At 59.1% G+C, this 52332-nt stretch carries 68 protein-coding genes and 2 tRNA genes (1 of these 70 only partly in view); 25 read left to right on the forward strand and 45 right to left on the reverse strand.

Features of this window, described 5'->3' with window-relative positions; translation table 11 throughout:
• Both LG371_RS10870 and LG371_RS10875 read right to left on the reverse strand, forming a co-directional pair.
• A partial coding sequence (locus LG371_RS10870) for an NYN domain-containing protein (protein WP_225748486.1) occupies positions 1 to 453 on the reverse strand: 453 nt, incomplete at its 3' end.
• A gap of 81 nt (positions 454 to 534) precedes the next feature.
• Positions 535 to 1179, reverse strand: coding sequence for an SCO family protein (locus LG371_RS10875; protein ID WP_067591497.1), 645 nt, complete (start codon positions 1177 to 1179; stop codon positions 535 to 537).
• Positions 1180 to 1327: 148 nt separating this feature from the next.
• Between LG371_RS10875 and LG371_RS10880 the strand changes: the two genes are divergently transcribed.
• Positions 1328 to 1412: transfer RNA gene (locus LG371_RS10880), tRNA-Leu, on the forward strand.
• Between the two features lie 217 nt (positions 1413 to 1629).
• Here the strand turns inward: LG371_RS10880 and LG371_RS10885 are convergent.
• The 13 genes from LG371_RS10885 to LG371_RS10945 form a co-directional block, all read right to left on the reverse strand.
• Positions 1630 to 2676 (reverse strand): tyrosine-type recombinase/integrase, encoded by a 1047-nt coding sequence (locus tag LG371_RS10885; RefSeq protein WP_225748487.1) that lies wholly within the window; start codon positions 2674 to 2676, stop codon positions 1630 to 1632.
• Between the two features lie 9 nt (positions 2677 to 2685).
• The gene (locus LG371_RS10890; RefSeq protein WP_225748488.1) at positions 2686 to 2898 is read right to left on the reverse strand and encodes a DUF4224 domain-containing protein; all 213 of its coding nucleotides are present in this window, start codon (positions 2896 to 2898) and stop codon (positions 2686 to 2688) included.
• Between the two features lie 81 nt (positions 2899 to 2979).
• On the reverse strand, positions 2980 to 5274 hold the full coding sequence (locus tag LG371_RS10895; protein ID WP_225748489.1) for a replication endonuclease: 2295 nt from the start codon (positions 5272 to 5274) through the stop codon (positions 2980 to 2982).
• Positions 5275 to 5295: 21 nt separating this feature from the next.
• Positions 5296 to 5736, reverse strand: a complete 441-nt coding sequence (locus LG371_RS10900; RefSeq protein ID WP_225748490.1) for a DUF551 domain-containing protein — start codon at positions 5734 to 5736, stop codon at positions 5296 to 5298.
• Positions 5733 to 5984, reverse strand: coding sequence for a hypothetical protein (locus LG371_RS10905; RefSeq protein WP_225748491.1), 252 nt, complete (start codon positions 5982 to 5984; stop codon positions 5733 to 5735). The genes LG371_RS10900 and LG371_RS10905 overlap by 4 nt, the downstream gene beginning before the upstream one ends.
• 2 nt (positions 5985 to 5986) lie before the next feature.
• Positions 5987 to 6310 (reverse strand): hypothetical protein, encoded by a 324-nt coding sequence (locus tag LG371_RS10910; RefSeq protein WP_225748492.1) that lies wholly within the window; start codon positions 6308 to 6310, stop codon positions 5987 to 5989.
• Positions 6303 to 6719 carry a hypothetical protein gene (locus LG371_RS10915; RefSeq protein ID WP_225748493.1) on the reverse strand — a complete coding sequence of 139 codons (417 nt, stop codon included), beginning with the start codon at positions 6717 to 6719 and terminating at the stop codon, positions 6303 to 6305. The genes LG371_RS10910 and LG371_RS10915 overlap by 8 nt, the downstream gene beginning before the upstream one ends.
• The gene (locus LG371_RS10920) at positions 6712 to 6960 is read right to left on the reverse strand and encodes a hypothetical protein (RefSeq protein ID WP_225748494.1); all 249 of its coding nucleotides are present in this window, start codon (positions 6958 to 6960) and stop codon (positions 6712 to 6714) included. The genes LG371_RS10915 and LG371_RS10920 overlap by 8 nt, the downstream gene beginning before the upstream one ends.
• On the reverse strand, positions 6957 to 7412 hold the full coding sequence (locus LG371_RS10925) for a hypothetical protein (protein ID WP_225748495.1): 456 nt from the start codon (positions 7410 to 7412) through the stop codon (positions 6957 to 6959). The genes LG371_RS10920 and LG371_RS10925 overlap by 4 nt, the downstream gene beginning before the upstream one ends.
• A gap of 69 nt (positions 7413 to 7481) precedes the next feature.
• Entirely contained in the window at positions 7482 to 7775 is a 294-nt protein-coding gene (locus LG371_RS10930) for an ogr/Delta-like zinc finger family protein (RefSeq protein WP_225748496.1), read from the reverse strand.
• On the reverse strand, positions 7756 to 8235 hold the full coding sequence (locus LG371_RS10935) for a YmfL family putative regulatory protein (protein ID WP_225748497.1): 480 nt from the start codon (positions 8233 to 8235) through the stop codon (positions 7756 to 7758). Before LG371_RS10935 ends, LG371_RS10930 begins: the two co-directional genes overlap by 20 nt.
• Positions 8225 to 8782, reverse strand: a complete 558-nt coding sequence (locus tag LG371_RS10940) for a hypothetical protein (protein WP_225748498.1) — start codon at positions 8780 to 8782, stop codon at positions 8225 to 8227. Before LG371_RS10940 ends, LG371_RS10935 begins: the two co-directional genes overlap by 11 nt.
• A gap of 44 nt (positions 8783 to 8826) precedes the next feature.
• A complete protein-coding gene (locus LG371_RS10945) occupies positions 8827 to 9033 on the reverse strand; it encodes a DUF1778 domain-containing protein (RefSeq protein WP_225748499.1) in 207 nt (68 codons plus the stop codon).
• Positions 9034 to 9194: 161 nt separating this feature from the next.
• Here LG371_RS10945 and LG371_RS10950 point away from each other — a divergent pair, with 161 nt between their 5' ends.
• The 4 genes from LG371_RS10950 to LG371_RS10965 are packed head-to-tail and all read left to right on the forward strand — an operon-like array spanning position 9195 to position 11748.
• Positions 9195 to 9890, forward strand: a complete 696-nt coding sequence (locus LG371_RS10950) for a S24 family peptidase (protein ID WP_225748500.1) — start codon at positions 9195 to 9197, stop codon at positions 9888 to 9890.
• A 16-nt stretch (positions 9891 to 9906) separates the two neighbouring features.
• A complete protein-coding gene (locus LG371_RS10955) occupies positions 9907 to 10179 on the forward strand; it encodes a hypothetical protein (RefSeq protein ID WP_225748501.1) in 273 nt (90 codons plus the stop codon).
• Between the two features lie 6 nt (positions 10180 to 10185).
• On the forward strand, positions 10186 to 10485 hold the full coding sequence (locus LG371_RS10960) for a hypothetical protein (RefSeq protein WP_225748502.1): 300 nt from the start codon (positions 10186 to 10188) through the stop codon (positions 10483 to 10485).
• A 24-nt stretch (positions 10486 to 10509) separates the two neighbouring features.
• A complete protein-coding gene (locus tag LG371_RS10965; RefSeq protein WP_225748503.1) occupies positions 10510 to 11748 on the forward strand; it encodes a thermonuclease family protein in 1239 nt (412 codons plus the stop codon).
• A 33-nt stretch (positions 11749 to 11781) separates the two neighbouring features.
• Here LG371_RS10965 and LG371_RS10970 read toward each other — a convergent pair whose 3' ends face one another.
• The 3 genes from LG371_RS10970 to LG371_RS10980 are packed head-to-tail and all read right to left on the reverse strand — an operon-like array spanning position 11782 to position 16310.
• Positions 11782 to 13026 carry a contractile injection system protein, VgrG/Pvc8 family gene (locus LG371_RS10970; RefSeq protein ID WP_225748504.1) on the reverse strand — a complete coding sequence of 415 codons (1245 nt, stop codon included), beginning with the start codon at positions 13024 to 13026 and terminating at the stop codon, positions 11782 to 11784.
• Between the two features lie 2 nt (positions 13027 to 13028).
• Positions 13029 to 13484, reverse strand: coding sequence for a phage tail protein (locus tag LG371_RS10975; RefSeq protein ID WP_225748505.1), 456 nt, complete (start codon positions 13482 to 13484; stop codon positions 13029 to 13031).
• A gap of 3 nt (positions 13485 to 13487) precedes the next feature.
• A complete protein-coding gene (locus LG371_RS10980; RefSeq protein WP_225748506.1) occupies positions 13488 to 16310 on the reverse strand; it encodes a phage tail tape measure protein in 2823 nt (940 codons plus the stop codon).
• A gap of 26 nt (positions 16311 to 16336) precedes the next feature.
• Here LG371_RS10980 and LG371_RS12290 point away from each other — a divergent pair, with 26 nt between their 5' ends.
• Positions 16337 to 16459 carry a hypothetical protein gene (locus tag LG371_RS12290; protein ID WP_255593135.1) on the forward strand — a complete coding sequence of 41 codons (123 nt, stop codon included), beginning with the start codon at positions 16337 to 16339 and terminating at the stop codon, positions 16457 to 16459.
• 239 nt (positions 16460 to 16698) lie between these two features.
• Here LG371_RS12290 and LG371_RS10985 read toward each other — a convergent pair whose 3' ends face one another.
• The 24 genes from LG371_RS10985 to LG371_RS11100 all read right to left on the reverse strand — a co-directional run bounded on the left by LG371_RS10985 (position 16699) and on the right by LG371_RS11100 (position 31481).
• A complete protein-coding gene (locus LG371_RS10985) occupies positions 16699 to 17058 on the reverse strand; it encodes a phage tail assembly protein (RefSeq protein ID WP_225748507.1) in 360 nt (119 codons plus the stop codon).
• Between the two features lie 59 nt (positions 17059 to 17117).
• Positions 17118 to 17627 carry a phage major tail tube protein gene (locus tag LG371_RS10990; protein ID WP_225748508.1) on the reverse strand — a complete coding sequence of 170 codons (510 nt, stop codon included), beginning with the start codon at positions 17625 to 17627 and terminating at the stop codon, positions 17118 to 17120.
• Between the two features lie 12 nt (positions 17628 to 17639).
• Positions 17640 to 18839, reverse strand: a complete 1200-nt coding sequence (locus LG371_RS10995) for a phage tail sheath subtilisin-like domain-containing protein (RefSeq protein WP_225748509.1) — start codon at positions 18837 to 18839, stop codon at positions 17640 to 17642.
• Positions 18840 to 18924: 85 nt separating this feature from the next.
• Complete coding sequence (locus LG371_RS11000; RefSeq protein WP_225748510.1) at positions 18925 to 19398, reverse strand: hypothetical protein; 474 nt, start codon at positions 19396 to 19398, stop codon at positions 18925 to 18927.
• Entirely contained in the window at positions 19395 to 20033 is a 639-nt protein-coding gene (locus LG371_RS11005; RefSeq protein WP_225748511.1) for a DUF4376 domain-containing protein, read from the reverse strand. The genes LG371_RS11000 and LG371_RS11005 overlap by 4 nt, the downstream gene beginning before the upstream one ends.
• Before the next feature lie 10 nt (positions 20034 to 20043).
• Positions 20044 to 21447 (reverse strand): tail fiber protein, encoded by a 1404-nt coding sequence (locus LG371_RS11010; protein WP_225748512.1) that lies wholly within the window; start codon positions 21445 to 21447, stop codon positions 20044 to 20046.
• On the reverse strand, positions 21440 to 22030 hold the full coding sequence (locus LG371_RS11015) for a phage tail protein I (RefSeq protein WP_225748513.1): 591 nt from the start codon (positions 22028 to 22030) through the stop codon (positions 21440 to 21442). Before LG371_RS11015 ends, LG371_RS11010 begins: the two co-directional genes overlap by 8 nt.
• Positions 22027 to 22923 (reverse strand): baseplate J/gp47 family protein, encoded by an 897-nt coding sequence (locus tag LG371_RS11020; protein WP_225748514.1) that lies wholly within the window; start codon positions 22921 to 22923, stop codon positions 22027 to 22029. Before LG371_RS11020 ends, LG371_RS11015 begins: the two co-directional genes overlap by 4 nt.
• Positions 22924 to 22927: 4 nt before the next feature.
• Positions 22928 to 23257: a GPW/gp25 family protein gene (locus tag LG371_RS11025; RefSeq protein ID WP_225748515.1), complete on the reverse strand. Its 330-nt coding sequence runs from the start codon at positions 23255 to 23257 to the stop codon at positions 22928 to 22930.
• Positions 23254 to 23886: a phage baseplate assembly protein V gene (locus tag LG371_RS11030; protein ID WP_225748516.1), complete on the reverse strand. Its 633-nt coding sequence runs from the start codon at positions 23884 to 23886 to the stop codon at positions 23254 to 23256. Before LG371_RS11030 ends, LG371_RS11025 begins: the two co-directional genes overlap by 4 nt.
• 126 nt (positions 23887 to 24012) lie before the next feature.
• A complete protein-coding gene (locus LG371_RS11035; protein ID WP_225748517.1) occupies positions 24013 to 24606 on the reverse strand; it encodes a phage virion morphogenesis protein in 594 nt (197 codons plus the stop codon).
• A 27-nt stretch (positions 24607 to 24633) separates the two neighbouring features.
• On the reverse strand, positions 24634 to 25071 hold the full coding sequence (locus tag LG371_RS11040) for a phage tail protein (protein ID WP_225748518.1): 438 nt from the start codon (positions 25069 to 25071) through the stop codon (positions 24634 to 24636).
• Positions 25037 to 25276 carry a TraR/DksA C4-type zinc finger protein gene (locus LG371_RS11045; RefSeq protein ID WP_225748519.1) on the reverse strand — a complete coding sequence of 80 codons (240 nt, stop codon included), beginning with the start codon at positions 25274 to 25276 and terminating at the stop codon, positions 25037 to 25039. The genes LG371_RS11040 and LG371_RS11045 overlap by 35 nt, the downstream gene beginning before the upstream one ends.
• Positions 25273 to 25515 (reverse strand): Rz1-like lysis system protein LysC, encoded by a 243-nt coding sequence (lysC, locus tag LG371_RS11050; RefSeq protein WP_225748520.1) that lies wholly within the window; start codon positions 25513 to 25515, stop codon positions 25273 to 25275. Before lysC ends, LG371_RS11045 begins: the two co-directional genes overlap by 4 nt.
• Positions 25512 to 26030, reverse strand: coding sequence for a D-Ala-D-Ala carboxypeptidase family metallohydrolase (locus LG371_RS11055; protein WP_225748521.1), 519 nt, complete (start codon positions 26028 to 26030; stop codon positions 25512 to 25514). Before LG371_RS11055 ends, lysC begins: the two co-directional genes overlap by 4 nt.
• Entirely contained in the window at positions 26027 to 26362 is a 336-nt protein-coding gene (locus tag LG371_RS11060; RefSeq protein WP_225748522.1) for a hypothetical protein, read from the reverse strand. The genes LG371_RS11055 and LG371_RS11060 overlap by 4 nt, the downstream gene beginning before the upstream one ends.
• 84 nt (positions 26363 to 26446) lie before the next feature.
• Complete coding sequence (locus LG371_RS11065; RefSeq protein ID WP_225748523.1) at positions 26447 to 27259, reverse strand: N-acetylmuramidase family protein; 813 nt, start codon at positions 27257 to 27259, stop codon at positions 26447 to 26449.
• A complete protein-coding gene (locus LG371_RS11070) occupies positions 27256 to 27546 on the reverse strand; it encodes a phage holin family protein (RefSeq protein ID WP_225748524.1) in 291 nt (96 codons plus the stop codon). Before LG371_RS11070 ends, LG371_RS11065 begins: the two co-directional genes overlap by 4 nt.
• A complete protein-coding gene (locus LG371_RS11075; RefSeq protein WP_225748525.1) occupies positions 27543 to 27908 on the reverse strand; it encodes a putative holin in 366 nt (121 codons plus the stop codon). Before LG371_RS11075 ends, LG371_RS11070 begins: the two co-directional genes overlap by 4 nt.
• A gap of 7 nt (positions 27909 to 27915) precedes the next feature.
• On the reverse strand, positions 27916 to 28152 hold the full coding sequence (locus LG371_RS11080) for a tail protein X (RefSeq protein WP_225748526.1): 237 nt from the start codon (positions 28150 to 28152) through the stop codon (positions 27916 to 27918).
• A 26-nt stretch (positions 28153 to 28178) separates the two neighbouring features.
• Positions 28179 to 28643 carry a head completion/stabilization protein gene (locus tag LG371_RS11085; RefSeq protein WP_225748527.1) on the reverse strand — a complete coding sequence of 155 codons (465 nt, stop codon included), beginning with the start codon at positions 28641 to 28643 and terminating at the stop codon, positions 28179 to 28181.
• 116 nt (positions 28644 to 28759) lie between these two features.
• Complete coding sequence (gene gpM, locus LG371_RS11090) at positions 28760 to 29419, reverse strand: phage terminase small subunit (RefSeq protein WP_225748528.1); 660 nt, start codon at positions 29417 to 29419, stop codon at positions 28760 to 28762.
• A gap of 65 nt (positions 29420 to 29484) precedes the next feature.
• Positions 29485 to 30528 (reverse strand): phage major capsid protein, P2 family, encoded by a 1044-nt coding sequence (locus LG371_RS11095; protein WP_225748529.1) that lies wholly within the window; start codon positions 30526 to 30528, stop codon positions 29485 to 29487.
• Between the two features lie 62 nt (positions 30529 to 30590).
• Positions 30591 to 31481: a GPO family capsid scaffolding protein gene (locus LG371_RS11100; protein ID WP_225748530.1), complete on the reverse strand. Its 891-nt coding sequence runs from the start codon at positions 31479 to 31481 to the stop codon at positions 30591 to 30593.
• 185 nt (positions 31482 to 31666) lie between these two features.
• Here LG371_RS11100 and LG371_RS11105 point away from each other — a divergent pair, with 185 nt between their 5' ends.
• The 12 genes from LG371_RS11105 to accD all read left to right on the forward strand — a co-directional run bounded on the left by LG371_RS11105 (position 31667) and on the right by accD (position 41914).
• The gene (locus LG371_RS11105; protein WP_225748531.1) at positions 31667 to 33544 is read left to right on the forward strand and encodes a terminase large subunit domain-containing protein; all 1878 of its coding nucleotides are present in this window, start codon (positions 31667 to 31669) and stop codon (positions 33542 to 33544) included.
• Positions 33545 to 33556: 12 nt separating this feature from the next.
• Entirely contained in the window at positions 33557 to 34540 is a 984-nt protein-coding gene (locus tag LG371_RS11110) for a phage portal protein (RefSeq protein WP_225748532.1), read from the forward strand.
• 362 nt (positions 34541 to 34902) lie between these two features.
• A tRNA-Leu gene (locus LG371_RS11115) sits at positions 34903 to 34979 on the forward strand.
• Positions 34980 to 35464: 485 nt separating this feature from the next.
• The gene (locus LG371_RS11120; RefSeq protein ID WP_225748533.1) at positions 35465 to 36232 is read left to right on the forward strand and encodes a PhnD/SsuA/transferrin family substrate-binding protein; all 768 of its coding nucleotides are present in this window, start codon (positions 35465 to 35467) and stop codon (positions 36230 to 36232) included.
• A 49-nt stretch (positions 36233 to 36281) separates the two neighbouring features.
• Complete coding sequence (locus tag LG371_RS11125) at positions 36282 to 36560, forward strand: ACT domain-containing protein (protein WP_225748534.1); 279 nt, start codon at positions 36282 to 36284, stop codon at positions 36558 to 36560.
• A gap of 17 nt (positions 36561 to 36577) precedes the next feature.
• A complete protein-coding gene (locus LG371_RS11130; protein WP_067591505.1) occupies positions 36578 to 37387 on the forward strand; it encodes an NYN domain-containing protein in 810 nt (269 codons plus the stop codon).
• Between the two features lie 33 nt (positions 37388 to 37420).
• Positions 37421 to 38776 carry a PFL family protein gene (locus LG371_RS11135; protein WP_067591508.1) on the forward strand — a complete coding sequence of 452 codons (1356 nt, stop codon included), beginning with the start codon at positions 37421 to 37423 and terminating at the stop codon, positions 38774 to 38776.
• Between the two features lie 80 nt (positions 38777 to 38856).
• On the forward strand, positions 38857 to 39405 hold the full coding sequence (locus LG371_RS11140; RefSeq protein WP_225748535.1) for a hypothetical protein: 549 nt from the start codon (positions 38857 to 38859) through the stop codon (positions 39403 to 39405).
• Between the two features lie 84 nt (positions 39406 to 39489).
• Positions 39490 to 39783, forward strand: a complete 294-nt coding sequence (locus LG371_RS11145) for a zinc ABC transporter ATP-binding protein (protein WP_067591511.1) — start codon at positions 39490 to 39492, stop codon at positions 39781 to 39783.
• 101 nt (positions 39784 to 39884) lie between these two features.
• A complete protein-coding gene (gene trpA, locus LG371_RS11150; protein ID WP_067591514.1) occupies positions 39885 to 40658 on the forward strand; it encodes a tryptophan synthase subunit alpha in 774 nt (257 codons plus the stop codon).
• A 31-nt stretch (positions 40659 to 40689) separates the two neighbouring features.
• The gene (locus LG371_RS11155; protein WP_067591517.1) at positions 40690 to 40926 is read left to right on the forward strand and encodes a colicin immunity protein; all 237 of its coding nucleotides are present in this window, start codon (positions 40690 to 40692) and stop codon (positions 40924 to 40926) included.
• Between the two features lie 124 nt (positions 40927 to 41050).
• Positions 41051 to 41914 (forward strand): acetyl-CoA carboxylase, carboxyltransferase subunit beta, encoded by an 864-nt coding sequence (gene accD, locus LG371_RS11160; protein ID WP_067591520.1) that lies wholly within the window; start codon positions 41051 to 41053, stop codon positions 41912 to 41914.
• 123 nt (positions 41915 to 42037) lie between these two features.
• On the opposite strand, the gene ylqF is transcribed toward accD, so the two are convergent.
• The 3 genes from ylqF to amgK all read right to left on the reverse strand — a co-directional run bounded on the left by ylqF (position 42038) and on the right by amgK (position 45328).
• The gene (gene ylqF, locus LG371_RS11165) at positions 42038 to 42970 is read right to left on the reverse strand and encodes a ribosome biogenesis GTPase YlqF (RefSeq protein ID WP_225748536.1); all 933 of its coding nucleotides are present in this window, start codon (positions 42968 to 42970) and stop codon (positions 42038 to 42040) included.
• Positions 42971 to 43081: 111 nt separating this feature from the next.
• The gene (locus LG371_RS11170; protein ID WP_067591526.1) at positions 43082 to 44026 is read right to left on the reverse strand and encodes a serine hydrolase; all 945 of its coding nucleotides are present in this window, start codon (positions 44024 to 44026) and stop codon (positions 43082 to 43084) included.
• Positions 44027 to 44323: 297 nt separating this feature from the next.
• Positions 44324 to 45328 carry an N-acetylmuramate/N-acetylglucosamine kinase AmgK gene (gene amgK / locus LG371_RS11175; protein WP_225748537.1) on the reverse strand — a complete coding sequence of 335 codons (1005 nt, stop codon included), beginning with the start codon at positions 45326 to 45328 and terminating at the stop codon, positions 44324 to 44326.
• A 101-nt stretch (positions 45329 to 45429) separates the two neighbouring features.
• Between amgK and LG371_RS11180 the strand changes: the two genes are divergently transcribed.
• The 7 genes from LG371_RS11180 to dinB form a co-directional block, all read left to right on the forward strand.
• Entirely contained in the window at positions 45430 to 47697 is a 2268-nt protein-coding gene (locus tag LG371_RS11180; RefSeq protein ID WP_225748538.1) for an LPS-assembly protein LptD, read from the forward strand.
• A gap of 2 nt (positions 47698 to 47699) precedes the next feature.
• On the forward strand, positions 47700 to 48647 hold the full coding sequence (locus LG371_RS11185) for a peptidylprolyl isomerase (RefSeq protein ID WP_225748539.1): 948 nt from the start codon (positions 47700 to 47702) through the stop codon (positions 48645 to 48647).
• A 259-nt stretch (positions 48648 to 48906) separates the two neighbouring features.
• Positions 48907 to 49962 (forward strand): alanine racemase, encoded by a 1056-nt coding sequence (gene alr, locus LG371_RS11190; RefSeq protein WP_067591534.1) that lies wholly within the window; start codon positions 48907 to 48909, stop codon positions 49960 to 49962.
• 134 nt (positions 49963 to 50096) lie between these two features.
• Positions 50097 to 50480, forward strand: coding sequence for a hypothetical protein (locus LG371_RS11195; RefSeq protein ID WP_067591537.1), 384 nt, complete (start codon positions 50097 to 50099; stop codon positions 50478 to 50480).
• A gap of 92 nt (positions 50481 to 50572) precedes the next feature.
• Positions 50573 to 51169, forward strand: a complete 597-nt coding sequence (gene scpB, locus LG371_RS11200; RefSeq protein ID WP_067591540.1) for an SMC-Scp complex subunit ScpB — start codon at positions 50573 to 50575, stop codon at positions 51167 to 51169.
• 78 nt (positions 51170 to 51247) lie between these two features.
• Complete coding sequence (locus tag LG371_RS11205; protein WP_225748540.1) at positions 51248 to 51607, forward strand: hypothetical protein; 360 nt, start codon at positions 51248 to 51250, stop codon at positions 51605 to 51607.
• Positions 51608 to 51884: 277 nt separating this feature from the next.
• Positions 51885 to 52332, forward strand: the beginning of a protein-coding gene (dinB, locus tag LG371_RS11210; RefSeq protein WP_225748541.1) for a DNA polymerase IV. Its footprint extends 629 nt past the window's final position; only the first 448 of its 1077 coding nucleotides appear in the window; it begins with the start codon at positions 51885 to 51887; its stop codon lies beyond the right edge, outside the window.

Genomic DNA, 52332 nt, shown 5'->3' on the forward strand with positions numbered 1-52332 from the left:
GCGTTGTTTTTCGGGGCGGAAGATTTCGGTGTAAACGAATTTGTCGCAGGCTTTGCGGAAGGCTTCGGGGGTTTTCTTTTCGCCGAAACCGTATACAGTGAGCCCGCTTTCGCGCAGGCGGCTGGCCAGCCGGGTGAAGTCGGAATCGCTAGATACGATGCAGAAGCCGTCGAAGTTGCCGCTGTATAAAAGGTCCATGGCGTCGATCACCAGGGCCATATCGGTGGCGTTTTTGCCTTTGGTGTAGGCGAATTGCTGCACGGGGATGATGGCGTGGGGCAGGAGGGCGGCTTTCCACTTGGAGAGGCCGTGGCTCCAGTCGCCGTAGATGCGTTTGACGCTGGCGATGCCGTATTTGGCGATTTCTTCGAGTAGGCGGTCGATGATGTCGGCGGGGGCGTTGTCGGCGTCGATGAGTACGACGAGGCGGGCTTGTTGGCCGTTTTTCTGCATGGTTTGGGGTTTCTTGTGTGGAGGCTACCTGAAAAATATCTGGCTGCGTTTGCCTTTGTGGTTTTCAGGTAGCCTTTTGGGTTAAGGCTGTTGGTTTAACAGGGTTTGGATGTCTTGCGCGAGGTGTTCGGCGCTTTGCCCGAAGGGTTCGAGCACGGCTGCCCGGCCTTGGCGATTGAGCAGGAAGGTGCCGCTGCTGTGGTCTACGGTGTAGAAGCCGTTGGCGTTCGGCGGCTGGGCATAGGCGGTGGCGCCGTATTGCTTCATCACGGCCTGTACGTTTTCCCGGCTGCCGGTGAGCCCGATAAAGCTCGGGTGGAAGGCGGGCACGTAGCGCGCCAGCAGCTCGGGCGTGTCGCGCTCGGGATCGACGGATACGAACAGCACCTGCACTTGCCCGGCCTGCTCGGGCGTCAGCCGGGCGATGGCTTGGGCGTGGGTGAGCAGGTGGGTGGGGCAAACGTCGGGGCAGTGGGTGTAGCCGAAAATCAGCGCCACCACTTTGCCTTTGAAGCTGCTCAGGCTGGCGAGCCGGCCGCTGTGTGCGGTGAGCGTGAAATCGCCGCCGATGGGCTCTTGCCGCAGGTCTGCACCGTGGAAGGGGCTGGAGGCGGCGGCGCTGGCGGGGTTGGATGCAGCCGGCGCGCCCGTGTTGCCGTTTTGCCCGGCGGGGCAGCCGGCCAGCAGCAGAGCGGCGGTGAGCATCAAGAGTATCGGTTTGCACATGGCGGCGGATTATAACACCCGCGCGGCGTGCTGCGATTGTTGTTTTATTTCCATTGGAAACACGCTTTTGTGTGGCAAAACCGCTGCCGCTTGGGTAAAAAACTTTACAAACGCGGAAAAATGCCTATAATGCGCATCTTCCTCACCTGCCCAGGTGGCGAAATTGGTAGACGCAGGGGACTCAAAATCCCCCGCCGCAAGGTGTGTCGGTTCGAGTCCGACCCTGGGCACCAAGATACATAACAGCCTGAAGCGAAAAACGTTTCAGGCTGTTTTCCTGTGCGCTGCCGCCCCTGTTTTTTGGGCAGTTTTGTTCTACATTTCTGCACTTGTTCTACATTTTGAAAGGATTGAGCGGGTTTTTCAGATTGATTTTGTGCGGAAAATGCAAATGCACACGGGATAAAAAAAGGCCGGCGGAAGCCGGCGTTTTTGTTGCGGATTTGGTGATTACTTTGTCGGATCGACTAGCTTGCCTTTTCGGTTTCGGATGTAGTGCATGGTCATGGTTTGGCTGGAGTGGCCGAGTAGGCGGCTGGCCGCCTCTAGGCTTAGGCTTTCGTCTTTGTCGGTGGCGGCTTTGGCGCGGAGGTCTCGAAACTGAAAATCGGCTTTGTCGATGCCGGCTTTTTCGCGGGCCCTGTCCATCCCGCCGCGCAGCATGGAGGTAGTGAGCGGCTGGCCGAGGTAGGCATGGCGGCCGCCCATGTAAACAAATAACCGGTCGTGCCGCTGCTCGCCACGCTCCTGCAGCAGTTGGGTGATAACCTGTTCCAGCAGGCCGGTGATGCGGATGCGCAGGCGGGTTTTTACTTTGTTTTGGCGCACATACAGCTCGCCGTTGCGGATGTCGCCTGTTTTGATTTTCAGGCAGTCTGCCACACGCTGGCCGGTGAGGTAGGCGATGAGCATCGTAAACTGGATGTGCCGCTCGGCCACGCCGTACACCTGCCAAAACACCTCATCATGCACATACACATCCCGGCCGGATTCTTTGTTGCGGCTGACACCACGGCAGGGATTTTCCTTGGCGGTGTAGCCCCATTCGCGGGCCTTGTTAAAAATATGGCTAAACAGGGCGATTTCGCGGTTGGCGCGCACTTTTGCGGTTTTGCTGCGCCAGTCGAGGTATTCGCGGATATTGACCGGCTCTATTTCGTTGATGGGCGCTGGCGGGTCGTCGAAAAACTCGAGCAGCTTTTCCAGCTCGCGCAGATTGTCGGCTTGAGTGGCCGGACTTTTCTTGGGGAGCACTTCACGTTTGTAGCGGTTGGCCACATAGCGAAAGGTTAAAACCGCATTCATTCGCCCGTGAATCTGCTGCTCACAATATTCCTGCTCATAGCCGGCGTATTTTTTTAGTGCCTCGAAAAAGTCCGAGCCGAGCGCTAGCCATTTGCGCGGCTTGGCGCAGGTGTCGTAGTAGTAATACACCTTGCCGCTGCCGGTGGTTTTGGCGCGCATTCGCGCAGGGAGATTTCGGGTGGCTAATTTCATGATGCGGTTTTATGCCTTGATTTTACTGCTCTGCCATTTGCGGCGCGGGCTGGCGGTTTGCTCCTGCCTTCCCTCGAGCACGGCGCGGACGATGATGGGGCGGCCGGTGGGATTGGTGATAAATGGGATGCCCATTTGACGCAGCACGGCGCATTGTTTGCCGTAGCGCTTGTAGTCGGTGAGGCTGATAACCTCTTCTCTGCTCAAAAAGATTTCGCTCATCTTAATTTTCTCCGGTGGCCGCCGTACCCAAGGGCAGGGCGGCGCTGTCATGGGTTTCAGGTAGCCTGAAACCGGCCACAATCAATGCACGGTGTACAGCGCATCATGCTCGGCTTCGAGGCGGTCGAGCAGGTTGTCGAGCTCGGCCATCACGCTTTCGGCGGTGTCGTGCTGCTTCGGAGCGGAGAAGCGGCGGCGCGGGGTTTTAAACTGGGTCAGGTCGATCGCGGTTTCAGGTAGCCTGTTGGCCGGCGGTGAGAGGTAGTCGAGGTGCTGCAGATGTTTCCGATATTCGCGCTCGGCGGCGGCTTCGGCCTTAGCCTGTTCGGCGGCGGCGCGGGCTTGGGCGGCCTGGGCGGCGGCCTGGCGCTCGCTAATGGCTGGCGGCACAGCCAAATCACGCAGGGCGCCGTGCAATAAATTGAGCTCGCGCTCCTTCATTTCAGGTGGGGCGTCGCTGTCGATCACCCGGTCAATCTGCTGCTGCAGCTCCTCCCGCAGCAACGGAATGCGCCAATTGATAGCTGGCGCGTTTCTTAACATATCTTTGCCAAACATCCTATCATCTTCCGCTTCAAAATCAGGCATTTCTTCCGCTTTGAGCGATTTCGTAGAGTTATTGACACCAGTCCAAGGGGCGGCTGCGCCGCCCTGCAGCATCTGCCACTCGTGGATGCGGCTGATTTTGACGAGCCCCGTGAGCGGCTCAAACACCCCGCGAATCATCGGCGGGCGCGGCTCTTGGTAGCGGGTGATCTCCTGCGGGTCCTCTTTGTAAAGGTGGATGGGGCGCTGGGAACGGCTGGCAGTGGCGCCGCCCATAATCATCGTAAATTTGCCCCAGTCGCCGGCGTCGGCGGCCAGCGCGGCGCGGACGATGGTGTCGTTATAGTCGCCGGCGGCCATGCCCTCGCGGCGCAGCTCGCGCCATGTGGTAACGGGCGCGCCGCCAATCTGCTGAAACTGGCGGATGCCGTGCAGCGATGCCCATGCGTCCACCAGCTCGGCGGTCTCCACCACGTTGCGGCCGTCGGCCTCGTAGTCGCTGCCGACGCTGTCGCCCAGCGCGTTTTTGCCGTCGATATTTTTGGCGATGTATTTGGCGATGTAGCCCGCCGCCGTGCCGCGCCGCCAGTCGATGGCTTTGAAATTGACGCGCGCGTCCACCTGCTGAAAGGCGCGGTAGTCGGCTGCTGCCCAAAACTCGGCCTCAGTCTGCATTTCGGCGAGCAGGGATTTGAGGCTGGACACATGGCCGCCCTGCTCAATGGCGCGGCGGCGCTGGACGGCCTGAATCAGGCGCGCCTGCTGGGTGGCGGCGGCTTTGGTCTCGAAATAATCCAGCCCCAGCTCGGCGCGGCTGTCGCGGCAGGCGTAGCGGGCCACGGTGCGGCGGAAGGCTTGGCGGTGCTTCTTGGGCATAAAAAACAGGCCGTGCCAATGCGGCGTGCCGTCGTGGTGCGGCTCGGCCACACGGAAGCCGTACACGGCAATCTCTTGACGCTGCAGCGAGGCTTGGATGCGCCCCCATACTTTTTGCAGATAGGCTTGTGCTTCGGCCGTGGTGCTGCCGTCGTATTTGCTGTTTTGGCTGCCTGAAATATGGTGCGCCGCATGGAAGCGGCTGGGGCAAGTGATGGTGATAAATTCGCCGATGTGCCCCGTTTCGCGGGCGATGTACTCAAAGCCGGCAATGCGGGTCATCAGCTCGGCGCGACGGATGGCTGGGTTGGCATTGGATTTTTTCACCAGTTCGGCCAGGGTGAAGGTTTGCTGCAGTTCGTTAATCATCTGCAGCGATTCCAGCATCACGCGGTTACGGTGCTTCTGCTGGCGTCGGCGCTGCAACGATGGCGCGGACACATAAAGCCAATGGCGGCGGTGGATTAAATTAAAGTCTTTGCGCAGCAGGTTTTCCATGCGGCGACCGATGGCGCAGCGCAAAAAACGCCGCCACCAGCGCTCATCTTGCAGGCGCAGAGCAATCGCCTCCCAGTTGTTTGCTTTGATTTGCTCGGCAAAGCGGCTCTGCCAATCCTTCAATCCCTGCTCCTCTGCCAGCTTGAGCTGCTTAAACACATCCATGCCGTACATGGCGCGGGCGCGGAACAGCGCAGCCTGCTTGTCGGCATAGCTGCGGATGTCATCATCGGAGGCGTTTAAATCCAGCGGCAGCGGATTCCACATAAACGGCTTGGCAAAATTGCAAATCCACAAATTAGCCGCGCTTTCGCTGTACTCATACTGCAGAGCATTCGGCTTGCACACCGGCTTGACGTTAGCAATCTTGAGCCAACGCTCGCGCGCCATCTCGGCGATGGCGGCGGGCATCTTGTCTAAATAGCTCTGCGCGAACGGGGTGACTTGGGTGAGCATGGTTGGAGTTGGCGGGTTGGTTTAAGGTTGCGGAGGTTCGGGCAATCTAACTAGTTGCCAATGGGTGATGTTTTTGACAATAACGGACGGCGAAAGCATGGAGTTTCCCCAAACATATTCTCCTGTTTCCGGTTCTAAACATCGATAGGCATACATAACCGACGGAATAAGTGGATTTAATTTCGAGAGCGGATTGGGGTAAATAAAATATTTCTGATTGGTGCCCAAGGAGCCTTTTGTCATTAGTCTCGGATCGTTTTCAGGTAGCCTCTCCTCCACACTTATCCATTCGGATTGAGCGGCACGAGCACACCAACCCACCAAGTATGCTTGTACCGTTGCATTCTGCAGCATGGATTGGAGCTTTAAAAACTCTTCCGCGCCCGGTATTTCAGGCTGCTCACCAAACCACTCATAAAATGCCTTGCATTCTTGGTCTATATCGATTTTCGTGAGTTTCATGATTTCCCTTTCAGGTAGCCTGAATCTTTAGCGGACAGCTCGGCCATGACGCTGTCGCGGCGGCGCTGGGCGGCGGGGCTGATGGCTTGGTATTTGCCGCAGGCGGAGCGGCGGGATGGCAGGAAGCGGAAAGTGTCGCCTTTGGCGCAGGCGGCGAAGCCGTGGCGCAGCATGGGCACGGGCTTAGGCTGGCCGCTGCGGTCGGGTTGGCTGGTTTGCCAATGGCGGCAGGCGCGGCAAGTGCTCATGCTTATTCCCCGGCCGGCTCCAGCACCACGCCGGCGAGCGGGTCGCGGCGGGTGGCGGAGGCGAGGGAAGCGGCTTGGCGGCGGACTTGGCAATCGGCACGGACTTTAGCGGCGGCGAGGTTGGCGTCGGTGAGCTGCTGCACCAAGGATTGATTGACGGTGTAGTACAAGCCGGCGCGCAGCTCGGCGTTGTCCAGTTCGGCCTGCAGGCTGGCTTGTTTGCCGGCGCGGTAGGTGTCGCTGATGTATTCGCCGGCTGGCAGGCCGATAAGGATGCCGCACACGACGGCGGCGGCGACGGTGCCGGCGGAGGGGCGGTTAGACATGGGTTTCCTCCCAGTAGTAAAGGACGAGGTCGATGGCTTGGCTGTTTGAGGCAAATTGCGGATGGCGCAGCCAAATATAGACAACGGTGCAGTCGCAGCCGTGCGGCTCGGTAGGCTCGCTGCGGCGCAGCTCCCAGCCGGTGGTCTCGGTAAACTCCTGCAAGGCGCGGTCGATGCGCACATCTTGGCCGACGGAATCAATGTCAAACCGCAGCGTGAGGCGGGTATAGTCGGCGAAATCTCCCACGCGGAAAGGCATGGCGGCGGCCTGCATACAATCGGCAAGCTGCTGCAGCGGCTCGTATAGGGAGCAGGCATGGTCTGCCTTGGTGTAGATGCTGCGGATGCTGGAGGTGGCGGCCTGCTGGATCATTTTGGCTACCTGAAAATCGGGGGCTGGGCTAGTCATAATTTTGGTTTCCTTGGCGCTGGTTGAGCTGGTCGATGAGGCGGGTGATGTGGTCGGCGGCGGTGCTGTCCGGGCTGCGGACGGCCTGCATGGTTTCCCACACGCCGGCGAGCTGGTTGTAGGCGGCGGTGGCGAGGTGGCCACTGGTGCCGTCGGCCTGGGCAGCTTGGGCGGCGGCGATGGCGTCGTGGTAGAGGCGATTGCCGAGACGGATGACGGCTTGCTGTTGTTGGGCGTTCATGCGGCCTCCCTTTGCCTGGTGGCAATGGGTTTGAGCGTGGGCGCGGTGAGGCGCACTTGCGGCTGCACGGCGCGGATGCCGAGGCGGCGGGCTGCGGCACGGGCGGCGATGATGGCCTCATCCAACTGCCACAGCAGATTGGCGACTTCGTGGAGATAAATCGGCGGGACGGCCAGCTCGTAGGTGATGAGTGTGGTGTTGATTTGCGCGGCAGCGCGGCGGATGTGGCCGCACAGCTTTTGCACGATTTCGATGCCCTCTGCCTGCTTCGGTGTGAGCAGCAGGTGGGCGATTTGGTCGGCCGGCAATTCGTGCGGCATGGGCCGGCGCGGGGTGCTGGTGGACAGGGGCAAGCGCTCGGCCAGCTTGGCAAACATCTGATTGCGGCAATCCCAAGCGGCTTGCGTGTAGCCGGCGGGGATAGGTTTTTCAAACTGTTTAATTGTTTGCATTTTATTTTTCCTTGCCCTTTTTCAGGGCGGCAAAAGCCCTGCTGCGCGCAGCAAGCGGCAGCGGGCGGCTTAAAATAATTGGTCTTCTACGGGCGGAGGATTTTCAAAAAAGCTGTCATCTACTACTGCGGGCAGTGTGCCGTGGCGCAGCGGCGGAGGCGGCTCGTGAGTGGTGCGGGTGATTTCAAACATGCCCAAACCGCGCCAGCCGCAGAGATGGTTGGTACACCAAACATAATATTGGCGCGTGAGCTTGCTAGGTGCGATGCTGTTGCGCACCAAGCAGCGGCTGCCGCAATTGGGGCAGGCTATCTGGACGCGGAAGTGTCCTGGATCGTGCTGGTTACGGTTTTTCAGCGGCATCGGAAAAATCCCCATAGATGCGGTCGGTTAGGGCGGCCACGGATACCAGGCGGTTTACCACGTTGCGCACCTGCGCCCACAGCTCGGCGCTTTCGGCGCGGCTTAGGAAACCGTCGGCGGTGGATTCGCGCCATTGCACAAACAGCCCGCCCAATTCTTCGACAGCGCCGTGCAGGTGGTCGCGGATGTCTTCGCCGAGCAGGGCGGCGGCGTCCATCTCCGGCACGGGCACAAACACCCCGCCGCTTTCGGCGGCCACGGCGACGGCAAAGTCGGTACGCTCGGTGAGGCGCTGCAGCAGCATGGCTTCGGCAATGCCGATGCGCTGGCCTTTGACCTCATACAGGCGGTTTTCCAGCGCGGCGGTGGTCATGCCCAGCATGGCGGCGCTGGCGGCATAGCCGCCGTTGGGCGACTGCGCCATTGCGCGGATGGCTTGATTGATGGGGTTAGGCGCCATGTTTGATGCCCTCCAGCAGTTTGCCTAGTTCCGTGGTAAGCTGCGTTTGTTTTTCCAGCCAAGCAGCAAAGTAATGAGGATCTAGAAATGAATCAGAAACAATTGTCGTACGACGAACTCCTGCATATGCTCCTTGAATCAGAAGATATGCGGATTGATGCAGAGCGCGAGCTTGAAGCTCAAGAACTTCTAATTGCCGCCTTGCTGCAAAGCGTTTCACTTGCTCATAGCGAATCGGCAGCCGCTGCTCGTACTCGGATTGCTGCGCTGATTGAGAGCGAGGAAGTGCGCCGCCGGTTGGAGAAGCCGCGTTATCTTTCGGCAACGCAACAGCTTGAAGAGGCGCTGGAGACGCTGGATTTGCGGCTTGGGTGGTATTGGCCTGCGCAGCGTGGTGGTGATGCGGCAGAGTAATGCCGCTGCCATCAAACGGAGTGCTGATGATTTCGTCCGGTTTGGCCTGCATGGCTTCGCTGATGCGTTGGTTGAGCTGGTGCAGGCGCGTGATGGCGCGGCGCAGTTTTTTGCTGTATTGGATATTTGCCATGATTAGCCCTTTCGTATCTTGGTGTTCAGGTAGCCTGAAAGGGCTTAGGATGCGGTTACGGATTCGGCGGCGACCACTTGGCGGGCAGCCTTGATGGCGGCGGTGCGAACGAAACCGGAGACGGCAGCGCCGTTGATGGCGGCGGCCTGTTTGATTAATGCGAGGTCTTCAGGGTTGGGGATGACTGCCTGGATGACCTGGCTGTTTTGCCGTGGACGGCGTAACTCTTGTTTGACATTTTGCTGGCTCATCTTATAATGACCTTTCTGCCTAATAGGCACTATATAGTTTGCGTTGTGGTGATGCGAACTATATTGCCTATTAGCAAATCTGTAAATAGTCAAAAGGCAATTAAATTTACCTTTTGCAATTTATGTTTGTTTTTTAAGGTTATTTAATTTTGCTTGAAACAATGCTCGAACGTGCAAAATTTGCTTTATCCGTATCTAGTGATAAGGAGTTTGCACAAAAGTTAGGCATAAACGCATCCACTGTTGTCGGTTACAAACAACGGGGCGTTGTGCCGCTTGAGCAAAATATCAAGATTGCCGAGCAAACCGGCGTTTCTCTTGACTGGCTTATCTTAGGCAAAGGCTCCGTCCCGCTTAATACTAAAGACCCAAACCAATCCGTGATGGATTATGTTTGGGAAGAACGGAAGCTGCGTTGGGAAAAAGAAGAGCAGGAGCAATCGGATGCGGTTTGGGTGCCGCTGTATAACGTGGCGGCCAGCGCCGGGCACGGCAAATTTTTCGATGAAGAAAATATTGTGCAGCTTATCCCGTTTAACCGCCGCTGGTTATTGAGCGAAGGCTTGTATCCGGAAAAATTGAGCTGCGTTTCGATCACGGGTGATAGTATGGTGCCTGGCTTGAACAATACCGACATCACGCTGATTAACCACAACAAGACGCAGGGCGACGGGGTATTTGTGCTGCAGTTGGCCGGCGCGGTGCGGGTAAAACGCCTGCAATGGCTGGCGGACGGGAGGCTGCGTATCAGCAGCGACAACCCGATTTACGAAACGGAATATCTGAAACTGGACGAGTTGGCGGACGATTTCGCCATTATCGGACATTGCCACACGAAAATCGGACGTGTGATTTAACTTCGGGGCGTAAAGAATGAACAAAGCGATTTTTGCTGTGATAGCCGGCTGCCTGCTGGCTATTTCTGTATCTGCCGAAGCGCGCGGGCGCGAGCCGTGCAGCGGGCGCAAGGGCGGGATTGCCTACTGCTCGGGCAGCAAGTTTGTGTGCCGCGACGGCAGTATCAGCCAATCGCGGCGAATTTGCAGCGGCTACGCCCGCCCGGCAACCCGCGCGCGGGCAAACAACGGCAACCGCCAGCGGCAGGCCGTGCCGCAACGCCGAGCCGGACGGCAGCACAGCCGCTGATGCACCATGAAATTTGGTATCCGCACCCCATCCCTCAAACGCCGGATTGCGGCGCGCACTTCACTCAAGCGCGTGGTGCGACATAATTTGGGCATGAAAATGCCGCGCGGAATGGGCGTGATAAGCAACCCGAGAAAAGCGGCGTATAACAAGATTTACCACCGCACGACGATTCCGGCGGAGCGGGCGGCGCAGAAGGGTTTGCCGATTCTGCTGCTGATACTGGCGCCGCCGATTTGGCTGCTGCTGTTTGCGTGGCATTTGGTGGCGGAGAGTATTCAGGCGTTTAAAAATCGGCAGTCATAATTAAAACAATGGAGATAAAGGGTGATGTTTTTCGGTGCGCTGTTTATGCTGGCGGCGTTTGTGCTGTCGATTGCTGCGCTGGTGGGGCTGGTCTCCCCTGGGTGGTTTGCCCGATTTTCTAAGACGGGCAAAGTTTATAACCGGTTTGTGCTGTTTTTTGGGTTGAATGTGGCATCGGTGGTGGCGATGTTTTACGGCACGGCCATTATGTCTGCTGACTCTTTCTCTGCCGCGATTGGCGGAGTGTTGATGTTATCCAGCCTGCTGTTGCTGGTTTGCTCGGTAATTGGGCCGATTTTTCCCGGGCTGTTTGCCCGCTTCTCCAAAAACGGCAAAGGATTTAGCCGCAGTCATCTTTTCCTTAGTTTCTTCTGCTCTGCGTTCGGCTCGTTGTTTGTCGGCGCGTTTTTGTTGCCGTCTGCTCCGAGCACCGAAGCGGCTGCTGCGCCTCGGTATCGTGCCGATTTTTCTACCAGCTCTCCTGCGTCTGCTCCCGCAGTCGGCTTAATGGCGGCTGCTGATACGCGGGCAGCTTCGGAGGAGATTGCCAGAGCAGCGAGCGAGCCGCCGCAAGCGGCACAACATGCGGCCACAGCCACCGCAGCGGCCAGCGAGAGCAGCACGGCCGCGGGGCAAACCTGTCGAGTGGTGGGGATTAAGGATGGGGATACGTTTACCTGCCTGACAGACGGACGGAGGCAAATCACGGTGCGGATGGCGCAGATTGACGCGCCGGAGAAAGGGCAGCCATTCGGACAAAAGGCTAAATCGACGCTCTCCGAATATATCCACGGGCAGACGGTGCGACTGGAGGAGAGTGGATTTGACCGCTACGGGCGGACGCTGGCCGAGGTGTATGACGAGCGCGGGCGCAATATCAATATGCTGATGGTGCAGGCAGGGCTGGCGTGGGCATACAAAGAATACATGACCAATACGGCTTATCAGGATATGCAGGAAGAGGCGACGCGGGAAAATCGCGGGCTGTGGAGTGAAAACGGCTATATCTACCCGAGCGACTGGCGGCGCGGGGTGCGCCCGCAACGCGAGCATGTGGCTACCCTACCGGCGACCGAGCCGCAGCAACGGCAGCGCACCGGTCGCTTGGTGCAGGACAGAAATGCGCGCGGTTTTACCTGCGGTAGCAAACGCTTCTGCGGGCAGATGAACAGTTGCGCGGAAGCGATGTTTTACTACCGGCAATGCGGCGTGCGGCGGCTGGACAGGGATAATGACGGTGTACCGTGCGAGAGTATTTGCTAGATTGGTGTAATGGATTCAGGCTACCTGAAAATTTCAGGTAGCCTTTTTGCTTTTGCCGAGCGCGACTTGTTGCTTTTTGTTGCTGTTATTGGTGGGCTCGGCAGGTTCGTCGATGTTGATTTGCCCCTCGAGCTGGATGTGGCAACTGTAGCCGCCGCTGTCGAGGCGGTGGCTGATTTCTTTGATGAGCCATTGCTGGCTGTCAATCTCTGGTTTAAAGCCGGCCACGCTGACGGGGGTTTCTGGCGTGAGGTCTGGGCGGCCGGCGGCGAGGGTGAGGCTGAATTGGGCGGCGCCGCGCAAGAGTCGGCGGAAGGCGGCGCGGGCGCCGGTGAGGGCGGTTTGCTCGCTGGCATAGAGGTGGCGCAGGGTTTTGATTTTGAGGCCGTCGGTGTTGATGCGGCGGGTGGTTTCGACGGTGCGGGTGGCGGTGTGGCTGCCGTCTTTGCGGCGGCGGCGGGTTTTTCGGGTTTCGGTGTGGCGCTGGGGCTCGAGGTTGTCTTTGTTGATGACCACCTCTTTGCGGCGGCCGGTGCGTTTGTCGGTGTAGTAGGCGCGGACGGCGTTGTAGGCGTTGGTGGACGAATAATTAAAGCTGTGATTGTCGCCGCTGGCGCGGGTGATGGCGAGTGGCGGGATGGGCTCGCCGCCGGCGGTTTGGGCTTGGCCGGCAGGGATAAACAGCAGGCGGCCTGATTTAACGGTGGCGATGGCGTCGTAGCGTTCGGCGAGGCGGGAGAGGAAGCTGGCATCGCTCTCGTTGGTTTGGTCGATGTGGGTGATGGTCTCCTGTTGGTATTGCTCGGCGATGCGGTATTGGTAGCCGTGCTCTTTGGCGATGGCCTCGACGATTTGATAGAGCGTTTTTTTGTGCCAACTGCGCTCTTTCTGCTGGGTGAGGGTTTCGGCAAGGTCGGCGGCGCGGGCGGTGATGCTTAGGCGGTCGGGCGCGCCGGTGTGCGTAAACTCGGAAAACAGATACTCGCCCTTATCGACAATGCCGGTTTCTTTATAGCCGAGATGCAGGGTAATTTTGCTGCCGGGGCCGGGGATGGCGAGGGCGCCGTCGTAGTCGTCAAGCTCGAGGGTGAGCTCGTCGGCCTCAAAGCCGCGCTTGTCGGTGAGCTCTAGGCTGATGAGGCGAGAGAGCGCGGCGGTGCCGAATGGTTGGCCGTTGATGGTGAGGCGGGCGACGGGCGTGAGGTGGCGGCCGCCGCTGTCGGTGAGGGCGGCAAAGGCTTTCTCGGCGGCTGCGACCACGGTATCGAGCAGGCTCATGGCTACACTCCCACCAGGCTGCGCACTATGCCGACGGCGAGGCCGAGGGCTTCGCCTTCGATGCCGAATGCGTGGTCGGCTACTTTTTTGAGGGTCATGCTAAAACTGATGGCGCGGGCTTTGCCGTCGTACATCAATTGGCTCTGCTTATCTTGGATGTCGGTGATGACGTAGCTGCCGAGCAGCGCACCGGTGCCGAGGATGAGCGGCCAAGGCTTGCCGCCGTCGGCCATGCGGCGCAGCAGGTTGATGCTTAAATCGCCGCCGGTGACTTCGGGGCGCAGCTCGGCTTGGATGGTGATGGTGTCCGGCTCTTTGCCGGTGTATTGCGATGGTGGCGGGCTGTCGCTGCCGACAATGCTTTTGTGCGGGTGGCGCCAGCTTTGGCTGCGGTCGAGCCCATGATAAGGGATGGTGACGGTGTGGAATACAAAAAAACCGAGGGCGGCGAGGGGCATGGCTTAATCCTTGTCTTGATAGCGTGAGTTGGTGCGGCGGGCAGCTTGGGCTTGGCGTTTATCCATCTCGGCGGCCACGGCACGAGCGATGCCGCGCTCATCTTGGCCTGGGGCGGCATAGACGTTGATGGTGATGTTGCCCGCGCCGCCGGCGGCGAAAGCGGGGGCGGGGCTGCCACCGCCCAAAGCCTGCAGGGCGCGTTGGCCGCCGGTGCGCAGAGCCTCCACGGCGCGCCAGCCGCCGAAGCGGCGCACATCGGTTTGGGAAAACACCACCTCGCCGCGATGCACGAGGCCGGCGATTTGGTTGATGGCACCTGCTCCGGTGTAGCCGCCGACGGAGAAGCCCTTGGCGACGCGGCCGCCGACGATGTTGCCGACCGCGCCGGGCGCACGGCGGGCGCTGTTGTTGAGGCCGTTAAACAGATTTGTGGTTTGCCGCCACACGCCGGAGAGGTCGGGCAGCATGGACTTGATGCCATTGATGAGCGACTGGATCATGTTGCGGCCGGCGGTGGAGAGTTTGGCGGGCAGCTCAATGCCAAACCAGCGCAGCACGGCGGCGAAGGCTTGATAAAACAGGCCGAGCGGCGACCAATTGACGATTTGCGCCGTGATGCCGGAAATACCGCCGCTGAAAAATGATTTGATGCGCTGCCACAGCCCGGCAAAAAACGGGCCGACCTTTTGCCAGTTGTTGATGAGCCACATCACTGCGCCGACAAACGGGAGCGCATAGAGCGCGGGGTTATCGGCAAAGATGGTTTTGACGCGCTGCCACAAGCCGGCGAAAAACGGGCCGATGATGTCCCAGTTGTTGATGAGCAGGCGGGCGAGGCCGATTATCGGGAAAATAAAGTTGAGGATGGGGTTGTTGGCAAAAGCGGTATCGATGCGCTGCCAGCCAGCGACAAGCGAGGTTTTAACGCTCTCCCAATGGGTGTAGAGCAAATACAGCGCACCGACCACGGCCACGATGGCGATGAGCATTGGGTTTGCCATCATCAGGGAGGATAGCCCACGGACTACACCGCCGAGCAAGGTAAATGCTCGGGTGAGCAGGCCGATTTTCCCCGCCGCGCCGCCGCTGGAAGTGGCTAAAGTTACCCAGCTCAAACGCATAACAGCGAGCGGCACGATGACGGCTGAAATGACGGCGGCAATAGCCGCAAACACGCCCAGCGCAATGCCGAGCACGGCAATTACTTTCATGATGGTGTTGGCTACCTTTGGGTTTGCTGCTGCCCAAGTGCCGAGCTTGACGGAGATGTCGTTAATCCAGCCGATGACGGTGCGCAGCTCGCCCTGGATGCTGCTGCCCAGCGACACCATGAAATTGGTAAATGCGCCGCTGGCGGCGTCCCATAGATTGGTGACGGTGCCGAGGGTGGCGTCGATACGCTGTTGCAGGCTGGCTTGGTTTTGCAATTTGGCGGCAAACTCGTTATATCCGGCCTGGCCCTTTTCGATCATGGTGTTGAGCGCCTGCAAGGTTTCGGCGTTGTCGCCAAAAATATCCTTGAGGATTTGCAGGCGTTTTTCGGTGTTTACCTGCTGGAGCTTGGCGATTTGGGTATAAAAATTCTCAATGCCGCCGAACTCGCCCTTGCCATCGGTAAAGTCAATTTTCAGGTTGCCTACGCCGGCATCCTCTAATGCGTTGCGCACGTTTGCGCTGTTCATGGCACGGGTAAACACTTTGCGCAGGGCGTTGCCGGAGCTCTCGCCGGAGAGGCCGGCTTGGTCGAGCATGGTAATCAGCGGGCCGAAGGTTTTTAGCGCCTCTTCGCCTTTGATTTTGGCGATGTCGAGGGCGGGAGCGAGCTTGGCAAAGGCACCGAGAATGTTTTGGTCTTCGACGCCGGCGTAGTACATCCGCTGCACGGTATCGACTAGGCCGAGCATTTCGCCTTCGGTGGCGCGCACGGCGTCTTGCAGTTTGGCGGCCATCTCGGCGGCCTCTTCTGGGCTCTTGCGCAACTGCACGGCGAGATAGGCGGCGGCTTCGCCCGTGCCGCCGAGGATGGTTTGGGCGCTCATGCCCTGGCGGATAAGCATGGTCATGAGGTTTTTAAAGTCGGCGGTGGTGCCGGGCAGGCGGTCGCCGAGACGGGTGGCGAGGGCGTCGATGTCTTTGTAGGTGGCGGCCACTTTGCCGGTGCTGTCCATCATGGCGACGCGCAAATCCATGCCGGCGTTTTCAGCTTCGGCAAAATCCCGAATCGGCACGCTCATGCCGCGCTTGATGGCGACCGCGCCGGCGGTGGCGGCCACGGATGCCGCACCCCAGCGGCCGGCGGCACTTTTGGCATTGGACACGCCTTTTTGCGCGTTTTCCAGGCGGTCGAGGGCGGCTTTCTGCCGGCTGATTTCGGCGGTGGAGCGGGCGGCCTCGTGCTGCAGGCGGGCTTGTTCAGTGGCAAAGTTGCGGGTGTCGAAACCGGCTTTTTTCAGCTCGCGGGATAGCTGGCGGCTTTCATCGGCCAGCTTCTGCTCTTTGGCAGCGGCGGCACGGCTGGCGGCCTCGAGCTGCTTCATGCGGTTGGCTTGGGCGGTGGTGGGCGTGCCTTGGGCGGCAATTTCGCGGGTGAGCTGCTTGATTTCGTTGGTGAGCTTGTCGCTTTCGGCGGCGGCCTGTCGCATCTTGCGTTGCAAATCGCCGTAGGAATTGGACTGGCGCATGGTTTGCTGCACGGCGCGCAGCTTTTGTTGGTTTTCCTGCAACACTCCGCTCAAGCCACGGGCGGCATGGGAGAGCTTGGCAAACGCGCCGCTTGCTTTATCGCTGGCACGCATAATAATATTAAGTACAAGGTCTTTTGCCATGTTTGCCTCTTGATGGGAGATTTAAAATGTACCGCGATTGCTCACCAACCCGCCCGCTGGCCGATGGTGTGATACTGGCTTGGACTTTCTTTGGTTTCCTGCTGCTGATTGGATTGGCGGTGATTGCCGCCGCGCTACTGTTCCAATAAGCCTTCCTCAATTGCTAACGCTCGCTTCGGCGGGCGTTTTTATTCGCCGTCTTCTTCTGCCGGTCGGGTAAGCAGCACGGCGCGATGCGTCCAGCGCAGGAGGGTGAGCAGGGGCATTTCGCCAAATGCGGCAATGCCGCCGCCGAAGGTGGCCGCGCATTGGGCGAGGCAGTCGGCGACGGCATTAAAAAACTGCAGCTCCTCTTGCTGCGCGGTGTCGTAGAGGTGCGGGGCGTTGGCTACGATGGCTGCGCAGTCGTCTGCTCGGATGCGGAGGCCGGCAGGTAGCCCAATTCGGCCAGCGCCGCTTCGAACTCCGCCCTCGCCGACGGCGGCGCTGAAAAAAAATCCAGAGCGGTGTTTAAAACTTGGGTGTCGGCAATGCCGAGCTTGCCGTATTGCAGGCGGGTGAGCTGCGGGGTGCTGATGCGGCCGAGCAGCTTTTGCACTTGGTCGGTGTGTTTGATTTTGATGAGGTCTTGGCTTAGGCCGTCCATGTCTTTGCCCAGCGGCTCGCGCAGGGTGAGGCGCTCGCCGTTGCTCAAGACGACGGTAACGGTATTGTCTTCGTTGATTTGGATGGATTGGTTGCTTTTCATGGGCTTTCCTTGGGATGGGGTGATTCAGGCTACCTGAAAATTCAGGCAGCCTTTTTTGCTTACATCATGCCGAGTGCTTTGCGCAGGCCGGCGCGCTCGTCTTTGCCGCCGAAGCTGGCTTTGTTGGCTAACACGTCGAGCTCCAAAATCTCTTGGCCGTCGAGTGTTTCTTTCCAGTAAACCAAGGCAATTTTGAATTTGTGCTCGCCGCCTTCGCCTTGCTTGTCGCTGCCGGGGTCGGCTTCGATGATGCGACCGCGTGCTTCGCCTTTGAGCTCCTGATAGGCGCCGCCGTCTTCTTGCTGCAGGGCCCCTTGATAGCGGATGAGCTTGCCGTTGATGGAGGAGGTCATGGAGCGCAGCATATCGGCGTCGTAGCCTTTGCTGGTGATTTCCAGCTCCATCTTTTCAAAGCCGTGCACGACAGTCATTTCCATCATGGCGCCGCCCGGGGTGTAGTCTTCGGTTTTGCGGGCGATTTTGGGGCGGGTGACATCGGCGATGACGCCGTATTGGTTTGCACCATCGACGAATAGGTTAAATCCCTTGAGGATGCTGGGCATTTTCATGGTGTGCAGTCCTTAAATGGTGGTGGGTTTCAGGTTGCTGGCAAAGCTGATGACTTTATCCACCAAATTAACAAAAAAGGTATCGGTGTTGTGCTGGTTGAAAACCATGTTTTCCAAGGGCGGGACATAGGTCCATTCATAGTCAAAGGCAAACTGGCCGGCTTGGATGGCTTGCGGGGTGACTTTGCCTTTATCCAAAAACACGCGGGCGCCGAGGATGTAGCCTTTGTTTACATATTCGGCTAGCTTGGCGTTGATGCCCATGATGATGTCTTCAATCAGGCTGGGGTGCATGGGCTTGTCCATTGCCCACAAGAAGGCGCTGGCGATGGTCTCTTGGATGATTTGGGCGGAGCGGACGGCCACCTCAAATGCGAGCAACGGATCGGATGAGCAGGTGCGGTTGCCCCAAATGCGGAAACCGTTTTCGCGGATTAGGGTGGTGACGTCGGCGTTGTTGAGGGTGTTGGCGTCGCAGTTTCTATCCAGCAAGTCAAATGTGCGGCCGTATTTGAGGGCGGAGACGCCGTTAATCTCGGTGTTGGAGATGGACTTGTGCCAGCCGACTTGCGTGTCAAGTTTGGCGCGGGCGCCGAGCACGCGGGCGATGGTGGCGGCGGGCTTGTTGGCTTTGGCGGCGGGGTCGAAGGCTAAAAAGTCGTTATCGATGAGCATGAGCTCGCGCTGGCCGAAGTTTTGGCGGTAGCTGGTGACTTCGCTAATGGCTTCTGCGCCGCCGGCCGAAGCGTACACAAAGGCACGGGTGGCTTGGGCAACGCCGAGCAGCTCGGTGACGACCTCTTGGCTGTCGAGCTCGGGCACGCCGAGGATTTTCGGGGTTTGGCCGGTGATGGCTTTGGCGCGGCGCAGGGCTTTGAGGCCGGTGTAGTTGCCGCCGGTGGCGCTGCCGATAATGTTGGCTTTCAGGGTATCGGCGTTGTCGGAATCGGCAACGCGCACGATGACGATTTGGGCGTCGGCCTGGTCGATGATGGCATCGAGCGATTTGGCGAGGGTGCCTTTTTCGCCCGCCTTGCCCAGCACGTTGTAGGCAGAGGTGTGAAAGACGGGTTTGTTGAGCGGGAAGGTGGCCTCATCGGCGTCTTCGGCAGTGCAAACCATGCCGATGACGGCGGTGGAAATGTCGGGAATACTGCGGACACCGTGAGTAAACTCGTTGGCGGTGATGCCGTGGTGGCGGGAAGCGGCCATAGTGCGGGCTCCTTATTGGTGGGATTGACCTATCATGCGCGAACAATGCGCACGGGGCGAGGGTTTTGCTTTTTCGGGGGGTTTTTTACAGCTTGGCACGGATGATGGCGGCTAAATCGTTGGGGCTGAAACGCCAGCTTTCAGGCAGCCCGATGGCTTCGGCACACCATTCGGAGCAAAACCAGCGGCGGCGGTTTTCAGGCAGCCAAAAGGCGATGCCGAGTGCGCCCATCAGGTCGTAGCCCTGCCCCTCGGTGGCCGCCCACACCCGCTGCAGCTGCTCGTGTGCCTCCGGGGTGGAGGGCAACGGAATCAAATCCCATTTGGCCGCCGGCAGCGGCATCACTTTGCAGCGCACGCCTTTATCGCGGATGGAAGCGGAGTAGCAGGTATAAACCGATGCCTGCGGATGCTCGCGCACCACAATCTCGGCATGGCTGTACTGGCCGCGGGTCAAAACACGGGTGAGCCAATCGGTGGCTCGGGCACACCATACGCGCCAGCCGCTGCCGTCGCGGCGGCCTCGATAAAGGGCTAAATAGATGGGTTGTGTACTCATTTTTCAGCCTCCTCAAGCTCGGCGGCGGACTGCTCATCAAAGTTTGCCGTCCAGCCGTCGCTGTAGTCGTATTCCAGCGGGTTTTCGGCTTTGAGCATGGCGGCTTTATGGCGTTCGGCATTGGCAAAATCAGCCTGCTCATCCACTACCATCTGTGTAGTCATCTCATCCAGCAGCTCGCGGGTCATGAGGACAAAATCGTTTTCCATCGTTTTCCACTTCAGATTCGGCGGCAGCGTTTTCATGGTGCGCAGCAGGATGTATTGGGTGCGGCTCTCATCGTTGGTGTAAAACCACTTGCCCACGCTTTTGACAAACACCCCATGCCGCAGGTTGTCGTAGCGCTTGGCTTTGATGCGCTCCCACATTTCGGCCTGCTGCTCGGCTTTAAGCCGGGCGGCGCACTCGGGGTCGATGTGCCATTGCTCGCCGTCCCAAGTGCTGGATGGGCAGGGCGGCTGCTCGGCCAACACCGGCCTGCCGTCTTTGTCCGGCATGATGACTTGCCCTTGTGATTGTCCGGCCAGTAAGGCAGCGTGCTGCTCCGGGCTAATCTCCACAACATCTTCAGGTAGCCTGTTATGGATTTGGTTGTCATAAAATCCGCCGCTGGTTTTTGAGTAAAAAATAGACATCAGACACCTCCTATACTCTGCCAATAGCAAACCAATAGAAACCCTTAATATGACTGGCGGTAGCGGGTCCCCATGTGTTCATGATGGCGGTGAAGCCAGTACCCGTTAAATTTTGGATGGGGAGGGTAATATCCCCTCCTACGTTGTTGGCTGTAGACCCTTCCGTGACAGCGGTGGTAAAGACGCCGAACGCACTTGCAAACGTCAGCGGGAAGGTAATTGGTATCAGTATTTCGCCAGCCCATTTTTGGGCGACATATCCCCATTGCAGCACCAGCCCATTGGGCAGTTTCAGGTAGCCTGAATCGCCGAACTGGTGGGCAAACAGATTTCTCACCGCCTGCGCTAAATCGATAATCTCGCTGCTGCGGTGGGTGTGAGTTTTGGGCGCTACCTCGTCGCGGTTTGCTTTGCGCTGTATATCCGCCGCCAGCGTGGAGGCATCCAGTGCGCCGGCGTTGGTAACCGTGCCGTAGGCTTTAATCCAAAACACCACGTCATCCAGACTATCGCGGGCTTTGATACACAGCACCATTGCGATAGCTTTCGGTCGGTTTTCATCGGCGGTCGGCACCACGCGAGAGGCGTCAAAACTAAAGGCTGCGGGCATATCGTTTATACCGCTGCCGTTCTCCCATGCCCATTGCTTGAACTGCTTTCGACTAATAAAAAGCGCACCTTTCCCGTCCCCATCAATGGCGTCAAATAACTGCGTAGTTGCGTTACTCCCAGAGTCTAGTGTGCCCGTGATATTGCGGATGGCGTCGCCCTGTTGCGTGCCCACTGCGAGACTGCCTGATGCATTGCGGATAAAGCGGTCTTCGGCTTTGGGTACGGCGGCAATGCTGCCGTACTGTGCCACCAGCAGCCGGTACAGCTCGGGATAGGTGGACTGCGTAACCTTGCTGGCGATGTCGTCAAATTTAATCCAGCCGTCCGGGATGGCCTCAATCGGAAAATAAGAGGTCATACCGACGTCGGAGCTGGTCATATTGGGCAACTTGTTGCCGCCCAATACGCGGTGCAGGTCGGGATAGGTGGCCTGGGCAAAGGTGCTGCCGTCGGCTTTCAGGTAGCCTTCGGGGTTGGTGATGGCGCGCGGAAAGCCGATTACTGCGCCAACTGGTAAGCCTTTGCCGGCGGATTCCTCGGCCTTTTTGTAGGCGATTTTGACTGCTTTGAGTGAGGCCGCCGTGTCTTCATCGTCGCTGTCGATGGCGGAATCGATTTTGAGCAGGCCGGCTGCAGTTTTGCTGGGCACAGTGTCGATTTTGTCTTTCAGGTAGCCGGTGCGGCCGACGAGGTGCGAGAGGCAGATGTTGATGGGGGCGTCTGTGCCGCCGATCACGCGGTCGCCGACTTCGATTTGACGGACGTGCTCCGCCCACTCTTTGCTGTTTTTGATGTTAGCCACTTGTGATTGCTCCAAATGTGTAGTTGCCGTTAAAGGTGATTTCGCCGTCCCAGTACAGCGGGTTGCTGCGGTAGTCGAGATAGAGCAACTGGCAGCGGGCGGGGGCGAGTTCGGCGAGCAGGGCTTTGATGACTTCGGCCTGCCCGATGCTGACCACGCGCTTGAGGACGATGGCGTATTTTGCCCAGTCGCCCGGCGCGCCGCCGAAGAGATGGCTGCCGTCAAAACTAAAGCTGCCGTCCCATGTTTTCTCTGTTACACGCTCCAAGATTTCGACCTCGCCAAGCTGCAAGTCTCTAAACAGGCGGCGGATGACGGCCGGCGTGCCCTTGAGCTGGTGCTTTTCGATGTAGCCGGCAATCAAATTACGCTGCGCCTGCTCGGTTTCGGCAAAGCGCCAGCCTTCGGCGTCGCTGATGCTGTTTTCCCAAGCCAGCCACGGCAGCCAAACGGCGGCGCACACGGCCGGGTCTTTTGACTGCGTAATCACGCGCCAATCGATGGCGGCGGTTTCGGCCTCGGTGAGTTTTGCCAGCGCGTGCATCAGCGGGCTGTTGTTGCTGGGGAGGATGGTTTGGCTCATGTGCCGACCTCGCGGGCGGTGATGGTGGCGACGCGGATAAACTCGCCGGCGCTGCAAACGATGTCGGCGGCGGGCTGGATGAGACGCACTTTTTTCGCGCCCACCACATCGAGCGCACCGATGATTTTGGACAGCGCCAGCTCGCCGGCCAGCCCGCTGTTTTCGTCCAGCACCTTGTCTAAATCGCGGCGCTGCTGGGCGGCAACTAAGGTTTTATCGGGCCCGCTTTCAAACACGGTTTCATACTCGATGTTGATAATCTTCGGCGTGGCGGCTTCGACCTCGACCACATCATTCAGCGGGCGGCGCTCTTCGGCGGAGAGGTGGGTGGAGACGGCGGCGAGCAGCGCGGCATCCGGCACGCCTTGGTTGGCGTAGCTCTTGATATAGACGCGCACGGTGCCGGCCACGGGGCGGGTGGGGTTGGCGTCGGCCACGCCGTCCACGTCCAGCGCGTGGGCGATGTAGGCGGCACGCGGGCCGGCGGCGGCAAACTTTTCCGGGTGCAATTGGATGCGTTTGCGAAAATCACTGTCGGATTCTTTGATTTCGGGCACTGGCGGGGTTTGTGTGGGGTCGGCGGCTTGGATGATTTTGCGCGTAAGGCCGCGACCTGCGCCGATGTGGTCGAGGTCGGCACCGGCGGCCAATGCCAAAAAGCCGGCGCGGGTGGCCTCGTTGATGCGCTGGCGGACGAGCAGCTCGGAATAGGCCTGCTGCTGCAGGTCGATGGTGAGCGGCTCGCTCTCCAGCTCGAGCGTGGCGGCAATGACGCTGCGGATGTTTTCCGGGCAGAGGGCGATGAGTTGCTGTTTCTTTCGTTCAAAGATTTCCTCGAAGCTAAACAGCTTGACGGCATCGGGCGCAGGCAGTTGGGTGAGGTCGATTTCCATGTGGTTACAGTCCGACGATAAAGTTTTCGATTTGGCCGCCGAGCTGGCCGGTGATGCTGATTTCCACGCGCAGGCCGCTGTCAGCGGGGGCGGCGCGGGTTTCGGCGGCGGTAATCACCAAGCGCGGCTCCCATTTGGCGAGCGCCAGCACCACGGCTGCATTGCAGCGCAGCAGCGTAATCTCGTTTAGCGGTGCGTCCATCAACAGCGGCAGCAGGCTGCCATACTCCTCGCGCTGGACGCGGGTGCCGACGGCCGTGAACAGGATATTGCGGACGGACTGGCGGACGTGTTCGGCGAGCGGTAGCAGGCGGCCGCTGGTTTCGGACATCATTGCGGGCCTCCTGATAATCCTCCGCCGGGCAGGACGCCGCTGTGGACGTGGTCGTCGAGCACTACGCCGTTGCTGCTGACTTTACCGGTGTTTTCAAAATTGCCGTCGTGCTTAAAGTCGCCTTGGATGGTGGTGGTGCCGGTGGCACCGTTGCTGCCGGCCATGCCGGCCTGATAGGTAAACAAGCCTTGCACCGTTACTGCTCCCGTAAAGGTGCTCTGCGGGCAATCGACGGTGGTGAGGCTGGCGGCTTGGATGTGGGCGGTGTCGATGCCGGCAATATCGAGGCGGCTGGCGGCGTGGTTGTATTTGGCAACCGCGCCATCCGGAAACTTGACGATGGTCTCGTCTGCCGACTGGCCGGGCTGCGGAAACTGGGTGGAAGCCATGCCGCACAACACGACGCCGTTGGCCGGCTCGCCGCTGGGCGAGAGCACAAGGCAGTTTTCGCCGACGCTGGGCGGGCGGTGTACGGACACGCCGCCGGCGGCGGGCACAAAATACGGCAGCCAATCGGTGGTGAGGCCGCCGTGCAGCACGCGCACGCGGCCGGCGGCTGGGTCGCTTTCAGCAATGGTGCCCTGCTGGATGAGGTTGGCAAGCAGGCGGGAAATTTCGGCGGTGTTCATGGCGGCTCGTAAAATAGACGTGTGCCGATTATGCCGCCGCTGCCGCGCGCGGACTTGCGGCGGGCGGCTTGAGGGGATTTTTTACAAGCGGCAGCATGGGCTACCTGAAATTTCAGGTAGCCTGTTTTATTGCTGGGCGGCATTGAAATGCTGAATAACCAGCTCCTCAATCAGGCTCAAATCCTCCGACGAAAAGCCGAGCAGCTCGCGGGTGGGACGACCGTCTTCGCCGTAGTGGTGGGCGGCGGCGATGTAGGCGGCCAGGCCGGTCATAAAGCCGACGGCGGCCTCGTTATCGGTGGCTTTGAGCTTGAGATATTTGTATTGGTGCAGCTTTTTAAACATCAGCTTGCCGCGCGGGCTGTTATCCGGCTTGCCGATTTTGCTGCGGATGGCTTTAAACAGGTGGCCGGTGGTGTATTCCCAGCCGGCCACGGCATCGGTATCCGGTAGCTGGCGCAAGGTGCGAAAGCGGCGCAGCTTGCCGTTGTAAACAAAATCCTGCTCTGGGCGCAGCCGGCCGCCGAATTTGCGCGCGGCCACGCCACGGCGCGGGGTGAAGCGGCTGCCATCGGGCGCGATGTTTGCTTGGATGCGGCGTTTGTTGGCCTGGCGGATTTGGCGGCCGATGTCGCCGGCGAGGCGGCGGCGTTCGGCTGGCGACAACTTGCGGATGAGGGTGTCGAGGTTTTCGATATAGCGGTCGAGTTCGGGATACATTTTTCAGGTAGCCTCTTTCGGGTAGCCTTAACCGCCGAGGCCGAGGATGCCAGTGAGGTCTTGTTTATGCTGCGGCTCGCCCGGGTGGTCGATTTGGACGCTGCCTTGGTCGTCCACCAGGGCGCGGGTGCGCTCGGACAGTTTGAGCTCGATGAGGATGTCGTAGCGGTCGTTGGCGAGGATGTCGGCTTCGAAGCTGTAGGCGGCTGGATCGGTATCGCCGGGGCCGAGGATGTCGGGCTGGTTGGTTTGCAGCCAATGGACGACGGTGGTGTGCAGCACGTTGAGGTTGCCCGTAAAGTCGGTGATGAGCACGGACAGGGTAAATTCGACGGTATGCGACAGGGTGGCTTTGTAGGCGCGGATGCGGCCGTTGCCGACAAACATGGCAAATTTTTCCGGAGACTGCCCGATTTCAGGCAGGCTTTTTTCAATCGCGGCGCGGAGCGAAGCGGGTTTTTCCATAGTGTTCGATCTCTTCTTGGCAGTCGATGCAGCAGCGGCAGCCGATGACGGCTTGGCGGCGGGCTTCGGGGATGGGCTCGCCGCACTCTTCGCATTCGTAGGCGGAGACGGCTGCGGCGGCCTGGCTTTTTCGCGCCTGCTCTTCGATGGCGATGCGTCGGTGCATTTCCTCTATTTCGCAGGCTTTATCGATTTGGCGGCTCATGGTTTCGACGTGGCGGTGAGGCATTGCTGCAGGGTATCGCGGGCGATTTTGCACTGCGCCAGCTCGGCGTCGCGCTGCAGGTAGGCTTGGGCGAGATCGCCGTTGGTGGTGAGGCTGACGGGTGCACGGGTGCACTCGGGCACGGCGGGGCAGCTCGGCGGCAGATAACGGACGACGGTTTTCGGGGTGCAGGCGGCCAGCAGCAGCGTGGCGGCAATCACGGCTTGGGTGTGGCTCATGGCTCTAATCCCTCCAAATAGACGGTTTGCAGTTTGCCGCCAATGCGGCGCTTGACCGAGGTTTTGACCTGGTTGCGCTCGGCGCTGCGGTGGCGGCAGCCGAAATGCACCCAAGAGCGGATGCCGGGAGTATCGGGAAACTCCAAAATCAATTGGTCAAAAGTAATCAGCCCCTCGTCGCGCATCTGCACGATGTCTTCAGCCAGTTGGCGGCTGGTGAGGCCGCCGGCGCGGATGTCGGCGGCGGAGCCGTGCAGGTGGGCGGAGGTGGGCGAGCCGCCGGCGGCGCGATTGACCGCCGGGCTGCGGAAGCAGGAGGTGATGCGGATGGCAACGCTGCGCTGGTATTTTTGGCCTAAGCACGCGCGGATTTTTTCCAAGCGCGCGGCGGTGGCTTTGATGTTCTCTAGCTGTTCTTCATTGGGGGTGTTGTCGAGGCCGTGGGCGGTAGCGACGCTGCTGCGGGTGAGCTCGGCAAGTGAAAAATGCGGGGTGATTTGGACGGGGTCGGTCATTTTTTTAATTGCTCCTTAACGGCGGCGGGCAGCTCGGCGTCGCGCCAGGCGGCATTAGCCTGCAGCGCCTGGGCGAGGGCGTCGCGGCGGGCGGCGGCTTCGGCCTGGGCGGCGGTGAGCTGCTGCTGCATTTGTTGGTTGGCAGCGGCCAGCGCAGCGGCGCGCTCATTGGCCTGCTGGAGCTCGCTGCGACTGGTTTCGAGGTCGGTTTTGGCGGAGGCGAGCTGGGTCTGCACCGACTTGAGGCGGTAGTGCTGCACGGTTTGGGCAATGCCCGAGGCGGCAAGCAGCGCGGCGAGGATGAGGGGGAGGTTTAATTTGACGGGGAGCATGGTTTCGGTTTTCAGGTAGCCTGAACTGGTGCAAAAAATGCACCAGTTCAAAGTGAACTATTTCCAAAACGGAAAGAGTTCGGTTTATTTTTCAGCAGGCGCAGCTTGGGCGGCGTAGCGTGCGTAGGCGTTGGCGAGCTTGCTGTCGTAGTTGTGGCGTTTGTAGGCGGGGCCGTTGTAGAGGCTGGCGAATTTGGCCCAATCTTTTTTCTGCAGGGCGGTGTGCATGGTTTTGTTGGCTCGGATAAAGTTGGCAAAGGCTCGGAGCTGCTGCCCTTCGCCCTCCTTCATGGCGTCCACGAACTCATCCACGCTGTCGAAGCCGGCAGCATCGTGGTTAAAGCCCATGATTTGGAACAAGCCCCACGAGGCAGCGGCCATGCCGGCGGGTTTGTCGATGCTCATGGCGCGGGCAAGGCGCGGATATTCGGCCACACCGCCGCGATAGCCGCCCGGCTGCGGGTGGCAGACGTGCGGGGCTTCGGCGGCCATGCGCTCGGCAAAAGCCTTGCCTTTGGCTTTGACCAGCTCTTTATAAAAAATGTGGCGCTCGAACAGGATTTTGACGCGGCCGTCTTTCAGGTAGCCTGTACCGGCGCTCTCCACCTGCACCACGGCCTTGACGGCAGCGGGATCGACCTGCAGCAGCTCGGCGGCATAACGGATGTCGGCCTCTTTCAGGTAGCCTTTAGTGGGAGCGTGGGCGATGGCGGCTTGGGTGGCGGGCCCGCAAATGCCGTCGGCGACGAGGCCGCGCTGCTGCTGGTAGGCGGTGAGGGCGGCTTCGGTTTTGTCGCCGAAGTCGCCGTCGGCGGCGAGGGGGTGGCCGGCGGCAATGAGGGCGCGTTGCAAGACGGCGACGGCTTCACCTTTGCTGCCGTGTTTAAGCAGGGTCATGATGGTTTACTCCTATTGGATGGCGGTTGGATTTTGGTGACGTTGCCGCGCGCCATAAGGATGCTGCCGGTGTAGAGCGCGAGGCCGAGGATGAGCAGCCACACGATGAGGCGGTCGGCGCGCAGATAGGCGGCGCCGGCCAGCGCGGCCATTTGCAGAAAAATCAGGTAGGCGATGACGGAGGCCAGCGGTTTGTGCGTTTTGCCGCGTTTGTCAAAAAACATCACGCTGATGGCCGAGGCGGCGGCAAGGGCGCCGATGATGCCGTATTGCAGGGGGGTGATCATAAATCTGTCTCCTCTCGTTTGCGGCGGTCGATGATTGAGTAGGCGTATTGGATCAGGGCGACGGAAAAGGCAGAGGCGAGCACGGCGCCGGTGAACTCATTGACCTGCAGCAGACCACGCTCGGGCAGCAGCCAATTGATGATGGCGGCCGCGTCTTCGCCGCCGAACACGCCGGAAAAGTAGGAGAGCGCGAACAGCCAGGCTTTATAAACCGGGCCGTGGCCGCGACGGCTTAGGATAAACAGGCTGGAGCCGACCAGCGCGCCGAAGGCGATGGAGATGGGCAGGTGGTAGCTGCCGAGTACGATGACGGCGGTATTGACTAGGGCGGTGTGTTTGTCGGATGCAGGGGTTGGAGTCATGATTGGTTTAGTCCCACAAATTGACGGTTTTAATCACGGCCGGCCCGTTGTTGTTTTGTTGGGTGGGCAGGCTGATGGCGATGCCGGCTGGCAGCAGCGCGGGATAGCGGCATAGGCCGGGGTTGCGCTCCAAAATCTCTTCCACGCGGTTGCGGCTGCTGCCGTAGAGGCGGTAGGCGATGGCGCTGACGGTGTCGCCTTCAGCGCTGATGACGGTGTCGGCGGGTAGGTTGGCGGGGCGCATTTTCAGGTAGCCTCTTTCAGGTAGCCTTAAATCAGTTCGCTGTCGATGCGGCGGCGGCCGAGCAGCCAGGCGATGGCGTGATGCCCCTCGCGGCGGTAGTCTTCGGCCTGTTCCTGCTTGGCGGCGGCGCGTTCGGCGGTTTTGCCGGTGGCGTCGTAGTCGGCATAAGCCTCGAGCAGCAGGGCTTTGGTGTAGCAGTACACCGCGCGGCGGTAGCGGTGGATGCGGATGCTCTCGCCGTTGATGGTGAGGTCGTCGGCGCGGGCGAGCCGGGAGCGCAGCGGCAGCAGCTCGGCCAACTGGGCATTGACGTAGGCCACGGCCTCGATGGCGGTGTGGTGCAGGCGCTCGGCGGTGACGGTGGTGTCGATGCGGGCGGCGGCGCGCAGGTGGTCGAGGTCGATTTCCGGCCAAAAGCTGCCCGAGCTGATGCTTTTCAGCTTGGGCGGCTGCGCGTTGGTGGGCGCGGTGGGAAAGGTGAGTTCGGACATGGCGCGGCTCGGTTTCGGTGTTGGGGTATGGCGGCAGCGGCGGCGCAGGCTGGCGGCAAAGGAAAGAGGGAAATCCGGCAGACTGGCCGCCGCGCCCCATACGGCGGGGGAGAGGGTTAGCTGCCTTTGCTTAAGGCGGCGATGCGGGTTTTGACGCCGACGCGGTCGTTGTAGGTGAGCGCGGTTTCGTAGAGGCTGCAGGCGTAGTCTGGCATCTGCTGCTCTTCGGCCCATTCGCCGGCGGCTTTGAGCAGCTTGGCGCGGATGTTGTCGTTGATGTTGTATTGGTGCAGGCCGTCTTCGCCTTTGGCGGTAGCCCATCCGACTAGGGTTTTCAGGTGGTCGCCGGTGAGGGCGTGGCCGGCGGCAAGCTGGTCGGCGTACTCCTCCAACAACAAATCCGGCATTTCGCGCTGAAACTCGTCGGCAGTGGGCAGCTTGTGCTCGAGGGCAAAGGCGGCGAGCGGCATGGCCTCATCCAAGAGGCCGCAGTCAATCATCCAAATCAGCACGGTTGGCGTGATTTTGTCGTCGGCCTGGGCTTGCTCGCCCTGCAGCACGCCGGCAATCCATTCGGCGTAGGCGGGCAGCATGTCGGCTTTGGCCTTGGCTTTGTCGGTGTTGCTGTTGATGGCTTTGAGTGTGGTTTTGTCTTGATACAGTTGTTTGAGCAGTTGCTGGTAAACGCTCAATTCGGCGAGAGGGATGTCGCCGCCGGCTTCGGCGGCCAGGCGGGCGGTCTCCTGCAAAAAATGGCGGCGGGCGGGGCTGGTCATGGTGTATCCCTTATGTGTTCGGTAAACGGCCGGCTGCCGAAAGAGGCAGCCGGCTGGCGGGGTGGTTAGGCGGCGTATTCGAGGTTTTCCACCAGCACGGCGGCGCCGTACTCTTCGACGATGTAGTCGATGTTTTTGGACTGGTAGCTCTCGATTTGGTCGCGTTCGGGGGCGTCTTTGATGTGGCGGCGCTCGCCTCCGGTCTGGTAGTAGATGGAGAGGTTTTGCAGCGGCGTAATCAAGATGACGTCGGCGGGGAAGTTGGGCACATACATCACGGGCAGACCGCCGAGGGTGCGTTTTTCGTTCAGGCGGCCGCCGGCCTCGATTTCGGTGGCTTTGTCGCCGCTGGCATTGACGATGCGCAGGTATTTGTCGCCCACGGTGCGGCGGCTGGCGAGCACGACGAAGTCGGTGCGGTCGGCGAAGCGCTCGTCCATCATCTCGTTGAGCACGTCGGTGACGACGGCGTCGAGGTTTTTGTAGTCGGGCGCGCCGGGGCCGTATTTGACCGCCTGCTTGGTGGTGCCGATTTGGCCGGACTGCCAGCCCATGACGCGGGTTTGGTTTTCTTCGCGCATTTTTTGTAGCCAGCCTTTGGCCACGTCTTGCAGCAGCGGATTAGAGCTAAAGTCGCTGTCTTTGACACGTTTCTTGCCGTTCACGCCGATGGTAATCAGGCTGATGGCGATGGATTCGGCGATTTTTTTGTTGATGCGGGCGGGGAAATCTTTGGCAACGGCAGCCCAGCCGTCGATTTCGTCGTAGCGCAAAGCCACGTCGAAATTGGTTTTTTCCAGCAGGTATTTGCGGCTGCTCAAGCTGTGGATGCTGCGCGGGGTTCGGGTTTTATTGTTGGCGGCGGTGTCGGTGTTGGAGCCAATGAGGCCACTGGAGAGGCCGATGATTTCGCCGATTTTTTCGGTTTTGCCGAGGATGTTGATTTTTTGCAAGAGCTCGCTGGAGAGGGCTATTTCGTCGTACATCTTCTGCACGGCGGCGGGGTCGACGGCAAAGTCTTTGCCGACTTCTTCGGGGGCGATGTGGTTGGCGGCGGCGACGGCGCTAAACAGGCCGCTGATGGCAAGGCTTAATTGGGTTTTGCGCATGGTTTTGGCTTTCGTTTGATGTGATATGGCGGTTTAGGTGTGGCGTTTCAGGTAGCCTGCTGTTACCAGCTGACGGTGGGGGTGGGGTCGCCGCTGCCGGTGTGCTCTTGGCGCTCGCCGGCGGCGGTTTCGGTTTCGAGACGCTGTTTCAGGTTGTCAAATTCTTGGCGCAGTTTTTCGTGGTTGGCGGCCAGCTCGTTGTAGGCTTTGGCGTCGGCCTCCTGTTTGTCGAGCAGCTTCTGCACCAGTTCGCCGGCGGCTTGGTATTCCTGGCGCAGCTCGGCAATGGCTTGGCTGTAGTCTTGCTGCTGTTCTACGGCGGGCGCGGCGGGCGGGGTTTCCGGCTGCTCGGGTTTGTGGGCGGCGGTGAATTTGGTGAGCAGGCGGGCAAACAGGCTTTCGGCGCCGGCTTCGGTGAGCGGTTGGTCGGCGGTTTGGGCGGGTGCTGGGTTCGGGGTTTGCGGCATGACGGTTTCCTCGAGTAGGCGGTAGGCGGAAAAAACGGTTTTTTGGCTGCCGGCCTGTTCGGCGGCGCGGGAAAAGTTGGCGGTGGTGCCGAGGCTGGCGGGGGTGTCGGTGATGGCGAGGCCGGCGAGGTAGGCTTTGCCGGTGTCGGCAAAGGGGCGCACGATCTCCATGCTGGTATAGATTTTTTTGCCCTCGTCCCACAGTTTTTGCAGGGCGGGCATGATGGCGAGCTTGGCGAGCAGGGCGGTTTTACTCTCGTCTTTAAACCAGGGGGCGGTTTTGAGCTCGAGTACGTCGCCATAGCCGCCGGCGTAATCGGGCAGCAGGAAATTGACGTGCTCCAAGTTGATGCGGGCGCCGTAGATTTCGGGGTCGTACTGCTCGGCCATCTCCTGTAACTCTTGGGCGTTGATGAGGCGGCCGTCGATGGTGTCGCCGGATACGCCGACAATGCGCCAGTCGGTGGTGGCTTTGTTATCGGGCATGGGATTGCTCTCGCTGTCTTGGGTGTGGGGCGGGTTGGCGCGTAATAAGATGCGGATAGTTTGGCGGCAGCGGGTGGCGTGGTCTATCCGCTGTTGTTTTTGGGGGATTTTTTACAAATACGGGATGATGCCAGCAGTCGCAAAACGGGCGATTGTTGGCTTTATTTGATTACGCACCTGCAAACATGAGCAAACACACCCCGCCGCTGCCGCCGGCAGCGATTGCCAGCAACCTCGACCCGCGCATTCAGGCGCGGCTGCTGTATTGGCAGGGCTGGCGTATCTCCGACATTGCCCGCCTGCTCGGGCTCAAGCCGCCGGCCGTTTACAGTTGGAAAAACCGCGATAACTGGGACGGCGGCACGCCGATCCAGCGGGTGGCGGCCAGCGCGGAAATGCGGCTGCACCAGCTCATCAGCAGGCCGAAAAAATCGGATGCGGATTACAAGGAGATTAAGCAGCTCTTTGGATTGATGGGCGGGCAGGCGCGCAAAGAGGCGCCGCCGGAAGTGGCCGGGCTGGGCGAGGTGTTGCCGGATGCGCCGAAGGCGGCCGAGCCGCCGAAGAAAAAGGGGCTGCGCATGGTGGTGGATCACGGGCATCCAATCCCGACCATCGACAATCCGCCGCAGCCGCCGCGCGAAAAGCGGGAGCGGGTGCCGAGCAATCGGAAGCAAGAGCCGAATGTGTTTACTGCGGAGCAAATGCTGCGTGTGCAGGAGATTTTCCGCGAACAGCAGTTTGCCTATCAGCGCGCCTGGTGGCTGAACAAGGCGCGTTTCCGCAACCTGCTTAAAAGCCGCCAAATCGGGGCGACCTTTTTCTTTGCCCGTGAGGCGCTGATTGATGCGCTGGTATCGGGCAAAAACAAGATTTTCCTGTCGGCCTCGCGGGCGCAGGCGTTTATCTTTAAGCAATACATGATCAGCCTAGCGCAGATGGTGGATGTGGAGCTCAAAGGGGATGTGATTCTGCTGCAGAATGGGGCCGAGCTGCATTTTTTGGGCACCAACAGCCGCACCGCACAGGGGCGGCATGGTGATTTGTATGTGGACGAGTATTTTTGGATACCGGACTTTGAGGAGCTGACGAGGCTGGCGAAGCCGATGGCGGCACAAAAGCAATACCGCATTACTTATTTCTCTACGCCGTCTAGCACGGCGCATGCGGCTTATCCGTTTTGGACGGGCGAGCGGTTTAATCGCGGCCGACCGGAAGCAGAGCAGATTAAGCTAGATGTGTCGCACGCAGCACTGGCGGCGGGGCGCGCCTGCGAGGATGGACAGTATCGCCAAATCGTGACCTTGGACGATGCCGAGGCGGGCGGCTGCACCCTGTTCGACCGCCAGCAACTACTGCTGGAAAACTCGCCCGAAGAGTTCCGCCAGCTCTTTTTGTGCGAATTTACCGAGGACGGCAGCAATGTGTTTGGTTTTGAGCTGCTGCAGCGTTGTGCGGTGGATTCGTGGGATGAGTGGCGTGATTTTTATAAGCCGTTTGCGGCGCGGCCGGTGGGGATGCTGCCGGTGTGGATTGGTTACGACCCGACCGATTCAGGCGATGCGGCAGCGCTGGTGGTGGTATTGCCGCCGCGCTTTGCCAGCGACAAATTTAGGATCATTGAGCGGCACATGTTGCGCGGCAATAATTTCGAGGAGCAGGCGGCGTTTATTAAAAAAACCACCGAGCGCTACAACGTGCAAAAGATTGTGGTGGACAAGACGGGGCTGGGGGCGGCGGTGCTGCAACTGGTGCAGGGCTTTTTCCCGCCGGTGGTCGGGGTGCAATACTCGCTGCAAGAAAAGTATTTGATGGTTAATAAGATGCACTCGCTGCTGCGCGACCGGCGCGTGGAGTGGGAGCTGGATTACAAGGATGTTACGGCGGCGTTTTTGAGCATCCGCACGGTGGCGACGGCCAGCGGCAAGCATGTGACTTATGCCAGCGGCCGCTCCAATGAGTTGAGCCATTCGGATGTGGCTTGGGCGGCGCTGCAGGTGTTTTATCAGGAGCCGTTGGACGGATCGCTGGCGACCGGCGGCGGCGAAGTGGAGATTTTTTAAATGGAGCAAGCAATGAGCAAAATGGATGTTGAGGTGTTTAGTTTTGAGGATTTGCCCGGCGAACACGGGTTGTTTGATTTTTTAGGCTGCCTGAATAACGGGGTGTACTACGAGACGCCGGTGAGCTGGTTTGATGTGGTGCGCCTGCTGGAGCAGGGGGTGCATCATGCCTCGGCCATTCAAGCCAAAATCAATATCCTCAAGGTAACGTTTGAGCCGACCAAGTATTTATCGCGGGCGGAGTTTGAAAAGCTGGCGTTTAATTATTTGGTGCTGGGCAACGGCTACTTGGAGATGCAGCGCAACCGCTTCGGCGAGGTGCTGGGGATGCAGAGCAGGCTGGCGCTGTATATGCGCCGCGCATCGAATCTCAAAGATTTTATCTATTTGCGTAATGACGATTTCGGCGTGGACTACGAAAAAATCAGCGGCAAGCAAATCGTACACATCATGCAGCCCAACCTTAAGCAGGAGGTGTATGGGATGCCGTACTACCTGGCGGCGCTCAACTCTATCGACCTCAACGAGAGCGCGACGAGATTCAGGGTGCGCTACTACAAAAACGGCTCGCACGCTGGGTTTATCCTGTATGCGACGGATACCAAAATTGATGATGAGGGCTGGGATACAGTTAAGCAGCAGCTCCGCAATGCCAAGGGCGCAGGCAATTTTAAAAACGTGGTGCTGCGTGCGCCCGGCGGCAATCCAGATGGCATCAAGCTGATTCCGATTGCGGAGATCGCGGCGAAGGATGAGTTTTTAAATATTAAATCCGTGAGCGCCGAGGATATGCTGGCTATCCACCGCGTGCCGCCGTCGCTGATGGGTATCGTGCCCAAGGCAACCGGCGGGCTGGGCGATGCGATGACGGCGGCCAAGGTGTTTGCCCGCAACGAGGTGACACCGCTGCAGCAAACGTTTATCGACATCAACGAGCGGCTAGGGCTGGAGGTGTTTAGGTTCGCACCCTACGAGATAGAGCCGCAGGCAGCCTGACACCCCGCCCGCTTCCACAAAATCAGCTCCGATTTTTTCGGAGCTGATTTTTTTATTTTTACCACCCTGCAGGCTTCGCCCGTGCGCTCCCCTCCCGCCTGCCCGGCCTTTAAAAAATGAGTATTTTTTATGCAACACTTCTACTTTGGCAAAACCTAGCTCTGCCTTGGGTTTTGGCTAAAAAATGCGTGCTTAAAATTTACGCAGATTTATTCACGAATAATCAAAATTCGGCTTAATTGTGCGAGCCAGTTTCCTGCTTCTAGCTCTGTTCTACATTATTTTATATTTTCCATTGAAATCAATCATATTTATAACTCTATTTTCTGCCTTGTGTAGATTTAAACTTACGTCAAACGTTTGTTTATAAATAAATATGCGACGGACTCAAAATCCCCCGCCGCAAGGTGTGTCGGTTCGAGTCCGACCCTGGGCACCAAGATATATAACAGCCTGAAGCGAAAAACGTTTCAGGCTGTTTTTCTGTGCTCCACCGCCCCTGTTTTCGGGGCGGTTTTGTTCTACATTTCTGCGCTTGTTCTACATTTTGAAAGGATTTTGCGGGTTTGTCGGATGGATTTTGCGTGGCAATGGTCGTTTATACTCAGCCTGCAAGCACCTGCTGTCCTTCTATGAAATCAAAGACAAAAATTCAAAGCCGGTTATGCGCGGAGCAGCACGGCGCAAACGGTTTTCGCCATGGCTTTGGCATACGGCAAAAATTTTGCCGCGCCTGCTACTAATGGGCGGTGTTTTCTGTGCGGCAAAGGTGGTAAGATAGTTAAACTAAGACAAAAATAACGGTATCTATTCTCAAAAAGCCGAGATTTCAGCGCAGCCGGGCAGCCGCAATAAACCATGCGATAGGTTTTCAGGTAGCCTTCCGAGGGCTGGATGAATCGGCTTCAAGCAAGGAAAACGTTTATGGTACAACAAGCTGGAATAGACTTTGTGGTGGCGCCGGATTACCTGCCCGACCACTTCAGCAATTGGTATCTGCTCAGCAGCTGTTTGCAGCGGGAAACCGAGCTGGTTATTCATTTGCAGCTGCCTTCTTCGGCAGCGGAAATACAGGAGCTGGCCGAGGCCGGCAAAATGGCCATGCTGTATGCCAACGCTTTCGACGCCGTGGCGCTGATGAAAGACAAGGGCTACCTGCCGCTGGTGCGCTTGAAAGACAAGTTCGACGAAGCCGTGGTGGCCGTGTCGGCGGCATCGGAATACCAAAAACCGGAAGATTTGCCCGCCGACGCGCTGATCAAAACCGGCCCGAACCCAGACATCCGCTGCCTCGGCCTGCGCCTGCTCAAAGAAGCCGGGCTGGAAGCAGAGGGGCTGAAAATCGAAGAAGCGCCCACCTTCACGCAGGCCGCTTCCGCGCTGATTAAGGGCGACGCGCAAGCCGGTTTCTTTATGGCCGACACTTATGCCCACATGAGCAAGCGCACGCTGGAGCAGCTGCGCGTGTTGCAGGAAGGCAAATTTGAAGCGGTAACGCATATGGTGGTGCTGCATCCCGATTTTGCCGAGCAGCGGGAGCGGTTGCAGCAGGCTTTTGTGGAAATGGCAGGCAAGCCGGCCGGCCAAACCGCCTTGGAATCGCTCGATTTGCCCGCCGGCTTTGCCGCTGTAACGCAGGAAGAAGCCGAGCAGATGGTAACCGCGGCCGAAGGCGGCAAACAGGATGAATAAAGCCGGCAAACAGCGGATGCCGGCGGCTTTTGATAGGAATTAAACGATTATGTCCCACACCCATTCCATGCTCACCGTGATTGGCAGAGACCGCATCGGCATCGTGTTTGACGTGTCCAAACTCTTGGCCGAACACCAAATCAACATCCTCAATATCAGCCAGCAGCTGATGGGCGGCTATTTCACCATGATTATCTTAATGGACACCGCCCGCTGCCCGGACAGCCGTGAAGATATGCTGCGCGTGTTCGATGAAGCCGGCAAACGGCTGGGGCTGGATATACGTATGCAAAACGAAGCGCTGTTTCAAGCCATGCACCGGATTTGAGTTTTCAGGTAGCCTTTATGTCCAAAAGTAAAATCAGTTTTAATGTGGCTGAAGAAAAATCTGCGCGACTGGCTGTGTTGATTGATGCCGATAATGCCTCAGCGCAAAGCATTGATGCTATTTTGGAAGAAACAGCTAAGTTCGGCGAGGCAATGGCTAAACGGATCTATGGTAACTTTGTTGGAGATAACGGCAAATGGAAAGCTGTTATCAACGAACACGCTATCAAGCCGATGCAGCAGTTTGCCTATACCACAGGTAAAAATGCAACTGACGGCTTTATGATTATCGACGCGATGGATTTGCTCTACACAGGCCGTTTTGATGGTTTTTGCTTAGTATCTAGTGACAGCGATTTTACCGCGCTGGCCATTCGTTTGAAGGAACAGGGTGTAACAGTTTATGGCTTTGGTAAAAAACAAACTCCAGAAGCCTTCCGTAATGCATGTAGCCAGTTTATTTATGTGGAGAACCTAGTGCCCGAAGCTGTAGAAAAAACAGCAAATGTTGAGAAAATGAAAAAAGCAGTGGTGGAAGTATCTCTCAATCCAGTAAATACAAAAGCACAACCCACAGAAAAACTGCCTGAAATGTCACTACCTTTGGAAACTATACGCAAGGTTTTTGAACATGTTGACAACGAGTGGATGGCGATGACTGCTTTTGGAGCAACTTGGAAGCGGTTGCAGGTTGATTTCGATCCGCGTACTTACGGCTGTAAAAAGTTTACCGATTTGGTGAAAAAATATTCAAATATATTTGATTACCAGATGAGGAAAAATGAGGAAGGGACACAAGAGCATATGTATGTCCGACTCAAAATTTAACCAAGTCAAGCAATGTAAAAGGCTACCTGAAAAATGTCCTTCCGATTTTCCGAAATCCTCGAAACCGTCCGCATGGTCGCCGACCAAAACTTCGACGTGCGCACGCTCACCATCGGCATTGACCTGCACGACTGCATCTCGCCCGACCTCGACACGCTCAACCAAAATATCTACAACAAAATCACCCGAGTCGGCAAAGACTTGGTGGCAACGGCACAATTTTTGTCGGCCAAATACGGCGTGCCGATTGTGAACCAGCGTATTTCCGTAACGCCCATTGCCCAAATCGCGGCGGCCACGGGCGCAGACAGCTATGTTTCCGTGGCGCAAACGCTCGATAAAGCGGCGAAAGCCATCGGCGTGTCGTTTATCGGCGGCTTTTCTGCGCTGGCGCAGAAAGGCTTGTCGCCAGCAGACGAAATCCTCATCCGCTCCATCCCCGAAGCCATGAAAACCACCGATATTGTGTGCAGCTCGGTCAATATCGGCAGCACCCGTGCCGGCATCAATATGGATGCGGTGAAGCTGATGGGCGAAACCATCAAGCGCACGGCAGACATCACGCCCGAAGGCTTCGGCTGCGCCAAAATCGTCGTGTTCTGCAACGCGGTGGACGACAACCCCTTTATGGCGGGCGCGTTCCACGGCGCGGGCGAAGGCGACGTGATGCTGAACGTGGGCGTGTCTGGCCCCGGCGTGGTGCAGGCAGCCTTGGCCGATTGTGCGGGCAAAAACCTGACCGAAATTGCCGAAATCGTGAAGAAAACTGCCTTTAAAATCACCCGTGTGGGCGAGCTTATCGGGCATGAAGCAGCACGCCGCCTGAACATCCCGTTCGGCATTTTGGATTTGTCGCTCGCGCCCACGCCCGCCGTCGGCGATTCCGTTGCCCGCATTTTGGAAGCGATGGGCCTGACTGTGTGCGGCACGCACGGCACGACTGCCGCGCTCGCGCTGTTGAACGACGCGGTGAAAAAAGGCGGCATGATGGCCAGCAGCGCGGTGGGCGGGCTGAGCGGCGCGTTCATCCCCGTTTCCGAAGACGAAGGCATGATTGCGGCGGCCGAAAGCGGCATCCTGACGCTGGACAAACTGGAAGCCATGACCGCCGTGTGCTCCGTGGGGCTGGACATGGTGGCCGTGCCGGGCGACACCTCCGCCGCCACCATTGCCGGCATCATCGCCGACGAAGCCGCCATCGGCATGATTAACAGCAAAACCACCGCCGTGCGGATTATCCCCGTGCCGGGCAAGGATGTGGGCGAGAGCGTGAACTTCGGCGGGCTCTTGGGCTACGCGCCGATAATGCCGGTGAAGGAAGGGAGCTGCGAAGTGTTTGTAAACCGAGGTGGGCGGATTCCCGCGCCGGTGCAGTCGTTGAAGAACTAGCGTAAAAAGTAGCCTGCATAATTATTGAGTAAGGTACAGGCTGCTTTCTGGTTTTCAGGTAGCATGCTAAAGGGTGAAATATGGATTTCAACCAAACCGCAAGAGATACTTTAACGCGAGTTCAAACCGAGCTGGCACAAGGCAAAAATGAAATTTCGTGGACGGTTTACGACCCGATTATCGACCTTGACGGTTATCGGAAGCAGGTAAGGAAACAACATGGCTGGCGGGCCTATTGCATGACAGCAATGACGACATTCCTGCTGGCTTTTATGCTGATTGGTGTCGGATCGAAAGTTTTTGGAACGATTGGTGGAAGTGTTGGCGCTGTCATTTCGGTTGCTGTTGCGGTATGGTCAGTGCGGAAAAATGGTAAAGATCGGCAAAAGGAATTAAGTAAAGAAAATATTGAATACCGCATCTGCGTGAATTTCGCAAAACGGCGCTTCGTGGTTGTTACCGATGGTATTTCAAGCAAAGATATGAAGTTCAATGATAAAAAATGGGCGCTGCCCGCATTCAATCTGCCCGAAAATGCCACGCCAAAAGAAACTGCCCAACGCGATACACTGCAAAACGCTCTGATACAGCAAATGAGCGTGCGTTTTGTGGAATATAAAGTATGGTAGTTTGGTTTGCCTAAATGTGAGTTAATGTTGCAATGAAACGTTTTCAGGTAGCCTGCCCCCAGTACGAAACAAACCGAGCACGAAATGCAAAACCTGTTTTACTGCCATTTGGCAGGCGATGATGCCGAACGTTGCCGCGCCCTGGCCGCTGCGCTCCAAAGCTCGCCCGATTTTGTTTTCTTAGAAAAGATTTTCGCGCCCGAAGCCGATATTTTTTGCTTTGTATTCTTGCCCATGCAAAAGTCCTTCCGCTTCAAATATGATTTCGGCTGGGGGCAGATGATCGACAGCCGCGAAAATTGGACGGCAGGTGAAACCGCCGTATTGGAGGCGGCGGTAAACCGTGTTGCAAAAAATATTTTTTCAGGTAGCCTTTAGCGGCTGCCGGCTTTGCCGCAAGCCGCCACACTTTTTCAGGTAGCCTCAAGCAGTTTCAGGTAGCCTCAAACAATCAACAATCGAGAGATGGAAAGAACACAATGAAACGCATCTTCCAACACCCGCAAGGCCGTAAAGCCCTCGTTACCTACATCACTGCCGGCGATCCCAATCTGGAAACCACGCTGGAGCTGATGCACAGCCTCGCCGCCAACGGCGCCGACATCATCGAGCTGGGCGTGCCCTTTTCCGACCCGATGGCCGACGGCCCCACCATCCAGCGCGCCGCCGAACGCGCCCTGGCCAACGGCGTAAGCCTGAAAGACGTATTGGAAACCGTGCGCCGCTTCCGCCAAAGCAACCAAAACACCCCCGTGGTGCTCATGGGCTACCTGAACCCCATCCACAAAATGGGCTATGCCGAATTCGCCCACGCCGCCGCCCGTGCCGGCGTGGACGGCGTGCTCACCGTGGACAGCCCGATCGAAACCATCGCCCCGCTGCAACAGGCGCTCAAAGCCGAACACATCGACACCATCTTCCTCATCGCCCCCACCACCGGCGAATCGCGCATTGCCGAAATCGCCAAGCTCGCCTCCGGCTTCGTGTATTACGTTTCGCTCAAAGGCGTAACCGGCTCCAGCCAGCTCGACACCGCCGAAGTGGCGGAAAAAATCGCCGTGCTGCGCCGCCATGTGCCGATTCCGATTTGCGTGGGCTTCGGCATCAGCGACGCCGAAAGCGCGCGGCAAATCGCCGCCGTGGCCGACGGCGTGGTGATCGGCAGCCGCATTGTGAAAGAAATCGAAGCCAATCCCGGCCGCGAAAGCGAAGCGGTGGGCAAACTGGTGAAAAGCCTGAAAGAAGCCGTGTGAGGCTACCTGAAAAATTTGAGGCTGCCTGAAAATGACCCGCACCGAACTGATCCGCTTGGGCGAACGCATCCTGGCCGCGGAAGACGATGAAGCCCTGCTGGAAGACTTGATGGCGCAGTTCGACCGCCACGTGCCGCACCCCGAAGGCAGCAGCCTGTTTTTCTACCCCGCAGGCTGGAACGCCCGCAGCGGCAGCTTGGCCGATTATGCGCCGACGGCGGAAGAAGTGGTGGATGCCTGCCTGGCCTACCGGCCGGTGTGCCTGTGAGCAGCTTGCCAAAGTGCCGCCACCGGGCAAAACTTGCCTAAACCGCCGCCATTGGCTACCATCCCGCCCGGCTGTTGCCCCGAGCGGCAAACCAAACCCAAATTAGGAGCAAATGGAGTAAATCATGAGTTGGCTCGACAAAATCCTCCCCCCGAAAATCAAACGCGAAGACAACGGCAAATCCGGCGTGCCCGAAGGACTGTGGCGCAAATGCCCCGCCTGCGCCGAAGTGCTGTATGCCTCCGATTTGGAACACAACCACCAAGTCTGCCCCAAATGCGGGCACCACAACCCGCTCAGCGCCCGCGAGCGCCTCGATTTGCTGTTAGACGAAAACGGCCGCGAAGAAATCGGTGAGAGCGTGAAGCCCACCGACATCCTCAAGTTTAAAGACAGCAAAAAATACCCCGACCGCCTTAGCGCTGCCCGCAAGGCCACCGGCGAAAACGACGCATTGGTGGTGATGAAGGGCGAGATGGACGGCCTGCCCGTGGTAGTGGCCGCGTTTGAATTCCGCTTCATCGGCGGCTCGATGGGCTCGGTGGTGGGCGAGCGCTTCGTGCGCGGCGTGCGCGCGGCGGCGGAACACGGCTGCGCTTTCGTGTGCGTGGCCGCTTCTGGCGGGGCGCGCATGCAGGAAGGCTTGAGCTCGCTGATGCAGATGACCAAAACCAGCGCCGTGCTGCACCTTTTGAGCGACAAACGGCTGCCCTTCATCTCCGTGCTCACCGACCCGACCATGGGCGGCGTGTCTGCCAGCTTCGCCTTTTTGGGCGACGTGGTGCTGGCCGAGCCGAACGCGCTGGTGGGCTTCGCCGGCCCGCGCGTGATCGAGCAGACCGTGCGCGAAAAATTGCCCGAAGGCTTCCAGCGTGCCGAGTTCCTGCTGGAAAAAGGCGCCATCGACCAGATTGTGGACCGCCGCGAAATGAAGGTGCGAATCGCCAAACTTATCCGCCTGCTGCGCAACCAGCCGGTGGCGGCTTAAACTGAACGCGAGCGAAGAAACAGGCCGGGGCAAAATCCGGCCTGTTTGGTTGTTGGTGATATAAAAAAGTTGGAGGCTACCTGAAAATGGAAAAATTTTTCAGGTAGCCTTTTGCTTGCGGGCTTATTTGGCTTTGCTGCGGCGTTCGGCTTGGCGTTCGGCGCGTTTGGCTTGCAGCTGGGCTTCGTGCTCGCGGGCGGCGGCGAGCCAGTTTTGCCATTGCTCGGGGGTTTCCAGGGTGATGCGGCCGATTTGGCCGTCGCGGAAGTCGGTGAGGAGGGCTTCGGCGGCTTTTTGGTAGTTGATGCGGCCGCCGCCGAGCAGGGCGCCGCGCCGGCGGCCGATCCATTCGAGCCAGTCGCTGTCTTGCCAGAGCGGGCTGTCTTCGGGGTTGGCCTGGTAGCGCGCTTGCAGTTGGGGGAGGTAGTGTTGGCGCAGGTAGTCGAGCAGTTCGAGGGCGACGACTTCTTCGTCGAGGGCGTTGCGGCCGACGGCGCCGCTAGCGGCGAGGTTGTAGCCGCTTTGGGGGACAATGATTTTGGGCCAGAGCATGCCGGGGGTGTCGTAGAGCCAGAAGTCGTCGGCGAGGAGGAGGCGCTGCTCGGTTTTGGTGATGCCGGGCTCGTTGCCGGTTTTGGCGGATTTTTTGCCGGTCATGCCGTTGATGAGGGTGGATTTGCCTACGTTGGGGATGCCGCAGATGAGGACGCGCAGGGGGCGGTCGATGCCTTGCCGGTGGGGAACGAGGGCGCGGCAGGCGGCGGTGATTTTTTGGGCGGCTTGGCGCTCGGAGGCGTCGAGGGGGATGGCTTGGGTGCTGGGGCGGTTTTGCAGTTCGGCAAGCCAGATTTGGGTGAGCTCGGGGTCGGCGAGGTCTTGTTTGTTGAGGAGGTAGAGCTTGGGTTTGCCGCGTGAGAGTTGGGCGAGCAGGGGGTTTTGGCTGGAGGCGGGCAGGCGGGCGTCGAGCATTTCGATCACCATGTCGGTGCTTTTGAGGCGCTCGATGAGGGCTTTTTTGGTTTTGTGCATGTGCCCGGGAAACCATTGGATGCTCATGTTTTTCTTTCTGTGGATTGGGGTGGCGGTATTGTAGCGCAAGAGGCTACCTGAAAAATGTTTTCAGGTAGCCTTTGTGTTGCCGTATTCGGGTTAAACCGAAGCCGGGCTTCAGATTTCTCGGCCGCTTACCCAGTTTTGGATGGCGCGGGCGTCGTTCACGCGGGTGGTGGGCGAGGGGGAGTTGAGCAGCACGATAATCAGCGGCTGGCGCTGTACGTTGGCATACAGCACCATGGAGCGGCCGCTTTCGCGGATGTAGCCGGTTTTCTGCAGGGAGATGTTCCAGCTGCCTTCGCGCACAAGGGCGTTGGAATTGCGGTATTGCTGGGTGCGGCCGTTGCTGGTGTGCGCGGAGCCGGAATTGGAGGTGGAAAACTGGCGGATGAGCGGGTATTCGTGGGCGGCGCGCACGAGCAGGCTCAGGTCGCGGGCGGTGGACACGTTGCGGAAGTCGAGGCCGGTGGGGTCGTAGAAACGGGTTTGCTGCATGCCGAGGCTTTGCGCTTTGCGGTTCATGGCCGACATGAAGGCGGGCAGGCCGCCGGGATAGTTGCGGGCTAGTGAGTGGATGGCGCGGTTTTCGCTGCTCATCAGGCCTAGGTGCAGCATTTCGCGGCGGCTGAGGGTGGTGCCGACGGAGAGGCGGCTGCCAGTGCCTTTGAGGCGGTCGATTTCGGCTTCGGTGATTTCCAGCGTTTCGTTCATGTTTTGGCGGGCGTCGAGCACCACCATGGCGGACATGAGCTTGGAAATGGAGGCGATGGGGCGGACTTGGTCGATGCCTTTCTGATAAAGGATTTCGCCGCTGCGGCCGTTCATGATGAGGGCGGATTGTGAGGAGAGCAGGGGGCCTGCCACGGCGGCTTGGGCTTCCACGCGCTCGGCGGGGCGGCTGCTGAGGAAAGTGCCGAGCGGGTCGTCTTGCACGGGCAGGTTTTGCTCGAGGAATTGGCCGAGTACGTCGATGTCGTCCTGTGCGGCGGCGGGCAGGCTGGCCAGGGCGAGGCCTAGGCCGGCGAGGATGAGCGCACAGTGTTTTTTGAATGCAAACATTTCTTACCTATCAATATGTTGTATTGGGTTTGAAGCATGGTTTCCACCCGGCGGATGCTGCGCCGAATGGGCAAATATTTGTTTTAACGGTGAATAATGAAAACTTAGTTATTTTCGGCAAAAACGGAGTGTTTGTAAACCCTATATTGTGTAAAAGATTTTTTGTGAAACGGGTTGGCACGCTTTGGAATATTTGAATGGTGAAGAGAGTGTTTAAATGGGCAAACTGGAATAAAGGCTACCTGAAAAACAGGGTTGCCCGTTTTCAGGTAGCCTTTGCTCTGTATAACAGTTTGATTAGAAAGTATAACCGGTTTGCAATTCTTCATCGCCCACCAGCTCCAGCAGTAGCTCGTAGAGCGGGGCGAGCTCGCGGTAGCGACGGGTGGTGCGGCGCAGGTAGTTGAGGAAGCGGGGGATTTCGGGGCGGTATTTGCCTTTGCCGTCGCGGTGCCACAACCGGGCGAAAATGCCGGCCACTTTCAAATGCCGCTGCACGCCCATCCATTCGAAATCGCGGTAGAAACGATCGAAATCGGCGGGCACGGGCAGGCCGGCGGCGCGGGCTTTTTCCCAATAGCGCACGGCCAGATCAATCACAAATTCTTCTTCCCATTCGATAAACGCATCGCGCAGCAGGGAAACCAAATCATAAGAAATCGGGCCGTAGAGCGCGTCTTGGAAGTCGAGCACGCCGGGTCGGCCGGGCGTGAGCATCAGGTTGCGGACGATGAAGTCGCGGTGCACATACACCTGCGCTTGGGCGGTGAGCACGGGCAGCAGGGTGTCGAGCGCTTGCCGCCACAGCTGTTGCTGTTTGAAATTCAGGCTTCGATTCAGCTCTTTGGCCACAAACCAATCGGGAAAGAGCTGCATCTCGCGTCGGAACACGGCTTTGTCGTATTCAGGTAGCCTGCCGGGCTGGCTGGATGCTTGCAGCGCCACCAAGGTGTCGATCGCATCCAAGAGCAGGGCGCGGTGTACTTCGGGGCGCTGGTCGTGTTGCAACGCGGCCAGATAGGGCACTTTGCCGAAGTCTTCCAGCGCGGCAAAACCGCGCGCCACGTCGTGATGAAACACTTGCGGCACATGCACGGCGGCAAAAATCTCGCGCACGCGCAGATAAGGCTCGATGCTCATTTTATCCGGCGGCGCATCCATGCAGATCACGCTCTCGCCGTTGGCGAATACCGCGCGGAAATAGCGGCGGAAATCGGCATCGGCAGCGGCGAAGGATAGGGTGAATTCCTGCTGCGGATAACGTTCCTGCAGCCAGCTTTGCAATTCTTTTTCTCGTTCCATGGTATTTTTCGGGTTAAAATATGCGCCATTTTAACTGGCCACAAGAAATTTGGGGTGATTCTTTGTCTTGCTTTTTCCGATTGAGCCCGATGGCGGCAGCCGTGGTTGCAGGTTTGAGCCTGCCCAGCGCGCTGCTGGCCGAACCCCTGTCGCTCGCGGCAGACGGCGCCGCCTGCCACCAACCGAACGCACCCAAACACATGATTGCGCCCGCCCAAACCAGCGGCGAAGGCGAGCCGCCCGAAGACGCCACCCGCGTGAATGCCGACCGCGTTATCGGTCAGAGCGACGTGCGCGTGCGGGCGGAAGGCGATGTGGTGGTGGAGCGCGGCAACCAGGTGCTCAATGCGCAATGGATCGACTACAACCAAGCGCAGGACACTGTGCGTGCCGGCAACCGCTTTACGCTGGAGCAGGGTGCGGGGCGCGTGAGCGGCGAAAACCTGCGCTATAAGATGGACACCCGCCAAGGCGAAGCCACCAACGCCCGCTTCGAAGCCGAAAGCCGCGACGGCCGCCGCCTGCAAGGCACCAGCCAAACCCTGCGCATGGACGGTGAAAACCGCTACCGCTTGGAAAACGGCCGTTTCAACACCTGTAACCCGGGTGACGAAAGCTGGTATATCCGTGCCAAAAGCATTGAAGCGGACTACGCCAGTAACATCGGTGTGGCGCGGGATGCCTCGCTGGTGGTGGGCGGAGTGCCTTTGTTCTACACGCCGTGGATCGATTTCCCGCTCAACGGCAACCGCAAAAGCGGCTTACTCGTGCCCACCCTCAAGGCCGGCTCAGATGGCGTGGAAGTAACCGTTCCCTACTATTTCAACCTCGCGCCGAACTACGACCTCACCCTCACGCCCAAGCTCTACAGCCGACGAGGCTTGCAGCTGGCCGGCCAGTTCCGCTATCTGCAGCCCAAATACCAGGGCGACATCAGCCTGGCCGTGTTGCCGAAAGACCAGCTCAGCAGCCACGACACGCGCAGCCAAGTGGATTGGAAACACCAGCATCAATTCAGCCGCAGCCTCAGCGGCGGCATTGATTTCCACCAGGTTTCCGACGATGACTACTACCGCGATTTCTACAACCGCACCGACATCGCCACCAATGTGAACCTCAATCGCCAAGCATGGCTGAGCCATCAAACCGAGCTGTGGGGCGGTAGCCTCAACAGCTACGCCACGGTGCAGAAATACCAAACCCTGGCCAATGCCGACGGCTATAAAGGCGACCAGCCCTATGCCCTGCTGCCTCGCCTAAGCAGCCAGTGGCAGAAACGCTTCGGCATCGCCAGCTTCCAGCTGTTTGGCCAATACACCAATTTCCGCCACGACAGCAAGCAGGAAGGCAGCCGCCTGGTGCTGAACCCCAGTATCAGCACCGAATTCAACCGCGAGTGGGGCTACATCCGCCCGAAAGCCGCTCTGCACGCCACCTACTACGATTTGGAAAGCTTCAACGGCCAGCAAGCCCGCCGTTTCAGCCGCGTGCTGCCCATTTTCAGCGTGGATAGCGGCATGACTTTCGAGCGGCCGGCCAGCTGGCGCGGGCGCGATTACGTGCAAACCCTTGAGCCGCGCCTGTTCTACACCTACATCCCCACCAAAGAGCAAAACGATATCCCGCTGTTCGATACCTCGGAAAACGGCTTCAGCTACGACCAGCTGTTCCGCGAAAATCGCTTTGCCGGCCACGACCGCATCAATGCCGCCAACTTCCTTACCATGGCCGTGCAAACCCGTTTGTACGACGCAAAAAACGGCGAAGAACGCCTTTCCGCCGGCATCGGCCAGCGCCTGTATTTCACCCGCGACGACGTGCTACTCGACGGCAGCCGCGTGCAGCGCCGCAGCGGCCATTCCGATCTGCTCGCCTTCGCCCACGGCCGCGTAACCGACAGCGTGTGGCTCAACAGCGAAGTGCACTACGACACCAGCCAAAACGCCGCCGCCAAATACAACCTCGGCCTGCGCTACAGCCCCGAGCCCGGCAAAACCGTGGGCGCGCGCTACCAATACCGCCGCCGCGGCGAAATTTATGACGACGTGTACGGCAAAGTGCGCCAGGCCGACGTGTATTTCCAATGGCCGGTTCGCCGCAACCTGTATCTGGTGGGCCGCCACAGCTATTCCTTCAGCGAACACAAGCCGGTGGAACACCTCCTGGGCATGGAATACGTGAGCAACTGTGGCTGCTGGAGTCTGAGCGCCGTCGGCCAGCATTATGTGAACGGCGTGAACTCCAGCAAAAACGCCTTCTTCCTCCAGCTGCGCCTGCGCGACTTGAGCAGCCTGGGCAATAATCCTTTCGAGCAACTGCGCCAGTCGATTCCTGGCTACACCAACATTGATGAGGTAATGCGTAAATGAAAATGAAACCTTTGCTTGCGGCCTTGGGCCTGTGCCTGACTTTTCAGGTAGCCTCTGCCGACACGGTTAAATCGGTGGACAATATCGTGGCCGTGGTGGAAAACGAAGTCATCACCCAGCGCGAGCTGAGCCAGGCCATCGCTCACAGCCGCAGCCAGCTGCCGCGCGGCAGCCAGGTGCCGGAGCAGGATTTGCAGCGGCAAACGCTCATGCAGCTGGTGAACCAGTCGCTGCTGGTGCAGGCCGGCAAACGCAACAATATCGAAGTGCCGGATGGCGAAGTGGAAGGCGAAATCGCCCGCATCGCCGCCGCGCGCCACCAGAGCGTGGCGCAGTTTGAGGCCGCCCAGGCGCGTTTGGGCATCGACAAAGCCGGGCTGCGCCGCCAGGTGCGCGACAGCCTGATTGCCCAGCGCGTGCAGCAGGGGCAGGTGGCGAGCGCGGCCAAAGTGAGCGACGAAGAAGTGAGCGCCGCCATCAACCGCGCCCGCGCCCAAGGCATGACCCTGCCGCAGGCCACGCCCAAACCGCGCTACCATGCGCAGCATATTCTGATTAGCGGCCAGGGCGAGCGCGCCCAGCGCCTGGCGCAACGCCTGTCGCAAGATGCCAAGGCCGGCGCCGATTTTGGCCAGCTGGCGCGGCAGTATTCGCAGGATGCGGGCAGCGCGGGCAACGGCGGCGAGCTGGGCTGGCTGTCGGTGGGCGAGACTGTGCCCGAGTTTGAGCGTGCCATGAGCGCCCTGAAGCCGGGCGAAATCAGCCGGCCGGTGCGCAGCCAGTTTGGCTGGCACGTGATCCGACTGGTGGAAGTGCGCACGCCGAATACGCCGGAAGACCGCATCCGCGCCGGAGTGCACGACGCCATCGCCGCGCAGAAAACCCAAGCCGCCATGCAGCGCCTGCTTCAGCAGTTGCACGAAGGCAGCTTTATTTCCATCCGCATGTAGCGGCACGGGAGGCTACCTGAAATTTTCAGGTAGCCTTTTGCTTGCCGGCGTGTTTGCCTAGGGCATTGGCAGGCATGGCGGCACCGGTTTCGGCCGGCCTCGATGCAGGCGGTATTGCACGGAGTTTTGCGTTTCCGCCATAAATCATTTTCAGGTAGTCTTTATCATGGTTGCCTATTCCCCTTGCGCTTCATCCTGCGCGAACCATATTTGTTTACCCAACCCGATTCATCCAAACCATTTAGAGAGAAGAAACACCATGCGCCCGCTCACCGCCACCATCCGCCTCGGCCACCTGCGCCACAACTACCAACTGCTCAAACGCCTGCACGGCAACAAGCTGCTCGCTGTGATCAAAGCCGATGCCTACGGCCACGGCGCCGTGCGCTGCGCCCGCGCGCTGGCTGATTTGGCCGACGGTTTCGCCGTGGCCACGCTGGATGAAGCCATCGAGCTGCGCGAAGCCGGCATTACCGCGCCCATCGTGATGCTCGAAGGCGTGTTTGAGCCTGCCGAATACGCCGCCGTAGACGAATACCGCCTGTGGCCCGGCGTGCAAAACCAATGGCAGCTCGAAAGCCTTTTGGCACACCGCTGGCAAGAGCCGGTAACCGTGTGGCTGAAAATGGATTCCGGCATGCACCGCGTGGGCTTTTTCCCGCAAAACTTCGCCCCCGCGCACCAAGCCCTGCGCCAAAGCCCGCAAGTGGCGCACATTGTGAACATGACCCACTTCGCCCGCGCCGACGAGCCGGAAAACCCCATGACCGCCGCCCAGCTCGCCGCCTTCGACACCGCCGTGGCCGGCCTTTCCGGCGCGCAGAGCCTGGCCAACTCCGCCGCCATCCTCGCACACCCCGCCGCCCGCCGCGATTGGGGGCGTGCCGGCCTCGCCCTCTACGGCATCGAGCCCTTTCCCGGCGCCTGCCCCGAGCTCAAACCCGTGATGCGCCTCACCAGCCGCATTTTCGCCGAACGCGCCCTCCAGCCCGGCGAACCCGTGGGCTACGGCGCCACCTTCGTTACCGAGCGCTCCACCCGCATCGGCATCGCCGCCTGCGGTTATGCCGACGGCTACCCGCGCACCGCGCAAAACGGCTGCCCGCTCACCGTAAACGGCCAGCCCAGCCGCCTCATCGGCCGCGTGAGCATGGACATGCTTGCTGTGGAGCTCGACCACCACCAAGGCGTGGGCAGCGAAGTGGAGCTCTGGGGCGACGCCGTTTCCGTGGATACCGTGGCCCAATCCGCCGGCACCATTCCCTACGAAATCCTGTGCCACATCAAGCGCGCCCATTATGTGTATCAAGAATAATCAATAGATTAAAGGCTACCTGAAAAAAGCTGTAATGGCGTTTCTGCGAAGCTTTAACGCAGTGAAACAGTTTTCGCTTTCAGGTAGCCTGTGGCTTGAGGCTGCCCGCATCCCATCATTCATCGACAACGCCCATGAAAAAACTCCTCCCCTTCCTGCTGCTCGCCCCCTTGTGCGCTTCAGCCCAACCGCTTGGCGCAGGCACCTACAAACACGTCGAATGGGGCGTTCACGGCGGTGCCGACATCCGAAAAATGCTGGTGATCGAAGTGTTGCCCAACAGCCGATACTGCCTGCTTTCCGTCATGGATTACAAAGAAGACAGCGCTGCCGGCAGGTGGCAGCGCAGCGGGGGCGGCATTCGTCTCGGCAACGGCCTGCGCCTGCGGCAGAGAAATGGCCAAGTGTATGCCGGCCAACAAGCTGTGCAATACGAACCCTATGCCAGCAAAAGCAGAGAAGACTACGCCACTGCGGTTTGCAATGAAATAGCAAGCAATAGCACGCCGTCGCGGTAAAGTTGTTCTACTGTTTTGAGGCTACCTGAAAAACAGCCTCGCATCCATGCCCGGCGTTTTGCCAAACCCACCCAACACACATCAAACCACCCATGCCATCCTCCCTTTCCCCCGAAAGCCTGATCGAAGCCGCGCTGCTCACCCAAGCCGAGCCGCTGCCCGAGCGCACCCTGCGCCAGCTGTGCCAGCCGCCGCTTTCCGCCGACAAGCTCGAAGACGTGCTCGAAGCCCTGCAACAGCGCTGGCAGGGCAGGGCGCTGCAATTGGTGCGCAGCGCCGAAGGCTGGCGTTTTCAGGTAACCTCTGCCGCCTTCGAGCGTCTGGGCAGCCTGCAAGAGCAGCGCATCCCGCGCTACTCCCGCGCCGTGATGGAAACCCTGGCCATCATCGCCTACCGCCAGCCGGTAACGCGCGGCGACATCGAAGCCATCCGCGGCGTGGCCGTGTCGCAAAACGTGATGCAAACCCTGCAAGAGCGCGGCTGGATAGAAAGCATCGGCAAACGCGACACCGTGGGTCGCCCCAGCCTGTGGGCCACCACCCAGGCCTTCCTCACCGATTTGCAGCTGAGCAGCCTCGAAGCCCTGCCGCCGCTGGCCGAGCTGGGGGAGCTGGTGTTGCCCGAATTGGGCGTGGGCGCGGAAACGGAAGGGGAAGAGGAAGAAGAAGCCGGGCAAGAGGTGGAGTGAAATTTTCAGGTAGCCACCGCGCCCGTGCAGGCTACCTGAAAAATCTGCGGGCGGTTTTGCGATGGAGGCAATCGGAATATGAGCGAACTGTGGCAAAGCATCCAGCCGTTGAGAGTAGCCAACGGCTGGACTATCGACATCAACAATTTATACGAAGCGCCGCTTTCGCCGGACAACCTGGATTGGTATTACGGCGAATATCTGCTATGCGCCACCAATCCGCATAAAAAACTGTGTTTCGATTCCTCATTCGAGCCGGAGGGCGACCCCGATGGCTGCCTGGTTGTCCGCTTTTTCTCCATGAAAAAAGGGGCGGGCAAACCAGATTTGGAAGTGGACCAATTCTTGGGCAAGTTTGAAACCCGGGATAAAGCCGAATTTATCCGCACAGTAGAGCGGTTTATGTTTACTTCTGCCTTGCCGGAAGTCGAAAAATAAGCCATGCCAAGCCAAGGCTACCTGAAAGCGCAGGAAGACGCGTTTCTGCGAAGCTATAGCGAATCAAATTAGCTTTTGATACAAGGCAGCGAGCCGCAGACAGTACAGGAGTACGGCAAGGCGAGCTAACGCCGTAGCGAAAGTTAAGTTGGTTCGCTATAAAATGCTAGCCGCAATGCAAGCCAAACCCGCCAGCCTTTTTTCAGGTAGCCTTTCCATTTATTTGCCCTGCGCCGCCCGCGTATAATCTGTTTTATTCCCCCACCGTCGTCCCGCCATGCCCGCCGATCGCAAAATCATCCACATCGATATGGACGCCTTCTACGCCTCGGTAGAACTGCGCGAGCAGCCGCATTTGCGCGGCCAGCCCTTGGTGGTGGCGTGGGAAGGCAAGCGCTCGGTGGTGTGCGCCGCTTCCTATGAGGCGCGGCGTTTCGGCCTGCATTCGGCCATGTCGGCCCTTACCGCGCGGCGGCTGTGCCCGCAGGCCGTGTTTGTGCCCCCGCGCTTTCCGCTCTACCGCGAAGTGTCGCAACAGATTCACGCCGTGTTCCGCCAGCATACCGATTTGGTTGAGCCGCTCTCGCTGGATGAAGCCTATCTGGATGTGACCCAAAACAAGCAAAACCTGCCCTACGCCAGCAAAATCGCCTGCGCCATCCGCGCCGAAATCCTGCGCCAACCCGGCCTCCCCGCCTCCGCCGGCATCGCGCCCAACAAATTCC

Origin of the sequence: Eikenella sp. Marseille-P7795 (assembly GCF_916618725.1) — a bacterium.
GTDB classification, from domain to species: Bacteria; Pseudomonadota; Gammaproteobacteria; order Burkholderiales; family Neisseriaceae; genus Eikenella; species Eikenella longinqua.

What these genes read in the sequence shown, in the direction of transcription:
- LG371_RS11075 (WP_225748525.1), bottom strand. Translation starts at nt 27,908, where the DNA reads ATGACTCCAACCCCTGCATCCGACAAACACACCGCCCTAGTCAATACC.
- LG371_RS10970 (WP_225748504.1), bottom strand. Translation starts at nt 13,026, where the DNA reads ATGAGCCTGCTCGATACCGTGGTCGCAGCCGCCGAGAAAGCCTTTGCC.
- LG371_RS11170 (WP_067591526.1), bottom strand. Translation starts at nt 44,026, where the DNA reads ATGTTTGCATTCAAAAAACACTGTGCGCTCATCCTCGCCGGCCTAGGC.
- ylqF (WP_225748536.1), bottom strand. Translation starts at nt 42,970, where the DNA reads ATGAGCATCCAATGGTTTCCCGGGCACATGCACAAAACCAAAAAAGCC.
- LG371_RS11085 (WP_225748527.1), bottom strand. Translation starts at nt 28,643, where the DNA reads ATGTCCGAACTCACCTTTCCCACCGCGCCCACCAACGCGCAGCCGCCC.
- LG371_RS11025 (WP_225748515.1), bottom strand. Translation starts at nt 23,257, where the DNA reads ATGATGTCCGAAACCAGCGGCCGCCTGCTACCGCTCGCCGAACACGTC.
- LG371_RS11030 (WP_225748516.1), bottom strand. Translation starts at nt 23,886, where the DNA reads ATGAACACCGCCGAAATTTCCCGCCTGCTTGCCAACCTCATCCAGCAG.
- LG371_RS10895 (WP_225748489.1), bottom strand. Translation starts at nt 5,274, where the DNA reads ATGCTCACCCAAGTCACCCCGTTCGCGCAGAGCTATTTAGACAAGATG.
- LG371_RS10930 (WP_225748496.1), bottom strand. Translation starts at nt 7,775, where the DNA reads ATGCCGCTGAAAAACCGTAACCAGCACGATCCAGGACACTTCCGCGTC.
- LG371_RS11155 (WP_067591517.1), top strand. Translation starts at nt 40,690, where the DNA reads ATGACCCGCACCGAACTGATCCGCTTGGGCGAACGCATCCTGGCCGCG.
- alr (WP_067591534.1), top strand. Translation starts at nt 48,907, where the DNA reads ATGCGCCCGCTCACCGCCACCATCCGCCTCGGCCACCTGCGCCACAAC.
- LG371_RS11000 (WP_225748510.1), bottom strand. Translation starts at nt 19,398, where the DNA reads ATGAGTACACAACCCATCTATTTAGCCCTTTATCGAGGCCGCCGCGAC.
- LG371_RS10885 (WP_225748487.1), bottom strand. Translation starts at nt 2,676, where the DNA reads ATGAAATTAGCCACCCGAAATCTCCCTGCGCGAATGCGCGCCAAAACC.
- LG371_RS10935 (WP_225748497.1), bottom strand. Translation starts at nt 8,235, where the DNA reads ATGGCGCCTAACCCCATCAATCAAGCCATCCGCGCAATGGCGCAGTCG.
- LG371_RS11045 (WP_225748519.1), bottom strand. Translation starts at nt 25,276, where the DNA reads ATGAGCCGCCAAATCGATAAAGCCTGCGAAATAGAGGAAATGCACCGA.
- LG371_RS10940 (WP_225748498.1), bottom strand. Translation starts at nt 8,782, where the DNA reads ATGGCAAATATCCAATACAGCAAAAAACTGCGCCGCGCCATCACGCGC.
- LG371_RS11065 (WP_225748523.1), bottom strand. Translation starts at nt 27,259, where the DNA reads ATGACCCTGCTTAAACACGGCAGCAAAGGTGAAGCCGTCGCCGTCTTG.
- LG371_RS11020 (WP_225748514.1), bottom strand. Translation starts at nt 22,923, where the DNA reads ATGGAAATCGACCTCACCCAACTGCCTGCGCCCGATGCCGTCAAGCTG.
- LG371_RS10920 (WP_225748494.1), bottom strand. Translation starts at nt 6,960, where the DNA reads ATGAACGCCCAACAACAGCAAGCCGTCATCCGTCTCGGCAATCGCCTC.
- amgK (WP_225748537.1), bottom strand. Translation starts at nt 45,328, where the DNA reads ATGGAACGAGAAAAAGAATTGCAAAGCTGGCTGCAGGAACGTTATCCG.
- trpA (WP_067591514.1), top strand. Translation starts at nt 39,885, where the DNA reads ATGAAACGCATCTTCCAACACCCGCAAGGCCGTAAAGCCCTCGTTACC.
- LG371_RS11110 (WP_225748532.1), top strand. Translation starts at nt 33,557, where the DNA reads ATGAGCAAAATGGATGTTGAGGTGTTTAGTTTTGAGGATTTGCCCGGC.
- LG371_RS11060 (WP_225748522.1), bottom strand. Translation starts at nt 26,362, where the DNA reads ATGCTCCCCGTCAAATTAAACCTCCCCCTCATCCTCGCCGCGCTGCTT.
- LG371_RS11185 (WP_225748539.1), top strand. Translation starts at nt 47,700, where the DNA reads ATGAAACCTTTGCTTGCGGCCTTGGGCCTGTGCCTGACTTTTCAGGTA.
- LG371_RS10950 (WP_225748500.1), top strand. Translation starts at nt 9,195, where the DNA reads ATGCTCGAACGTGCAAAATTTGCTTTATCCGTATCTAGTGATAAGGAG.
- LG371_RS11145 (WP_067591511.1), top strand. Translation starts at nt 39,490, where the DNA reads ATGCAAAACCTGTTTTACTGCCATTTGGCAGGCGATGATGCCGAACGT.
- LG371_RS10960 (WP_225748502.1), top strand. Translation starts at nt 10,186, where the DNA reads ATGAAATTTGGTATCCGCACCCCATCCCTCAAACGCCGGATTGCGGCG.
- LG371_RS12290 (WP_255593135.1), top strand. Translation starts at nt 16,337, where the DNA reads ATGTACCGCGATTGCTCACCAACCCGCCCGCTGGCCGATGGTGTGATA.
- LG371_RS11005 (WP_225748511.1), bottom strand. Translation starts at nt 20,033, where the DNA reads ATGTCTATTTTTTACTCAAAAACCAGCGGCGGATTTTATGACAACCAA.
- LG371_RS11040 (WP_225748518.1), bottom strand. Translation starts at nt 25,071, where the DNA reads ATGGAAAAACCCGCTTCGCTCCGCGCCGCGATTGAAAAAAGCCTGCCT.
- LG371_RS10985 (WP_225748507.1), bottom strand. Translation starts at nt 17,058, where the DNA reads ATGAAAAGCAACCAATCCATCCAAATCAACGAAGACAATACCGTTACC.
- LG371_RS11070 (WP_225748524.1), bottom strand. Translation starts at nt 27,546, where the DNA reads ATGATCACCCCCCTGCAATACGGCATCATCGGCGCCCTTGCCGCCGCC.
- LG371_RS11035 (WP_225748517.1), bottom strand. Translation starts at nt 24,606, where the DNA reads ATGTATCCCGAACTCGACCGCTATATCGAAAACCTCGACACCCTCATC.
- LG371_RS10990 (WP_225748508.1), bottom strand. Translation starts at nt 17,627, where the DNA reads ATGAAAATGCCCAGCATCCTCAAGGGATTTAACCTATTCGTCGATGGT.
- LG371_RS11130 (WP_067591505.1), top strand. Translation starts at nt 36,578, where the DNA reads ATGTCCAAAAGTAAAATCAGTTTTAATGTGGCTGAAGAAAAATCTGCG.
- LG371_RS10955 (WP_225748501.1), top strand. Translation starts at nt 9,907, where the DNA reads ATGAACAAAGCGATTTTTGCTGTGATAGCCGGCTGCCTGCTGGCTATT.
- LG371_RS10875 (WP_067591497.1), bottom strand. Translation starts at nt 1,179, where the DNA reads ATGTGCAAACCGATACTCTTGATGCTCACCGCCGCTCTGCTGCTGGCC.
- LG371_RS11095 (WP_225748529.1), bottom strand. Translation starts at nt 30,528, where the DNA reads ATGCGCAAAACCCAATTAAGCCTTGCCATCAGCGGCCTGTTTAGCGCC.
- LG371_RS11125 (WP_225748534.1), top strand. Translation starts at nt 36,282, where the DNA reads ATGTCCCACACCCATTCCATGCTCACCGTGATTGGCAGAGACCGCATC.
- LG371_RS11135 (WP_067591508.1), top strand. Translation starts at nt 37,421, where the DNA reads ATGTCCTTCCGATTTTCCGAAATCCTCGAAACCGTCCGCATGGTCGCC.
- LG371_RS11100 (WP_225748530.1), bottom strand. Translation starts at nt 31,481, where the DNA reads ATGCCCGATAACAAAGCCACCACCGACTGGCGCATTGTCGGCGTATCC.
- LG371_RS11055 (WP_225748521.1), bottom strand. Translation starts at nt 26,030, where the DNA reads ATGACCGACCCCGTCCAAATCACCCCGCATTTTTCACTTGCCGAGCTC.
- LG371_RS11205 (WP_225748540.1), top strand. Translation starts at nt 51,248, where the DNA reads ATGAGCGAACTGTGGCAAAGCATCCAGCCGTTGAGAGTAGCCAACGGC.
- LG371_RS11105 (WP_225748531.1), top strand. Translation starts at nt 31,667, where the DNA reads ATGAGCAAACACACCCCGCCGCTGCCGCCGGCAGCGATTGCCAGCAAC.
- scpB (WP_067591540.1), top strand. Translation starts at nt 50,573, where the DNA reads ATGCCATCCTCCCTTTCCCCCGAAAGCCTGATCGAAGCCGCGCTGCTC.
- lysC (WP_225748520.1), bottom strand. Translation starts at nt 25,515, where the DNA reads ATGAGCCACACCCAAGCCGTGATTGCCGCCACGCTGCTGCTGGCCGCC.
- LG371_RS10945 (WP_225748499.1), bottom strand. Translation starts at nt 9,033, where the DNA reads ATGAGCCAGCAAAATGTCAAACAAGAGTTACGCCGTCCACGGCAAAAC.
- LG371_RS11080 (WP_225748526.1), bottom strand. Translation starts at nt 28,152, where the DNA reads ATGCGCCCCGCCAACCTACCCGCCGACACCGTCATCAGCGCTGAAGGC.
- LG371_RS10890 (WP_225748488.1), bottom strand. Translation starts at nt 2,898, where the DNA reads ATGAGCGAAATCTTTTTGAGCAGAGAAGAGGTTATCAGCCTCACCGAC.
- LG371_RS10995 (WP_225748509.1), bottom strand. Translation starts at nt 18,839, where the DNA reads ATGGCCGCTTCCCGCCACCACGGCATCACCGCCAACGAGTTTACTCAC.
- gpM (WP_225748528.1), bottom strand. Translation starts at nt 29,419, where the DNA reads ATGACCAGCCCCGCCCGCCGCCATTTTTTGCAGGAGACCGCCCGCCTG.
- accD (WP_067591520.1), top strand. Translation starts at nt 41,051, where the DNA reads ATGAGTTGGCTCGACAAAATCCTCCCCCCGAAAATCAAACGCGAAGAC.
- LG371_RS10980 (WP_225748506.1), bottom strand. Translation starts at nt 16,310, where the DNA reads ATGGCAAAAGACCTTGTACTTAATATTATTATGCGTGCCAGCGATAAA.
- LG371_RS10925 (WP_225748495.1), bottom strand. Translation starts at nt 7,412, where the DNA reads ATGCAAACAATTAAACAGTTTGAAAAACCTATCCCCGCCGGCTACACG.
- LG371_RS10905 (WP_225748491.1), bottom strand. Translation starts at nt 5,984, where the DNA reads ATGAGCACTTGCCGCGCCTGCCGCCATTGGCAAACCAGCCAACCCGAC.
- LG371_RS11140 (WP_225748535.1), top strand. Translation starts at nt 38,857, where the DNA reads ATGGATTTCAACCAAACCGCAAGAGATACTTTAACGCGAGTTCAAACC.
- LG371_RS10910 (WP_225748492.1), bottom strand. Translation starts at nt 6,310, where the DNA reads ATGTCTAACCGCCCCTCCGCCGGCACCGTCGCCGCCGCCGTCGTGTGC.
- LG371_RS10975 (WP_225748505.1), bottom strand. Translation starts at nt 13,484, where the DNA reads ATGCCCCTCGCCGCCCTCGGTTTTTTTGTATTCCACACCGTCACCATC.
- LG371_RS11015 (WP_225748513.1), bottom strand. Translation starts at nt 22,030, where the DNA reads ATGAGCCAAACCATCCTCCCCAGCAACAACAGCCCGCTGATGCACGCG.
- LG371_RS10900 (WP_225748490.1), bottom strand. Translation starts at nt 5,736, where the DNA reads ATGAAACTCACGAAAATCGATATAGACCAAGAATGCAAGGCATTTTAT.
- LG371_RS11195 (WP_067591537.1), top strand. Translation starts at nt 50,097, where the DNA reads ATGAAAAAACTCCTCCCCTTCCTGCTGCTCGCCCCCTTGTGCGCTTCA.
- LG371_RS11120 (WP_225748533.1), top strand. Translation starts at nt 35,465, where the DNA reads ATGGTACAACAAGCTGGAATAGACTTTGTGGTGGCGCCGGATTACCTG.
- LG371_RS10915 (WP_225748493.1), bottom strand. Translation starts at nt 6,719, where the DNA reads ATGACTAGCCCAGCCCCCGATTTTCAGGTAGCCAAAATGATCCAGCAG.
- LG371_RS10965 (WP_225748503.1), top strand. Translation starts at nt 10,510, where the DNA reads ATGTTTTTCGGTGCGCTGTTTATGCTGGCGGCGTTTGTGCTGTCGATT.